Source organism: Cryobacterium melibiosiphilum, assembly GCF_003602235.1.
Classification (GTDB): Bacteria; Actinomycetota; Actinomycetes; order Actinomycetales; family Microbacteriaceae; genus Cryobacterium; species Cryobacterium melibiosiphilum.
The window spans coordinates 57445-115115 of sequence record NZ_QZVS01000094.1 but is presented as its reverse complement, the minus strand read 5'-3'; the positions used below and the strand labels follow the sequence as shown (position 1 = coordinate 115115).

The following is a 57671-nucleotide window of genomic DNA, read 5'->3' as shown; positions in this document are numbered from 1 at the left end:
TATTGTTGACGACGAACCGAACATTCGCGACCTGCTCACGACCAGCCTCCGCTTCGCCGGATTCGCTGTTCGGGCCGTGGGAAACGGTGCCGCGGCGATTTCCGCCGTGCTCGAAGAAGAACCCGACCTCATCATTCTCGACGTCATGCTGCCGGACATGAACGGGTTCGGGGTGACCAAGCGCCTGCGCTCGGCCGGTTATACCGCCCCGATCCTGTTCCTGACGGCCAAGGACGACACCGAGGACAAGATCACCGGCCTCACCGTCGGCGGTGACGACTACGTGACCAAGCCGTTCAGCCTCGACGAGATCGTCGCCCGCATCAAGGCCATCCTGCGCCGCACGATGCACGCCGACGAAGATGCCGTCATCCGCGCCGGCGAACTGACCATGGACCAGGACACCCACGAGGTGCTCGTCGGAGCCGAAGCCATCGAACTCAGCCCGACCGAGTTCAAACTGCTGCGCTACCTGATGCTGAACCCGAACCGGGTGCTCTCCAAGGCCCAGATTCTGGACCACGTCTGGGAGTACGACTTCAACGGCGACGCCGGCATCGTCGAGTCCTACATCTCGTACCTGCGTCGCAAGGTGGACGTGCACTCGACGGAACCCCTGATCCAGACCAAGCGCGGCTTCGGTTACATGCTCAAGGCGGCCAAGGCGTAGTCACAGGCTTGCCTGCTTAGACTGGAATTCTCATGCACGAGAAACTAGCCGCCAAGTGGAGCAGCATCTCTCTCCGGTCGAAAATCACCGGCGTTACGGTGCTGCTGCTCACTGTCGGTCTGCTGGTGTCGGGAATCGGCACCATGGCGATGCTCAAGCAGTATGTGATCCAGCAGGTCGACCAGAGCCTGCAGACCGAAGCACAGACCGCCCTCAACGGGTTCACGGCGAGCGCCCTCTCCAGCGGCGCGCCGAACGAGGTGTCGTCGGAGTACTTCGTCGCTCTCTATGACGCCAACGGCAACCTCGTCGAGCGCACTTGGCGCAGCCGCCCCCACGACGAGCTGCCCGTCGTCTCGATGCCGCTCGACCTGCAGGCCGTGACCCAGCAGGACGGCCGCACGCTCGAGCTCTACAACGCCTCGCACGACACGACCTTCCTGGCCGTCGCCGTTCCCTTCGTGATCAGCCCGCAGGGAACCTACGGCACCATGCTGATGGCGGTGTCACTCAAACCCACCGAGAACACGATGGCGACCTACCTGACCATCTTTCTCGGGTTCGGCGCCGGCGTCGTGCTGCTCGGCGCTCTGCTGACCCGCCTTCTCGTGACGACCACGTTCGCGCCGCTGCGGGAGACGGAGCGCACCGCGGCATCCATCGCCGACGGCGATTTCAGCCAACGGCTCGGCGGCGCCACCCCCAACACCGAGGTCGGCCGCCTCAACCGCTCGCTCAACATCATGTTGAACCGCATCGACGGCGCCTTCAAGGACCGTGCCCGCACCATCGACCAAATGCGCCGCTTCGTCGGCGACGCCAGCCACGAGCTGCGCACTCCCCTGGTCTCGGTGCGCGGCTATGCCGAGCTCTACCGCATGGGCGCCCTACAGACCCCGGAAGAAGTGGCTCAGGCCATGGAACGCATCGAAAAAGAGGCGATCCGCATGGGTGGCCTCGTCGAAGACCTGCTCGAGCTCGCCCGCCTCGATGAGACCAAGCCGCTCGCCCTGCAACCGGTTGACCTGGTGCCGCTGGCCCGTGACGCGGCACTCGACGCGATGGCGTCCTCGCCCGGCCGCGTCGTGTCGGTCATCACACCGAGCCCGGTCCTGGGCGACGACGACTCCGAGCACGACGACTCCGAGACCGGCGAGGTCATGCCGGTGGGGGCAGCCGTCGGCGCCGGCGCGTTCTCCGGCCCGTCGACGTCGTCGCCGACCGGCCCGATCTCGTTTGCCGGCGCGACGCTCGCCCGGCTGCGCACCCGCCGGCCGCGCAAAACGGATGCCACCGCGCCCGATGCGACGCCGGCCGCCGCCCCCACGCCGGTGCCGACCGCGGCCATCGTGATGGCCGAAGAGAACAAGATCCGACAGGTCATCACCAACCTGATGGGCAACGCGATGCGCTTCACCTCGCCCGACAGCCCCATCGAACTCGAAGTGACGATGGACTGCGCCGCCCAGCGCGCCTCGATCGCCGTCATCGACCACGGCGAGGGCATTCCGCCGCAGATCCGCGAGAAGATCTTCCAGCGGTTCTGGCGTGCGGACTCGTCCCGCGCCCGCGAAACCGGCGGCAGCGGCCTCGGCCTCGCCATCGTCGCCGCGATCGTCGCGAGCCACAACGGCACCGTCGATGTCGTCGACACTCCGGGCGGCGGCGCCACCTTCCGGGTGTCGCTCCCCCTCGCGGGCACCCCGCAGGCGCCGCAGCCGCTCGCGCCGGTCCCCTCGCTCTAACTCCCGGCCCTCGCTCTCGCGCCCGGCCCGACAAACCCCTAACAGCCCGGACTGCCCCGTGGGGTCTGCACAATCCTGCCGTTCGGTGAGCGGATACCGCCGCCGGCTCCTACGCTCGAGTCACCGAGCCAGACCCCCGGAGACACCGACCGAAAGGTGCACCATGACGAGCTTTCAGGTAGACAGTGACGCCGTAATGACCGCGACCAGCAGCATCCGCTCGACGATTGGGCGGCTGCAGGGTGAGGTGAGTGGGTTGATGGGGCAGCTCAGCGGCCTCGACGGCTCGTGGACCGGTCAGGCTGCCACGGCATTCCACGGCGCCGTGGCTGACTGGCGGGTCACCCAGCAACGCATCGAGGAGAGCCTCGCCGCTCTCAATCAGGCCCTCGGCATGGCGGGCCAGCAGTACGCCGAGATCGAGCAGGCCAACCTGCGGCTCTTCGCGCGCTGACCCGGCGCACCCCCCGCCGGGCACGACGTCACGGGTGGATGCGGCGGCAGACGCCGCGTCCACCCCGGAATTCCGCGGGACCGGGGCTTGCTAGGCTGGTCAGTCGTACCCCCCGCCGCCACCGCGGCCAACTCTGGACGAGACGTCACACCAAAGCACCAAGGATGAGATGACTCTTTCTCCCCCGGCCGCCGAGTCGCCCTCAGCGACTCCGCCGCCCGAAAACCCGACCACCGGGCTGCCCGAAAACCGCACCCGCGTCAACAAAACCGTGTTCACGGGCTCTGCCGCCGGCATCATCGCGATCGCCCTCTGGGCGATCCTCGCCCCCGACAACGCGAGCGCCGTCATCGGCTCCGTCGTCGGCTGGGTGTCCGTCAACCTCGGCTGGTACTACTTCCTGATCGTCACGATCGTGCTGGTCTTCGTCAGTGGCGTGGCCCTGTCCCGCGTCGGCAAGACCCGGCTCGGCCCCGACCATTCCCGGCCCCAGTTCAGCCTGTTCACCTGGACGGCGATGCTCTTCGCCGCCGGCATCGGAATCGACCTGATGTTCTTCTCGGTCTCCGAACCGGTCACCCAATACCTCGCCCCGCCCACCGGCGAGGGCGAAACCCTCGAAGCCGCCCGCCAGGCCATGGTCTGGACCCTCTTCCACTACGGCATCACCGGCTGGGCACTCTACGCCCTGATGGGCCTGGCCCTCGGCTACTTCGCCTACCGGCAGAACCTGCCGCTGAGCATCCGCTCGGCCCTGTACCCGATCTTCGGCAAGCGCATCCACGGCCCGATCGGCGACATAGTCGACATCGCCGCCGTCATGGGCACCATCTTCGGCATCGCCACGAGCCTCGGCATCGGCGTCGCCCAGCTCAACTACGGCCTCACCTTCATGTTCGGTACCCCCGAAACCCTGTTCGTGCAGTGCTCCCTCATCGCCCTCAGCGTGATCATGGCCACGATCAGCGTCGTCTCGGGCGTCGAGAAGGGCATCCGTCGCCTCTCGGAACTGAACGTGCTGCTGTCGGTGGCGCTCATGTTGTTCATCCTGATCGCCGGCAACACGAGCTTTCTGCTCGACGCCATCGTGCTCAACATCGGCGACACGTTGAGCCGTTTCCCGGCGATGACGCTCGACACCTTCGCCTACGACCGGCCCGACGAGTGGCTCAACTGGTGGACGCTGTTCTTCTGGGCCTGGTGGATCGCCTGGGCGCCGTTCGTCGGCCTGTTCCTCGCACGCATCTCCCGCGGCCGCACCATTCGCGAGTTCGTCGCCGGCACCATGATCGTTCCGTTCGCCTTCATCCTGATCTGGATCGCGGTTTTCGGCAACAGCGCTCTCGCCATCGTGATCGGTGGTGACGCCGGCTTCGGAGAGGTCGCCATGAACTCGCCGGAGCGCGCGTTCTACTCCCTGCTCGATCAATTCCCCTTTGCTCCGGTCAGCGCCGCGGTCGCCACCTTCACCGGGCTGCTGTTCTACGTCACCTCCGCCGACTCCGGCGCGCTCGTGATGGCGAACTTCACCTCGCACCTGAAGGATGCCGACTCCGACGGCCCGAAGTGGCTGCGCATCTTCTGGGCGATCACGACGGGCGTGCTGACGCTGTCGATGCTGCTCGTCGGCGGTATCCCCACACTGCAAAACGCGACCATCATCATGGGCCTGCCGTTCTCGTTCGTGTTGCTGCTCATCATGCTCGGGCTGTACAAGGCCCTGCGGGTCGAACAGTCCTTGAGCGACAGTTACCGCGCGAGTCTGCCGGGCCTGCTCGTGGGCCGCACCGGCGACCCCGCCCGCGGCCGCAACTGGCGCCAGCGCCTGCAGCGCGCCATGAGCTACCCCGGTCCACGCCAGACCGAACGCTTCGTCTCGGGCGTTGCCCTGCCGGCCCTGCAGGAAGTGCACGATGAACTCCTGACCCAGGGCGCCGAGGTGACCCTCAGCCAGGGCCTCGTCGACGGCCTGCAGATCCCACACCTCGACCTGCAGGTCTCGATGGGTGACGAGCGCGGTTTCAAGTACCAGATCTACCCCGTGCAGCTCGACATCCCGACCTACGCGGTGCGGTCGTCGTCGGCGAGCGGCAAGTATTACCGCATGGAGGTTTTCTCCCTCGAGGGCAGCCACGGCTACGACCTCATGGGCTACACCAAGGAGCAGGTCATCACCGACGTGCTCGACCACTACGAAACCCACCTCGACTTTCTTCATCTCAACCGTGAAGACCCGGGCAACACCGCCCTCGCCGACGACCAGGTGGCCAAAGACAATTGGGAAGCCGATTTTGAATCGGACGAGGCAACAAAATGACCGACACGACAACCACTCCGACCGCCCGCACCGGCGCCGTCACGGCCACCCTGTTTATTGACGGGGCCTGGGTACCGTCCGCCGACAACGCGACCCGCACCATCCGCTGCCCCGCCAACGGTGAGTTCGTGGGCAGCGTATCCGAAGCGACGACAGCGGATGCCGAAGCCGCCATCAATGCGGCCCGCGTCGCCTTCGATGGCGGGGTCTGGGCGAACACGCCCGCCCCGGCCCGCGGCGACTTCCTGCTGCGCGTGGCCGCCGAGTTGCGCGTGCGCCGCGCCCAGTTCGCCCGCGCCGAGACCCTTGACACCGGCAAGCGCCTCGTCGAAAGCGAAATCGACATGGACGACATCGCGAACTGTTTCACTTACTTCGGCAAGCTCGCCGGGCAGGACGCCGGCCGCATCGTGGACGCCGGCGACGAGAATGTCGTCAGCCGTATCGTCTACGAACCCGTCGGCGTCTGCGGGCTCATCGCGCCGTGGAACTATCCACTGCTGCAGGCGGCCTGGAAGATCGCCCCGGCCCTCGCCGCGGGCAACAGCTTCATCCTGAAGCCGAGCGAGCTCACCCCGCACACCAGCATCCTGATGATGGAACTGCTCGACGACCTCGGGTTGCCACGCGGCGTCGCGAACCTCGTGCTCGGAGCCGGAGCGGTAGCCGGCGCCCCGCTGTCCAGCCACCCCGACGTCGACCTCGTCTCGTTCACCGGGGGCCTGGAAACCGGCAAGAAGATCGCCGCCGCAGCCGCCGGTACCGTGAAAAAGGTCGCCCTCGAACTCGGCGGCAAGAACCCCAACGTGATCTTCGCCGACGCCGATTTCGACGCCGCGGTCGACAACGCCCTCAACGGCGCTTTTGTGCACTCCGGCCAGGTCTGCTCGGCCGGCGCCCGTCTGGTCATCGAGGAATCCATCGCCGAACGCTTCGTGGACGAGCTCGTGCGCCGCGCCAACCAGATCCGCCTCGGCGGTCCGTTCGACCCTGATGCGGAGACCGGACCACTGATCAGCGCCGCCCACCGCGACAAGGTCACCGCCTACGTGGAAAAGGGCCTGGCCGAAGGCGCGCGTTTGCGCTCGGGCGGCACCTGGGGTGAGGGCGACCTCGCGCAGGGCTTCTATTACACGCCCACCATCCTCGACCAGGTCACCCGCGGTATGTCCGTCGTGATCGACGAAGCCTTCGGCCCGGTCGTGACCATCGAGACCTTCACCACCGAGGACGAAGCCGTCGCGATCGCCAACGACACCGTCTACGGCCTGGCCGGAGCCGTCTGGACGGAGAACGCCGGCCGCGCCCAGCGCATCGCCAAGCGCCTGCGCCACGGCACGGTCTGGATCAACGATTTCCACCCTTACCTGCCGCAGGCGGAATGGGGCGGCTACGGACAGTCCGGCGTCGGCCGCGAGCTCGGCCCGAGCGGCCTCTCCGAGTACCAGGAGGCCAAGCATATCTACCAGAACATCAACCCGTCGGTCACCGGCTGGTTCGCGGCACGCTGACCGCACCTGCAAGCGCACCTGCAAGGAGAACGGAACCACATGAGTAACGCACAGATGACCAACACCGAGCTCAACACCACCGAATTCGACTACATCGTTGTCGGCGGCGGCTCCGCCGGAGCGGCCGTCGCGGCCCGGCTCAGCGAAGACCCCACCGTCGAGGTCGCCCTCATCGAGGCCGGCCCCGACGACCGCGGCGTCGACGCGATCCTCAAGCTCGACCGCTGGATGGAGCTGCTCGAAAGTGGCTACGACTGGGACTACCCGATCGAACCGCAGGAACACGGCAACTCCTTCATGCGCCACGCCCGCGCCAAGGTGATGGGCGGATGCTCCAGCCATAACTCCTGCATCGCCTTCTGGGCACCCGCGGAAGACATGGACGACTGGGCCGGCAAGCACGGCGCCACCGGCTGGGAGGCAGCGAATACCTTCCCGCTGTTCCAGAAGCTGGAGACCAACGAGAACCAGGCGCCCCACCACGGCCAGGACGGCCCCGTGCACCTGATGGACGTGCCCGCCAACGACCCCTGCGGCATCGCCCTGCTCGACGCCTGCGAGCAGGCCGGCATTCCCCGGACCACCTTCAACTCCGGCACCACCGTGGTCAACGGCGCCAACTTCTTCCAGATCAACCGGCAGGCCGACGGCACCCGGGCATCCTCCTCGGTGTCTTACATTCACCCGATCATGGAACGCGACAATTTCACGTTGCTCACCGACATGCGTGCCCGCAAGCTGGTCTTCGACACCGACAAGCGTTGCATCGGCGTCGACGTCGTCGACGCCAGCTTCGGCAAGACCCACCGCCTCACCGCCACCGCCGAGGTCATCCTCTCCGCCGGCGCCATCGACAGCCCCAAGCTGCTGATGCTCTCCGGCGTCGGGCCGGCCGCGCAGCTCGAGCAGTACGGCATCGAGGTACTCGTGGACTCCCCCGGTGTCGGCGAGAACCTGCAGGACCACCCCGAAGGCGTCATCCAGTGGGAAGCCAAGCAGCCGATGACCGACACCTCCACCCAGTGGTGGGAAGCCGGCATCTTCACGACCACCGAAGACGGCCTCGACCGCCCCGACCTCATGTTCCACTACGGCTCGGTGCCCTTCGACATGCACACCATGCGCCAGGGTTACCCGACCACAGAGAACGGCTTCTGCCTCACTCCGAACGTCACCCACGCCCGCTCCCGCGGCACGGTGAAGCTGCGCTCAAGCGACTACCGCGACAAGCCCATGGTCGACCCGCAGTACTTCACCGATCCGCACGACATGCGGGTGATGATCGCCGGCATCCGCAAAGCCCGCGAAATCGTGGCGCAGCCCGCGATGGCCGAGTGGGCCGGCGTTGAACTCTACCCGGGCGATGGCGTGCAGACGGATGCCGAGATCACCGACTACATCGAGAAAACCCACAACACCGTCTACCACCCCGCCGGCACCGTGCGCATGGGCGCGATCGACGACCTTGGATCGCCGCTCGACCCCGAGCTGCGTGTCAAGGGCGTCACCGGCCTCCGCGTCGCCGACGCCTCCATCATGCCCGAACTCGTCACCGTCAACCCCAACATCACCACCATGATGATCGGCGAACGCTGCGCCCAGCTCGTCAAAGCCACCCGCACCGCCGCCCTCACCACCGCATAAACCGTCCCACCCTCGCGAGAGCGGGGAAACACGGGCATCCGTTTCCGCGAGAGCGGCGGCGGATGTCCCGGCCCACAACCACGAGCGCGCCCGATACGGGCAGCCGCTACGCCGGTTACCGTAGCCGCCACCGAGACCGGGCGCGCTTACCCGCTCCCACACACACTCGCTGCCGCGAAAGCGGGTGAATCGTCGGTCTCAGCGGGGCCAACCAACGATTCGTCCGCTCTCGCGGCCGGTTGGGGTCACGGGCCGGCACGGGCACACAAAAGTGGGCGTCTCCCGAAGGAGACGCCCACTTTTTTTCGTGCGGGTACTGCTGGTATTACTGGCGGACTAGAAGTCCATGCCACCCGAGGGGTCGCCGGCCGCGACCGGGTTCTTCTCGGGCTTGTCGGCAACGACGGCCTCGGTGGTGAGGAACAGTCCGGCGATCGACGATGCGTTCAGCAGCGCGGAGCGGGTGACCTTCACCGGGTCATTGATTCCGGCGGCGATCATGTCGACGTACTCGCCGGTCGCGGCGTTGAGGCCGAATCCGACGGGCAGGTTGCGCACCTTGTCGGCGACAACGCCCGGCTCCATGCCGGCGTTGAGCGCGATCTGCTTGAGCGGAGCGTCGATGGCAACGCGCACGATGTTCGCACCTGTTGCCTCGTCGCCGACGAGGCTCAGGATGGCTTCGCTCTCGAACGCGGTCTTGCCGGCCTGAATGAGAGCGACGCCACCACCGGCGACGATGCCCTCTTCGACGGCTGCCTTCGCGTTACGAACGGCGTCCTCGATGCGGTGCTTGCGCTCCTTGAGCTCAACCTCCGTTGCGGCGCCGGCCTTGATGACAGCAACGCCGCCAGCAAGCTTGGCGAGGCGCTCCTGGAGCTTCTCGCGGTCGTAGTCGCTGTCGGTGTTCTCGATCTCGGCACGGATCTGCGACACGCGACCGGCGATGGCTTCAACGTCGCCGGCGCCTTCCACGATCGTGGTCTCGTCCTTGGTGATGACGACCTTGCGGGCGTTACCAAGAAGGTCGAGGGTGACGTTCTCGAGCTTGAGGCCGACCTCTTCCGAGATGACCTGTCCACCGGTGAGGATGGCGATGTCCTGCAGCTGCGCCTTGCGACGGTCGCCGAATCCGGGGGCCTTGACGGCGACGGACTTGAAGATGCCACGGATCTTGTTCACCACGAGCGTGGCCAGGGCCTCGCCGTCGACGTCTTCCGCGATGATGAGGAGCTGCTTGCCGGTCTGGATGACCTTGTCCACGATGGGGAGCAGGTCCTTGATGTTGGAGACCTTGGAGTTGACGATCAGGATGTAGGGGTCTTCGAAGACCGCTTCCTGACGGTCGGGGTCGGTCACGAAGTACGCGGACAGGAAGCCCTTGTCGAAGCGCATGCCCTCGGTGAGCTCGAGCTCGGTGCCGAAGGTGTTCGACTCCTCGACGGTGACAACACCCTCCTTGCCGACCTTGTCGATCGCCTCAGCGATGATGGCGCCGATCTCGGCGTCTCCGGCGGAGATGGACGCGGTGGCCGCGATCTCTTCCTTGGTTTCGATCTCCTTGGCGCTGGCGATGAGCTCGGCGATGACAGCAGCCGTGGCCTTCTCGATACCGCGCTTGAGGCTGATCGGGTCGGCGCCGGCCGCGACGTTACGCAGGCCTTCGCGAACCAGGGCCTGGGCGAGAACGGTGGCGGTGGTGGTTCCGTCGCCGGCGACGTCGTCGGTCTTCTTGGCGACCTCCTTGACGAGCTCGGCACCGATCTTCTCGTAGGGGTCGTCGAGCTCGATCTCCTTGGCGATGGACACGCCGTCGTTGGTGATCGTGGGGGCGCCCCACTTCTTCTCCAGAACGACGTTACGGCCGCGCGGGCCGAGGGTGACCTTGACCGTGTCGGCGAGGATGTTCAGGCCGCGCTCAAGCCCACGACGGGCCTCTTCATTGAATGCAATGATTTTTGCCATATGTGTAACTCGTCCCTCCCGGACGTTCCAAACGATGATGGGGTTAGCACTCAAATCATGAGAGTGCTAACTCAATTCTGGCACTCTGGTGCTGAGAGTGCAAGTGAACGGGGAGGGACTCGGGGGTGTTCAGGGAACGAGTTCGAATGAACCGCGTCCGTTCGGAACGAGCTCGATCCAGGTGTTGCCCGGGGCAAGGCGAATCGTGACCCCCTTGTCGTCGATCAGACGAACCGAGTCGGCCTGCGAGGCTTTGCTCCAGGTCGCGTGAATCGCCTTGCCCCCCGTTGAAACCGAGGCATCCCCCGACCCGACCATGGTGGTCTTGGGCACCGCACCGAAGGTGTCGTCAATGTCCACGCGCATCACCACGACGTTGGTGGAGCGCAACTGGGTGCCGTTGCTGTCGAAATCGGCCGACCCTTCCTGGGAACGGAGGTAGCTCTGGGCCTCCGCGTTCCACGCCCAGCTGGGAAAGCGCGAATTGGAGAATCTGGCGTTGATAGCGCTGATCGGCGTGCCATCGATGACGGCGGATGACGCCGCAACGGTCGGCGCGTAGGCGAACTGTTGCGCGGGCGGTGCGAGGTCGGAGTGTTCCGATATGACCCGAGCCGACTGCAGGATCACGTTGTGCGGCGCCGACCTGTCGCTACTGCGGGAGAACAGGCCGGTCGTGTCATAGTCGAAGATCACGCTGAGGAGCGGGGTGGCCTGCATCATGTCGAGGAACTGCTGCTGGCCGCCGGAATAGGCTGCGATCCCGCCGAACGGGGTCATGATGTCAGGATCCATCGGCCGGATCGACCGCACCGGACCGAGCGTGTCCGGAATGTCGGACTGCCAGACGCCGAGGTACCGGGTCAGACCACCCTCGACCAGCTCTTCAAAGACGATGTCGGCGCGCTCCAGGCCGATCTGGGGCCGCGCCGCCTCGTGGTTGTCGATCTTCGCTGACAACGCCGGATTCATGAGGCTGTCCGCCGGCACGGTCACCCCGCGCAGGGCGGACAGCTTGGTGGCTGCCGGGGCCACGTAGGTGGATTCCCAGGTCGACGAGGAACTCGTCGGCGAACCGGTCGGCACCGGATCTGCGCCGGTGCATCCGCTCAGAAGCACCGCTGGCACCACCGCGGCCACGATCCACGCCGCAGTGCGACGACGCGGGCGGGCGGGGCGGCGAGAGGTCAGGAAATTCTTCACCCCCACACCCTAACGCCGCCCGCGGGTGCGGGCGGCGTTAGTCGGGGGCGTGCCCCAAACAGCGATGCATTACCGTCAGTGCCGCATCGGTGCGTAATTCTCTACTGTCAGGCCGGACGGACCGATTCGGCCTGGGGACCCTTGGCCCCCGCGCCGACCTCGAAGACAACCTGCTGGCCTTCTTCGAGAACCTTGTATCCACTCATGTCGATGGCGGAGTAGTGAACGAAAACGTCCTGTCCTCCTCCATCAACGGTGATGAAGCCGAAACCTTTTTCAGCGTTGAACCATTTCACGGTTCCGTTCGCCATCTGATGCTCCTATTGCTAAATATCTTCGGCAACCGCCCATTGGCTGTCCCGGGCCTGCCGCAGTGACTGCGATGCTTTCGATCAGAAACGGTACCGGGCAGGTATCGCGAACGACCGAAATGTACGACCAATTCCAGATGTTAGCGAAGCTGTTGCCAAAGAAAAGGGGCTTGACACCCCCAGTTTTGTTAGCCTTGCGCCACCAGGTAGTCGTTGCCGACGACCACGGTGATTGATGCGCCGGTTTCTGCGAAATCATCGGAGAGGATGACCTCGGAGGCGGGCAGCGACGCGGCGACTCCGCGAGCCGCACCCTCGAGGGCGGCGTCGGAATAGTACACGAAGGTGCTCTCCACGCCGTCGGCGTCGGATTCCTGCGTGGAACCCACGTCCCAGCCCGCGCCAGTGAGGATCTCCGTGACGGATGCCGCTAGCTCGGTGTCCGGGGTGCCGTTCAGCACGGTCACGCTGAGCGTCGGGTCGACCGTCGGTGCCGCGGTCGGCACGGCTTCCGCGGTCGGGGTCGTCGTGGCCGCATCCGTCGGCAGCCCGGGAATGGTGAAGCTCAACCGATTCGTCAGAGTGACCAGAACGACGATTCCGATTCCAATGAGCAGCAGAGTCGTCCCGAGCGCCCACCAGAACGGAACCCATCCACGGCCCTTCTTGGCCGGGGCACGGTGTGCGCCGACCCGTTTGCCGTGGGGAAGATCGTCGAATCGGTCGTGGGGATAGGTGCGCGCCATGGTGTGTGTGGTGTGGTCCTCGGTCGGTATCGGTTCAGGAATTCGGCGGGCCAGCGAATGGCACGGTCAGGAGACGGGAAGCGAACGACGCGCCCGCGCCTCGGCGCGGACTTCGCGCATCCGCTGCAGCCGCTTCACGAGCATTGGGTCGTGCGCGAGAGCCTGCGGCGAATCCAGCAGGGCGCCGAGAACCTGGTAATAACGGGCGGCGGAGAGACCGAATTCGGCTCGGATCCCCTGCTCCTTGGCGCCGGCGTGGCGCCACCACTGCCGTTCGAAGGCGAGAATCGACACGTCGCGCTCGGAGAGTTCGGCGGACGCGCGGGCCTCGGCCCGGCCGATCGTCGCCGACGCCGTGGCGACTGGTGCCTCTCGCACGGCAGACTCGGCGGCGTGCGGTTCGCGTGCGTTCGCCACCAGAATCCCCTGTTCGCTGATCATGAATACTCAATGCTGCCCCGTCATCCTATTTGTGCCCGGCTGGATGTTCGCCCCGCCGCACCGCAGGGCCGCGACCGGGCCTCAAGAATTGCGCTCCCATTCGTGGGGTACGGAATGTACGGGAGCCCGCGCGAGTTTAGGCTGGAGAGACGATTGAACCGGCCGTTGCGCGCCGGTAACGAAGGGACCCCCATGGACTACAAGATCGAAAAATCCGACAGCGAGTGGCGCGAAGAGCTCGGCGCCGAAAAATTCGCGGTGCTCCGCAATGCCGCGACGGAACGCGCCTGGACCGGCGAGCTGCTCGATGAGAGCCGCGCCGGGGTCTACACCTGCGGCGCGTGCAACGCCGAGCTCTTCAAGAGCGGCACGAAATTCGACTCCAACTGCGGCTGGCCGAGCTTTTACGAATCGGTTCGCCCCGAAGCCGTCGAGCTGATCGAAGACCGTTCGCTCGGCACCGTGCGCACCGAGGTGCGCTGCGCCAACTGCGGCTCGCACCTCGGCCACGTCTTCGACGACGGCTTCGGCACGCCGACCGGTGACCGGTACTGCATGAACTCGATTTCGCTCAACTTCAAGCCCGTCGAGTGACGGCAACGTTCGACGCGGTGCAGGGGCGCCGGTCGCACTCCAAGGTGACGACGGATGCCCCCACCCGCGCCGAACTGATGCCGCTGGTGGGCGCCGCGGCGCGGGTCGCCGACCACGGCGCCCTGCGGCCGTGGCGCGTGATCGAGTTGCGCGGCAACACCCGGGACCTCCTGGGCGCCGCGTTCGTCGAGGCGAGTGGCCTCGGCGGGCCGGATGCCGCCAAGCTCGCGGGAAAACCTCTGCGCGCGCCCCTGCTGCTCGCGATCGTCGCACGGCGCGTGCCGAGCGACAAGGTCGAAGTCTGGGAGCAGGACGCGGCCGCAGCGGGCGTCGGCCACCTGTTGAGCCTGTTGCTCACGGATGCCGGGTGGGGCGTCATGTGGCGCACCGGCAGTCACACCCGTTCCCGGCCGGTGCGCGAGCTGCACGGCCTCAGGAACAGCGAGGAGCTGCTCGGCTGGCTCTACGTGGGTGGCATTCCCCCGGGCTGCAAGCCCGGCGTGCGGCTGCCCATCGATCCGAACGACCACCTCAGCGCACTCGACTGAATACGCGCGACTGAACACACTCAGCTGAGCACACTCAGCTGAGAACCACGGCTCCGGCAACGCGAAAACCCCCTGCATCCCGATCGGGAGTAGGGGGTTTTGGGGCCGGCCACGGGACTTGAACCCGTAACCCCCACTTTACAAGAGTGGTGCGCTACCAATTGCGCCAGGCCGGCATGAGGCGTAAGCCTCAAGCATCCATCCTAACCGGCCGGAACGGCCTCCGGGGTCGGAGTCGGCGTCGAGGTGGAGTAGCTCTCGCCGACGGCCTGCAGCACGAACGCGCTGAATTCGTTCGGGTCGTCGAGGGCTCCCACGTACTGCTTGCCGTCTACGAGCACGGTCGGCGTGCCGGTGATCTTCTCGAGTTCGGAGTTGGCGATGGGGCCTTCGAGTGCCCGCTCGGTCGCTTCCTGCACCCAGGTTTTGTACGTGGTGTCGTCGATGCAGGTGTCGATGTCGCTTACGTTGGTCGAGACACCGGATGTCGCCACGACGTCTTTCAGCTCGTCGTCGCTGCGACCGGCCGTGTTCTCTTCGGGCTGGTCGACGAACAGGGCGGTGTTGAAGGCGAAGAAGTCGTTCGGGGCGTAGTTCGCCACGCAGGCGGCAGCATTCGCTGCCCGGAGGGAATACTGGCTGCCAGCCGATTTGCTGGTCAGGATCGCGATCGGGTGAATCTCCACGGTCGCGGCGCCCGATTCGACCCAGCCCTGGATCTGCTCGCCGTTGGTGACCTCGAAGAGCCCGCAGAACGGGCAGAGATAGTCGACATAGACCCGAATATTGGCCACGGTGCCGGTGGCATCGGGTTCGGAGGCCTGAGCATCGTCCTCGGGCTGCAGCGCCGCGGTCTCCACGGCGGTCATGCCCTCACCGATCAGGATGCCGTCGCTGGCCATGTTGGCCGGTCCGGGGCCGGCGGGCCGGATGGAGCCCATGATGACGACGGCGACGATGACGACGATCGCGATGGCGACGACGCCGATGCCGCCCTGCAGCAAGACCCGGTTGCGTCGGTCCTTCTTCTTCTGGTCAATACGCAACTGCTTTGCTTTTTCACGGGCTACTTCGCGTCGCTCGTTCTTGGAAGGACGACTGTCACTGAGTCCGCCAGGTGTCATGGAATGTTCGCTCCGAAATGTCTGTCACCGCCGTGTTTATGCTGGTGCTCTCCAGATACTAGATCGACAGACTGGGAATCGGCCAAACGGAGGCTGTGACCGCCCCCTCACTGGCCCTCCGACTGGGGGCGAACATCCACGATCCCGCGTCAGGCATCCGCTGTTGTGACATAATACGAGAGGCGCGGCTGACTCTGTTAGGCGCGCACACATCCTATTCACAACGGATCGTCCGGCACGTTCCTGCCGGTGAAGGAGAAATAATCATGGCTTCAGTGACCTTTGACAAGGCATCCAGGCTCTACCCGGGTTCCACCCGTCCGGCTGTTGACCAGCTCGACCTCGAGGTCGCCGATGGCGAATTCCTCGTTCTGGTCGGCCCGTCCGGCTGCGGAAAGTCCACCTCACTGCGCATGCTCGCGGGCCTCGAAGAGGTCAACGACGGCAACATTTTCATCGGCGCACGCAACGTGACGGATGTCCCGCCGAAAGACCGCGACATCGCCATGGTCTTTCAGAACTACGCCTTGTACCCGCACATGACCGTCGCCGAGAATATGGGCTTCGCGCTCAAGATCGCCGGCATCAACAAGGACGAACGCGCCGCCCGCGTGCTTGAAGCGGCCAAGCTGCTCGACCTCGAGCCCTACCTCAGCCGCAAGCCGAAGGCGCTCTCGGGTGGCCAACGTCAGCGCGTCGCCATGGGCCGCGCCATCGTGCGCCAGCCCCAGGTGTTCCTGATGGACGAGCCGCTGTCGAACCTCGACGCCAAGCTGCGCGTGCAGACCCGCACCCAGATCGCCAGCCTGCAGCGCCGCCTCGGCGTCACGACCGTCTACGTGACCCACGACCAGACCGAAGCCCTCACCATGGGTGACCGCATCGCCGTTCTGAAGGACGGCATCCTGCAGCAGGTCGGCTCCCCCCGCGACCTGTACGCGAAGCCGCAGAACGTCTTCGTCGCCGGCTTCATCGGCAGCCCGGCCATGAACCTGTTCCTCGCGGACACCGTCGAATCCGGCATCAAGTTCGGCACCGCCACGGTTCCCGTGCAGCGCGACACCCTCGCCAGCTCCACCGGCAAGAAGGTGACCGTGGGCATCCGCCCGGAAGACATCCAGATGTCGACCACGGCCGGTGAAGGCCTGCAGATCGAGGTCGACCTCGTCGAAGAGCTCGGCGCCGACGGCTATCTCTACGGCCACTCCACGATCGAGGGCAAGCGCACCGACATCGTCGCCCGCGTCGACGGCCGCTCGCACCCGAACGCCGGGGAGACCGTGTACCTCACGGCCACGCCGAACCACCTGCACGTGTTCGACGCCGAGAGCGGCCTGCGCCTCGGCGGCGCCGTCACCGACTAGGCCCGCACACGAACGGCCGGATGAAGCAGCGCTTCATCCGGCCGTTGGTGCACCCGCCTTGGCCTCGCGCCGGCACACCCCAAGCACATTGTGGCAAGCAGTTAGGCTCTCTTCATGAGCGGTTCCCTCAGCATCACCTCAGCACTGGCCGATTCGGCCCTTCTCGACCTGCCGTGGCACCTTCCGCTGGACGCCTGGCCGAACGAGTCGATCGCGTCGCTCCCGAAGGGTATCTCCCGCCACCTCGTGCGCTTCGCGCACCTGAGCGGCCACGTCGTGGCGATCAAGGAGACCACGGCCGAGATGGCCAAGCGCGAGTACGACATGCTCCGTCGGCTGCAGAACCTCGAGATCCCCTGCGTCGAGCCGGTCGCGTTCATCACCAATCGCAGCGACGAAGACCTCGACCCGCTCAACTCGGTGCTGGTCACCCGGCACCTGAAATTCTCCCTGCCGTATCGGGCTCTCTACTCCCACACCCTGCGGCCCGACACCGCCACCCGCCTCGTGGACGCCCTCGCGGTGCTTCTTGTGCGCGTGCACATGATCGGCTTCTTCTGGGGCGACGTGTCGCTGTCGAACACACTGTTTCGCCGCGACGCGGGTGCCTTCGCGGCCTACCTCGTCGACGCCGAGACCGGCCAGCTGTATAGCGGCGGCCTCAGTAACGGCCAACGCGAGAACGACCTCGAGATCGCCCGGGTCAACATTGCCGGGGAACTGATGGACCTCGAGGCCGGCGGCCGGGTCGCAGACGAGCTGGACCCCATCCGGGTGAGCAACGGCATAGTCGCCGCCTATCGGCTGCTTTGGAAGGAGCTCACGAGTTCTGAATCGTTCGCCAGTTCCGAACGCTGGCGCATCGCGGAACGCGTGGAGCGCCTCAATCACCTGGGCTTCGACATCGAGGAGCTTTCCATCAAAACGGATGACGCCGGCACCAAGGTGCGCATCCAGCCGAAGGTCGTCGACTCCGGTCACCACCAGCGCCGTCTGCTGCGCCTCACCGGCCTCGACGCCGAGGAAAACCAGGCCCGCCGGCTGCTCAACGACCTCGACTCCTATCGGGCCGCCTACGGGGAGCCCGACAGCGATGAGGAAATGGTCGCCCATGAGTGGCTCGTGCGCGTCTTCGAACCGGTCGTGCGCGCGATCCCCGTCGACCTGCGCGGAAAGCTGGAGCGTGCCGAAGTCTTCCACCAGCTGCTCGACCACCGATGGTTCATGGCGCAGAACCAGTCGCGCGACATCCCGCTCGCCGAGGCCGTGACCTCGTACGTGCAGGACGTGTTGCGTCACCGCCGCGACGAGGCCACCGTGATCGACCCGCCAACCGGCTCCATCACCATGCCGATCAGCGTCATCGGCGGCGCGACCCCCGACGAGGACTGGAAGCTCAAGGTCTAACCGGAGCTTCTCCCTCGTCGCGGCACTCGTTTGGCCACGCGGCACTCGTTCGGGCGACCGAGCACTGTCGCGGCACTCGTTCGGGCGACCGAGCACTGTCGCGGCACTCGTTGGCTCTCGCGGCACTCGTTCCAACGAGTGCCGGCCGACACGACGAGTGCCGCGAAGCAGTGACACGCCCGACGGGCCGCATCTGGGTGGGTCAGGTCGCGGGGCGTGCGGGCTCGAGCACGTCCTCGCCGTCGGCGACCCGGCGCCGCACGAGGGCCGACTCGACGACGATCAGCACGGCGACGATCACGATGCCGATCGCGAACATGCCCACGGCGAGGCCCACATTGTCACCGGCGGGCAGCAGCGCGCCGGTTTCGCCCTGCCACGGCCACAACGACCGCAGCGAGCCGACCATCAGCCCGGTCATGATCGCCAGCGTGATGCGGTGCTTGTGCTCGAGCAGCCACTCCAGCCCCGACACGAACAGGCTGAGGCCCAGCACGGCTCCGAGCGCGAATGCGCCGATATAGGCCAGGTCACGGTCGTTGACGGCCTCGAGGGTGGGCGCGTACAGCCCGACAGTGAGCAGCAGGAACGACCCCGACACCCCCGGCAGCACGAGGGCGCAGATCGCGACCGCCGCCGCGAGAACCACGACCAGAAGGTTCGGGTCGGCGGTTGGGGCCGAGGGAATGCTCGTGAGCCCGAAGGTCAGGATGGCGGCCGCAACGGCGGCGAGCACCTCCCGAGCGGTCCAGCGCCCGCCGACCATCCGAATCGGCACGATCAGCGACACGACGATGAGCCCGGCGAACAGCGCCCGGGTCTCTTCGGGATGCGCGTCGATCAGCGGCGCGAGCAGTCGCGCCGCGACGAGAACGGCCACGACCATGCCGACGGCGACGGGGACCAGCACGCGCAGTTGCACCTGCGCACAGTGCTGCTTCGCGGCGGCGAAACCTCGACCCCGGACGCCGTCGGTGACCCCGCGCACGACGCCCCGCACGAGGTGCCCGGCCGAGCCGATGAGCGTGCCGTAGACGCCGACGATGAGCGCGATCGTGCCGCCGCTCACCCCCGGGATGATCTCGGCGACGCCGATGAGGGCCCCCCGAATGACATCGATGAACAGTCGAAGGGCTCTCACGGGGTGGATCCTGACGTCGGTACACGGATGCGTCCCCTCGCAGGACACAGGCTTGATCGGCTCACGGTCGGCCGGGGAGAAACCCCGACCGACCGGGTAGTGCGGGTGGTGCGGGTGGTGCTGGTGCTGGTGCTGGTGCTATTTGGCGAGCTTGGCGGCATCCTTCGCGGCCTTGATCTGCGCGCGCAGACGGGACACCTCGTAGAGCGTGACGCCCACGGCGATTCCGGCGTTCAGCGACTCGGTCGAGGCGTTGATCGGAATCGAGACGATCGCGTCGCAGGTCTCGGTGACGAGGCGGGACAGGCCCTTGCCCTCGCTGCCGACGACGATCACGATCGGGCGTTCCGCGAAGCCCTGGCCGAGCTCGGGCAACTGCACGTCGCCACCGCCGTCGAGGCCGAGCACGAACACGCCCTGCTCCTTGAGCGACTTGAGCGTCTGGGTGAGGTTGCTGGCCATGGCGACGGGGGTGCGGGCCGCGGCGCCGGCCGAGGTCTTCCAGGCTGAGGCGGTCACGCCGACGGAACGGCGCTGCGGCACGATGATGCCGTGGCCACCGAAGGCGGCGGTCGAGCGGATGATCGCGCCCAGGTTGCGCGGGTCGGTGATGCCGTCGAGGGCCACGAACAGCGGCTTGTGGCCGCGGCTGATGGTCAGTTCGAGCAGTTCCATCGGGTGGGCGTACTCGTAGGCCGGAACCTTGAGCGCGAGCCCCTGGTGCACGGCGTCGCGGCCGGCGAGACGGTCGAGCTCGGGGCGCATGACCTCGAGGATCGGGATGTTGCGGCTGGTCGCCATGAGCAACACCTCTTTGACGCGCTCGTCCACCTCGATGCGCGCCGCGATGTACAGGGCGTTTGCGGGGATCTTGGCGCGCAGCGCCTCGACGACCGAGTTGCGGCCGGTGACGATCTCATGCTCGTCGATCTGCTTGGCGCGACGCGTGGAGGTGCCGCCGCCACCGGTGTTGCCGGTGCCGCGCTGGGCGCCCTGGCTGGCACCACGGGTGCCGCCCTTGTTCACGCCTTTGTATCCCCTGGACAGAGCAGCTCCCCTGGAGGGAGCAGCGCCGCGCGACGGAGCGCCGCCGCGGCCACCGTCACGGGAGGCACCGTCGCCGGAACCCTCGGAGTTGCCGTAGGAGCCGCCGGAGCCGCCGCCCGAGCGGGTGCCGCCGGCCGCGGTGAAGCGCTCGGCCGCGGCCTTGCGCTTGCCGGCGGGGTGGTACGGGCGGTCTTCCGCCTTCGGGGTGGGCTTGTGGCCCTCGAGTGCCTGGCGTCCCTGGCCGCCGGAGCCGACCTGGCCGCCGCGGCTTCCCTTGCGCACGGACCCGGTGCGTGCCTTGCGGTCTGTGTTCTTCATTAGTCAAAACTCCAATGCGCACCCGAGGGGGTGTCTTCGATAGTAATTCCGGCGGCGACGAGTTCGTCCCGGATTCGGTCTGCTGCCTGAAAATTGCGCCCCTGTCGGGCGGTGTCGCGGTCGAGGAGCAGTCGCTCCACGAGCGCGGTGAGGGCCACCATGGCGGGCTGGTCGGTCGAGACCGCCCAGCCCGGCGCGAGCGGGTTGATGCCGAGCACTTCGCTCATCGCGAGCACGGCTCCGCGAGCGGATGCCGCCTCCCGCCAGTCCTCGGCGTCGAGCGCGGCGTTGCCGGCGCGCACGGTGTCGTGCAGCACCCCGAGGGCCTGCGGCACGGCGAGGTCGTCGTCCATCGCCTCGGCGAAGTCGTCGGGCACGCGTTCCACTCCTGACCCGGCGAACCGGGTGTCGGCGAGGCGCCGGTCGGCGCGGTCGAGAAAGCTCTCGATGCGCTCGAGCGCGGCTTCGGCTTCGATGAGCGAGCCGTCGTGGTAATCGATGGTCGAGCGGTAGTGGGCGGCGCCGAGGTAATAGCGCACGACGATGGCACGGGCCTTCTCGAGCAGTTCAGCCGCGAAGACCGAGTTGCCGAGGGACTTGCTCATCTTCTGGCCGTTGACATTGACGAGGCCATTGTGAACCCAGTATCGGGCGAAGCCGTCGCCGGCCGCCGTGGACTGGGCCAGCTCGTTCTCGTGGTGCGGAAAGCGCAGGTCCAGGCCGCCGCCGTGGATGTCGAACTCGGCGCCCAGGTACCGTGCCGACATGGCGGAGCACTCGATGTGCCAGCCGGGGCGCCCGGCACCCCACGGGGATTCCCAGGCGGCCGACAACGGCTCACTCGGTTTGTGCCCCTTCCAGAGGGCGAAGTCGTGGGGGTCGCGTTTGCCGCGCGGGTCGGCATCCGTCGCCTGTTCCATGTTGTCCAGGCCCTGCCGGGTCAGCTCGCCGTAGGCGGGCCAGCTGCGGGTGTCGAAATAGACGTCGCTCGACCCGTCGCCGGCCGGGTAGGCGTGGCCGCGATCGATGAGTCGGGCGATGATGTCCTGCATCTGCTGCACGCTCGCGGTGGCGCGCGGCTCGTAGGTGGGCGGCAGGATGCCGAGGCGGTCGTAGCCCGCCGTGAACTCGAGCTCAAACCGGTAGGCGAGGGCCCACCACTCTTCGGTCGACCCCGAGGCCGCCGCGCCGCCGGCCGCGTTGGCGAGGATCTTGTCGTCGATGTCGGTGACGTTGCGCACGAAGGTGACGTCGTTGCCGCGGTAGTTCAGCCAGCGCCGCAGCTGGTCGTAGACCAGGGCGCTGCGCAGATGGCCGATGTGCGGGCTCGACTGCACGGTGGGACCGCAGACGTAGATACCGACCTTGCCCGGGATGAGGGGGGTGAAGTCGCGAAGCGCCTGGGCCTTCGAATCGTAGAGTCGCATAGTCACAGGCCCAAGTTTAGGTCGTTGGCCCGGCCCGGCCCTGAGCCTGCGGGGAGCGCGACATCTCGCGGCACGAGAACTGCGCTCGCGAGGGCCGCCACGCCCTCGCCGCGGCCGGTGAACCCGAGCGCATCCGTCGTCGTCGCCGACACGTTCACCGGGGCGTCGAGGATGCCGCTGAGCAGGCTTTGCGCTTCGGCACGGCGCGGGCTGAGCTTGGGCCGGTTGCCGATGATCTGCACCGAGACGTTGCCCACCCGAAAACCGGCCGCGTGCACGAGGGCGAGGGTCTCGCGCAGGAAGACGTCGCCGTGCGCGTCGACGAGGCGCGGGTCGTCGGTGCCGAAGATGGTGCCGATGTCGCCGAGGCCGGCCGCCGACAGCAGGGCGTCGCAGATCGCGTGCACGGCCGCGTCGCCGTCGCTGTGGCCGGAGAGGCCCTGCTCCCCCGGCCAGTGCAGGCCGGCCAGCCAGAGCGGGGAGGCGTCGTCGAAGGCGTGCACGTCGAGGCCGGTGCCGATGCGCGGGGTGGCGTCGAACACCGGGCTGGATCGCGGGGTGCGCGCGGCGGCCAGCAGGTGCTCGGCCCGGTCGAGGTCGGCGCGGGTCGTGATTTTGAAGGCGAGCGGATGCCCCGCGATCACGCGTACCGGATGGCCGGCGGCGGCGACGATGGCCGCGTCGTCGGTCATCTCGGGCGACGCCGCGGCAACGGCGGCGATGAGTACGTGGCGGGGAAATCCCTGTGGGGTCTGCACGGCGGCCAGCTCGGAGCGGTCGACGGTGCCGAGCACGGTGCCCAACTGTGACGCGTCGGCGGCGGTTTCGGCGACACGCTTGATCGTGTCGCTCACGGCCAGGCCCGGGATCACTCCGTGGCCGGTGGCGCGCACGGCGTCGACGACGGCGTCGGCCAGTGCCGAGGGCGTGAGCGCCCGGGCGGCGTCGTGCACGAGCACGATTTCGACGCTCGGGTGAAGCCGGGCCAGGCCCCGCTGCACGGATTCCTGGCGGCTGCTGCCCCCCACGACGACCTCGAGGTCCAATGCGGAGACCGGCGCGGAGACGGAGGGATCCGCTTCTGCGCGGATGTTCACTCCGGCGGCGATCTGTCGCGCTTCCACCACGCGGTCGGCGGGCACGACGAGGATGATCTGCGCGGGTTCCCGCATGCCGGTGACCCCTCGAAGCGCATGCGCGAGCATGGGCTGGCCCTGCAGCGGCACGAACGCCTTCGGCTGGCCTGCGGCGAGCCGGGTTCCGCTGCCGGCGGCGACCACGATGACCGCGACGAGCGGGGCGGGGGAATCAGTCATGGCGGGGCGCTATCTGGTCGGGGTGGCGGGGCAGTTGTCGAGCTGAGGGGCAGGCATGCAAAAGGCGGCACCTTCCGGCGCCGCCTTCAGCGAAAACGGGAACGGTCAGGACGCGAGAACCTCGTCGAGAACGGTGGAGGCCTTGTCTTCATCGGTCTTTTCGGCGAGGGCCAGCTCACTGATCAGAATCTGGCGGGCCTTGGCCAACATTCGCTTCTCACCGGCGGACAGCCCGCGGTCCTGATCGCGGCGCCACAGGTCGCGCACGACCTCGGACACCTTGATCACATCGCCGGAGGCAAGCTTCTCGAGGTTCGCCTTGTACCGGCGGGACCAGTTCGTGGGCTCTTCGGTGAACGGGGCCCGCAGCACTTCGAAGACCTTGTCGAGGCCCTCCTGACCGATGACGTCACGCACTCCGACGAGGTCGACGTTTTCGGCCGGCACTTCAATGGTGAGGTCGCCCTGAGTGACGTTGAGCTTCAGGTACAACTTTTCTTCACCCTTGATGATGCGGGTTTTCACCTCGGTGATGGTCGCAGCTCCGTGATGGGGATATACGACAGTTTCGCCAACCTCAAACAGCATGTATGGATATCCCTTCAGCGACGTCTATGATACCACATCCAGAGGTGGTAAGGTGCGGCCTTCACCCTGCGCCGCCACCAGCTGCGTTTTCGGGCGCGGCGTTGGCCGCAGCGGATGCAGATGGTTGTCTCCGGGTCGCCACGCGCCGCTAGGCTACAGTTAAATCAAATTTCTGTCGCGCCCTCGCCACCCCGGTCGAACGCCGCACGGTTGTGGAGGTCTCTCTGTGTTGACGCGAACTGTGAAGACGCGAACGCGAATCGCGGCATCCGTCGTGCTGATGGCGGGCGTTGCCCTCGGCACCGCCGGGTGCGGCTTCACCGCCACCCAGGCCACCTCGATCGCCTATGACGCGAGCGACGGAGTCAGCGGCACGGTCGGCGAGCTCGAGTTCCGCAACGCGATCCTGCTCTCCGACGACGGCGACACCGCCAACCTGCTGCTCTCGGTGGTCAACCTGAGCGACAAGGCCGTGCAGCTCAACGTGCAGTACGAAGCGGATGGCGAGAAGGTCACCGCCCGCGAGACCATCGCCGCACTGACCACCGTGACGCTCGGATCGACCGACGAGCCGGAGATCGTGCTCGAGAACATCGATTCCCAGCCCGGTGCGCTCTTCCCCGTATTCTTGCAGTACGGCAACGAGACCGGCGTTGAGCTGCTGATGCCGATCCTTGACGGGTCGATGGATGTCTACTCCTCGCTGGTGCCGGTCGAGCCGACCCCGACAGCAACCCCGACCGCCGCCGCGACGCCCTCGGCCACGCCGACGCCGACCGCGACCACCGCGCCCTAACCCGCGCCGCGCATCCGTCTACCTCACGCGAGTGAGCAAAAAATGCACTTCCCGGGCCCGGGAAGTGCATTTTTTGCTCACTCGCGGAACTGCTCACTCGCGGAACAGGGAGGGCGCGCAGGGTGAGGTCAGGCCTCGAAGCGGTAGCCGAGCCCGCGCACGGTGACGAGCATCGTGGGGTTCGACGGCGTGGCCTCGATGCGTGAGCGGATGCGTTTGATGTGCACGTCGAGGGTCTTGGTGTCACCGAAGTAGTCCGTGCCCCAGACCCGGTCGATGAGCTGGCCACGCGTCAGCACCCGGCCGGCATTCCGCAGCAGGAACTCGAGCAGTTCGAATTCCTTCAACGGCATATTCACCAGTTCGCCGGACACCGCGACAGTGTGCCGTTCGATGTCCATGCGCACGGTGCCGGCGCTCAGCACGTTCTCGTCGTCGCTGCCGGCGTCCAGGCGACGTCGCAGCACCGCACGGATGCGCGCGAGCAGCTCGCGCGTGGAGTACGGCTTGGTCACGTAGTCGTCGGCGCCGAGCTCGAGGCCCACGACGATGTCGACCTCGGAGTCCTTGGCCGTGAGCATGATGATCGGCACCGTCGACCGGCCGCGAATCTCCCGGCAGACCTCGGTGCCCGGGATGCCGGGGAGCATCAGGTCGAGCAGGATCAGGTCGCTTCCGGCCCGGTCGAACTCTGCGATCGCGCTCGGGCCGTCTTCGGCCACGGTGATCTCGTACCCTTCACGTTCGAGCAGAAAGCTCAGCGGTTCACTGAGCGCGCTCTCGTCTTCGACCAAAAGGATGCGGGTCACGGGGTATCTCCTGTCGCCGCCGAGGCGGGTGGGGTGGCCTCAGGGAGGCGGATGGTGAAGGTGGAGCCGCTGCCAGACTGCGACCAGACCCGGATGTCGCCGCCGTGGTTCTGCACGACGTGCTTGACGATGGACAGGCCGAGGCCGGTGCCGCCGGTGTGCCGCGACCGGGAGGAGTCCACCCGGAAGAAACGCTCGAACACCCGGTCGAGGTCGGCTTCGGGGATGCCGACGCCCTGGTCGGTCACGGTGATCTCGACGATGCCCTGGTTACGGCGCACGCCGACGCCGACGCGGGATCCCTCACCGGAGTAGTGCACGGCGTTGGCCACGAGGTTGTGAATCGCCACGATCAGCAGCTGCTCGTCGCCGTAGACCCGCGCCTTCGACTTCTTGCCGATCACGATCGTGATCTGTTCCATCTCGGCGACGACCCGGTTCTGGTCGACGGCGGCCGCCACGATGTCGTCGATGGACAGGTACTCCGGTTCGGCGAGCACGTCCTGCGCCTGCAACCGGGACAGTTCGATGATCTCCTGGGTCAACCGTCCGAGCCGGGCCGACTCCGTCGTCAACCGGGTGGCGAAACGGCGAACCTGCACCGGTTCATCCGCGGCATGGCTGAGCGCCTCGGCGAGCAGGCCGACGGCCGCGATCGGAGTTTTGAGTTCGTGGCTGATGTTGGCGACGAAGTCCCGGCGCACCTCGTCGAGGCGGAACGATTCGGTGCGGTCTTCGGCCAGGAGGAGTACAAAACGGGTGCCCAGGCGAGCCACCCGCACGCGGAAGCGCATGCTCCCGTCGCCGAACGGCCCGCGGGAGAGCACGATGTCCTCCGAGAGGGTCTCCCCGGTACGGCGAACCCGGCCGACGAGTTCGGTGAGCTGCGGGTGCACCAGCTGCTGCTTGACCACGAGCCCCATCGTGAGGGCACCCGGCGAAGTCTTGATCACGTTATTCGAGGGGTCGAGCACGATGCCGGCGCTTTCGAGCGCATCAAGCACCTGGTCGATGCCGTCGGGCACCTCGGGGCGCACGACGTTGACCGCCCGACGTCCCTGCCGCTCGGCCATGTGCAACAGCGTGACGAACCCGGCGCCGACGAGCAGTCCGAGTGCCAATAAGAGCAGCACCAGCCACGTCGATTCCATTAGTCCAGATTACTGATCTTTCAGTCGGACTTACTGCCGCACCCGCTGCCTAGGCACAGTACGGTTAACACTGTTCAGATTCCCGGCACCAACTGTTAACGTTCAGTCGACAGAATTGGCCGGTAAGAAGCTTTAGTCGGCACGATCTGATCTCGCCGACTCGTTCGGGCCCGCGGGTCTCACAGGCTCGCACATGTGCGCGCACAGGAAGGATTACACCCATGCGTGAAGTATTTCAACAGGAGCTCGCGGAGGTGCAGCGCCGGCTCGCCGAGATCGCCGGTCTGGTCACGGTCTCTATCGAACGCGCAACCCGCGCGTTCAACGAGTCCGATGTCGCCCTCGCCGAAGAGGCGATCAGCGCCGACGAGCAGATCGACAAGCTCTCGATCGAACTCGACGAACTCGCCATCACCATCCTCGCCCGCCAGCAGCCGGTCGCCCGCGACCTGCGCATCGTCGTCAGCGCGCTGCGCATCAGCGCCTCGCTCGAAAGGATGGGCGACCTCTCCACGCACATCGCCCAGCTCGCCCGCTACCGTTTTCCCGACAAGGTGATCCCGAAGAACCTCCGCGGCACCTTCGCCGAGATGGGCGCGCTCGACGTCGTCATTGCGACGATGCTCACCGAGATGCTCACCACGCAGGACGTGAAACTCGCCGACATCATCCGCAACGAGGACGACAAGGTGGATGCCCTGCACCTCAGCGTGTTCGACGCGGTCCTCGGCGCGGCCTGGCAGGGCGAGGCGAGCGACACCGTCGACGCCACCCTCGCCAGCCGTTACCACGAGCGTTTCGCAGACCACGCCGTCTCCATCGCGAAAAAGGTGCAGTACCTCTACACCGGCGACTGGAAGCCGGAAGAGATCGAAGCGCACACCCGCTAACCGGCACACCGGCACAGAAAAACCCCCCGTTCTCGTCGAGAACGGGGGGGTTTTGCGTGGAGCCCGGTGCTACTTGCTGGCGCCCTGGGCGGCGACGGCGGCGGCTCCGGCGGCAGCGGCTTCGGGGTCGAGGTACTCCCCCGGGCCGAGCGGCATGAAATCCTCGCCGAGCTTGTAGACCAGCGGGATGCCGGTGGGGATGTTGAGGCCCGCGATGGCGTCGTCGGAGATGCCGTCGAGGTGCTTGACGAGCGCGCGCAGCGAGTTGCCGTGGGCGGTCACGAGCACGGTCTTGCCGGCGCGCAGGTCGTCGGTGATGTCTGCGTGCCAGTAGGGCAGCATCCGCTCGACGACGTCTTTGAGGCATTCGGTGCGGGGCAGGTCGGCGCCGAGGCCGGCGTAGCGGGCGTCGTCCACCTGCGAGAACTCGGAGTCGTCGGCGAGCACGGGCGGCGGGGTGTCATAGGAACGACGCCAGAGCATGAACTGCTCCTGGCCGAACTTGGCCTGGGTGGCCGCCTTGTCGAGCCCCTGCAGGCCGCCGTAGTGGCGCTCGTTGAGACGCCAGGAGCGCTTCACGTCGATCCACATGCGGTCGGCGGATTCGAGGGCGAGGTTCGCGGTCTGGATCGCGCGGCTCAGCACGCTGGTGTGCAGGACGTCGGGCAGCAGGCCCGCGTCTTTCAGCAAGACACCGGCGCGCGTGGCCTCGGTGACGCCCTGTTCGCTCAGGCGAACGTCGACCCAGCCGGTGAACAGGTTCTCCTGATTCCACGTGCTTTGTCCGTGCCGAAGAAGGATGAGTGTGTAGGGAGCAGCCATGCTCCCCACTCTAGCGGCGCACCCTCTCAGCGCGCTCTATCGACGAACACCGAGGCGGGGCAGGCGCGGGATGTCGGCGACGCTGCCCGCGGACTGCGGCACGATGACCTCCTGGCTGGCCGAGATCGACACGGTCTGCGTCACGTTCTGCGAATCGGCATACTGCGACTCGACGTACAGCGTGCTCGTGGCCGGAACCGTGCGCTTGATCACGGCGAGGGCGATCGGGCCGAGTTCGTAGTGGATCGCGCTCGAGGTGATCTGGCCCACAACCACCCGTTCAGCCTCGCCCTCAGGCCGCAGCTTGTCGGCCTGCACGGGGTCGCCGTGCACGGGCAGCACGCCCTCGGAGCCGTCGAGGTGCAGCATGACCAGGCGGCGCGGCGGGTGGCCGAGGTTGTGCACCTTGGCGACGGTCTCCTGCCCGCGGTAGCAGCCCTTGCTCAGGTGCACCGCGGTGCGCAGCCAGTCGAGCTCGTGAGGGAGGGTCTTGTCGTCGACCTCCATCGCCCGGCGGGGACGCCACGCGGCGATACGCAGGGCTTCCAGGGCCAGCAGGCCGGCGGGAACGACCGGGGCTTCGTGCGTGAGCGTGCCGGCGGCGATGCTGTCGCGCAGGGCGGCGAGCGAGTCGCGCGGCACGAGCACCTCGGTGTAGTGCCAGCTCGTGCCGGGGTGCGTGGCCGCTTCGGCGTACTGGTAACCGCCCGCGGTGACGCCGGTCCACGGGTCGAGCCAGGCGAGCGGCACGCCGTTCGGCGCGGCCGGCTCGAGGCCCACGGCCAGCGGCGCGCTGGCCATGGTGCCGATCGTGGCGTAGGCGAGCGTGTGGTCGACGATCTGCACCCGCAGCATGAACTTCATGCGATCGAGCCAGGCCTGCAGGCCGGGCAGTTCGGCCGCCTCAACCAGCAGCCAGGTTTCGACGCCGTCGTCGAGCACCCGCATGGCGTATTCGAGGTGCCCCGACGGGTCGAGCAGCAGCATCTCGGTGGCGACCCCGGGCGCAAGGCTGCGTACCTCCTGGCTCGCGATGGAGTTCAGCCAGGTCAGGCGATCGGGGCCGGACACACTCAGCACGCCGCGCTGCGACAGGTCGACGATGGCGGTGCCGGCCAGCAGCGAACGCTGCTCGATCATGGGGTTGCCGTAGTGCGCGGCGACGCCGGCGTCGGCGCCCTGCGCCTGCACGGCGCCCGGCAGCTCGAGCAGCGGCGACACGGCGCCCGAAACGGTCGGAGTGACGATGGGGGTGACGGATGCCTCGGTCATGACGCTCGCTTTCGCCCGGTGGTCGAGACCCGGGCACCCCTCCATTGTGCCCCGCTCAACTGACAGCCGAGTGGCGGGAGCTCCCGCGTTACTCGCGAGTGAGCAGTTTCTGCACTTCCCGAGCTCGGGAAGTGCAGAAAATGCTCACTCGTGAACGGGTACGAGCTACTCGACGCGGGCGAGGCGCCCGGAGGCGTGGGTGCGCAGGTCCTGGCCGAGGGCCGCGATGTCCCAGGCCCAGAGCAGGTGGTTGTCGACGAGCCCGTAGAGGCGGGTGGCAGCCACGTAGGGTTTGGCACCGGCGGTGCGCAGCACGGCATCCGTCGCCAGGTCGATGCGGGGGCCCTTGACCTGGCCGAGGTAGAGCTCGACGACGCCGCCGGGGTGCACGAGCGAGACCTCGATGTCGAAGCCGCCGTCACGGTTGCGCAGGGTTTCGACCGCGGCCGCCGAGGTGAAGGGGCGATCGCCCTGGGGCGGCAGCATGCCGGGCCCGGGGTCGCCGTCGCCCTGCGTGCGGCTGAGGCGCCAGTAACCGGTCTCGGTGACGAGCGGCGTCTTGCCGTCGCTGTCGACCTCGGTGCCGAAGTCGGGGGCGGCGTCCGATGAGGAGGCCGGGCGGGCGTCGGGGGATGCGGCATCCGTCGCTTCTGAGCCGGTCGACTCGGTGTCGGCGGGTTCCTCGGGCTCAAGCCAGGTGTAAGAGCTGTAGTTCAGGTGCGGCAGGCCGTCGTGGCTGAAACTCAGGCGGTGGCCGAAGGTGCGGCTGACCGACTCGTCGCCGATCTTGTACTCGAGCACACCGGAACCCTCCCAGACTCCGATCAGCCAGGACAGCGGAACCAGTTCGCTCGGCAGGCCGACAGGCAGTTCACGCACGGCAATACTCACGCATGGGGATTACCGCTGCCCCCGGAACAGCTTGACCACGACGAGGCCGGAAACCCAGGCGATCGACAGGCTGGCTAGTGCGAGGAGACCCAGGAAGAAGAGTTCAATTGCGAGCAGCGACATGTTTGGAGTCTAGTGGTGCGCGGGCAGCGAGCGCAGCGACCGAGTGGCTTACGAGCCGAGGCCCAGCAGCGCGAAGATTCCGGTGGCGACGGCGAGCACGACGACCGCCCCGGTGATGCTCGAGGTGACCCGGCTGACGTAGCCGACCTTTTCGCCGGCGGCGATCTGCAGGCTGAGGGTGGCCAGGGTGCATCCGGCCAGGGTCAGCCCGATCCAGGTCAGGCGCTCGGCGGGATCGGACAGCACGGCCGTCAGCACCGCGCCGACGACGGCCAGCAGCCAGACGGCGACGATCGATCGCTGCTGGCTCCGGCGCGAACCGGCGGGCTGCCGGTGTGCGGAGGAATCGCCCGGTTCATTGCCCTGCTGGTTGCTCTGCTGCACGTTCACCCTTCTATTGTGCCTGCCGGGGGGTGATTTTTCGGCACGCTAGGATGACGTCAAGACGTTTGGAGGCCCCGTGGCGCAGCTTTTGATCCTTACCTCGGCGGTCCACAGTGACGTACTCCCCGCCCTTGCCCTGCTGTCGCACAGCACGCGCTACATTCCGGCACAGGCGGATCAGCTCATCGCCGCGCCCGAATCGGACCTCATTCTGGTTGACGCCCGAGTGAGTCTCGCCGCCGCGAAATCGCTGTGCCAGATTCTGCGCACGACCGGCATTTCGGTGCCGCTCCTGCTCGTGATCACCGAGGGCGGCCTCGCCGCCGTGTCCCCGGACTGGGGCGTCGACGACGTCGTGCTCGACACCGCCGGGCCCGCCGAAGTGGATGCCCGCATCCGCCTCGCCGCGGGACGTGCGGCCCGCACCGAAACCAGCAACACGATTCGGGCTGCCGGCGTCGTCATCGACGAGGCCAGCTATTCGGCGAAGGTGCACGGCAAACCGCTCGACCTCACCTATAAGGAGTTCGAGCTGCTGCGCTTTCTGGCCGCGCATCCCAGTCGCGTGTTCACCCGCGAGCAGCTGCTGAGCGAGGTGTGGGGCTACGACTACTTCGGGGGCACCCGCACCGTCGACGTGCACGTGCGGCGGCTGCGCGCCAAGCTCGGTGACCAGGAATCTTTGATCGGCACCGTGCGCAACGTGGGCTACCGCTTCAACCTGCACGAAGAAAACGACGAACGGGTCCCCAACTCCGTTGCCTAGCTTCAGCCCCCAGCCCCGCCTCAACGCCATCAGTTATGCGGATGCCGCCTCCGCGGCCCGCGTGCAGCAGCTCGCCACCGCGGCGGAACACGTCGACGGTTATGCCCCACTCAACGAGCAGGCGCTGTTCGACCTCGCGGCCGGAACCCGCCGGGCGTGGATCGCGACGGCCGACATTGATTCCGTCGCCCTGGACACCGCGCTCGTGGTGCTCGGCAGCGGCGAGCTCGATCTGGTCGTGCACCCCGATCACCGCCGCCAGGGCGTCGCGACGGCCCTGCTGAACGTGGTGCTCGACGACGCGAATGGCGGCGGCCTGAACGCCGTGAGCACCGCCTGGGCCCACGGTGACCACCCCGGCGCGCGGGCGCTGGCAGATCGTTACCAATTCGACGCCGCACGAACCCTGCTGCAGCTGCGCCTCGGGCTCGGCGACGCGCCCGAGGCGCCCCCGAGCGAGGTTGGGCCGACGGAGGCCCCCGGCCCCGCGATCGAGGCCTTCCGCCCGGGCCGTGATGACGCCGATTGGGTGGAGCTGAACGCCCTCGTGTTCGCCGACCACCCGGAGCAGGGCAGCATGACCCTCTCCGACCTCGCGGACCGGCAGCACGAACCGTGGTTTGAGGCCGGCGATTTTCTGGTCGTGCGCGATGCCTTGGGACGCCTGGTCGGTTACAACTGGCTCAAGGTCGAGGCTGACCTCGGTGAGATCTACGTCATCGGCGTGCATCCGGATGCTGCCGGACAGGGTCTCGGGCGCACGCTGATGCAGGCCGGACTCGCCCGGTTGCGGGAACGTGGCTGCCGCACCGCGGCGCTTTACGTGGAGGCGGACAGCCTCGGCCCGGTGCACCTGTATCGCTCGCTCGGATTCACCGACTTCACGATCGACGTGCAGTACCGCCGCAGGGGCGAGCACAGCACGGGTTAGCGGAATGTTCACCCAGATCGGCTAATGAGCGCGGCGCACGGTGTAAGGATGGTCAGATGGACGGCGATACAACCCAGGCAGACTCCGGTCTCGGCACAGACTTTGATGACGATTTCGACCCGATCATCGGAAAGTTGGACCCGGCGCTGCCCAGCGATCGGTACCTTGATCGGGAGTTGAGCTGGCTCGCGTTCAACCAGCGGGTGCTCGAATTGGCCGAAGACCCGACACTGCCGGTGCTCGAGCGGGCGAATTTTCTCGCCATTTTCGCGAGCAACCTCGACGAGTTCTTCATGGTGCGCGTCGCCGGCCTGAAGCGCCGCATCCTCACCGGGCTCGCCGTGCCCACCAACGTGGGACGCGCCCCACAGGACGTGCTGACCGACATCGCCGCCCACGCCCACGCGCTGCAGGCCCGCCACGCGCTCGCGTTCCACGACCTCGTGCGCCCGGCGATGGCCGAGGCCGGCATCGACGTCGTCGACTGGCAGAGCCTGAACGACGCCGACCGCCGCTCGCTGCGCACGTATTTCTCCAACCAGATTTTTCCGGTGCTGATGCCGCTCGCGGTCGACCCGGCGCATCCGTTTCCCTATATCTCGGGGCTCTCTCTCAACCTCGCCGTACGGGTGCGCAACTCGAAGACCGGCAAGCAAGAGTTCGCGCGCCTCAAGGTGCCGCCCATGCTGCCGCGTTTCGTGCGGGTGGACCGCACCGAGTCGCCCGACAGCATCCGCTACATCGCGCTCGAAGACCTCATTGCCAACCAGCTTGGCGACCTGTTTCCGGGCATGGAAATTCTCGAACACCACGTTTTTCGCGTCACCCGCAACGAAGACGTCGAAATCGACGAGGACGAGACCGAGAACCTGATCAAGGCCCTCGAGAAGGAGCTGCTGCGCCGCCGGTTCGGCCCGCCGATTCGCCTCGAGGTCACCGAGGACATGGACGAGGTCACCCTCGACCTGCTCGTGCGCGAGCTCGACGTCACCGAGCAGGAGGTCTACCACCTGCCCGCGCCGCTCGACCTCGGCGGCCTGTTCTCGCTGCGCATCGACCGCCCCGAGCTGCACTACGCCAAGCACGTTCCCACCACGAGCGTGCAGCTGCTGCCGGGCGAACCGAACGCCGAACCGGACATTTTCAGCTCGATCGCGCAGCGCGACATTCTGCTGCACCACCCCTACGAATCGTTCGCGACGAGCGTGCAGGCCTTTCTCGAGCAGGCCGCGGCCGACCCGAACGTGCTCGCCATCAAGCAGACGCTCTACCGCACGAGCGGTGACAGCCCCATCGTCGACGCGCTGATCGCGGCCGCCGACGCCGGCAAGCAGGTGCTCGCCCTGGTCGAGATCAAGGCCCGCTTCGACGAGCAGGCCAACATCACCTGGGCGCGCAAGCTCGAAAAAGCCGGCGTGCACGTCGTCTACGGACTCGTGGGCCTCAAGACCCATTGCAAGCTCGCCCTCGTGGTGCGCTACGAGAAGGGGGTGCTGCGTCACTACAGCCACGTCGGCACCGGAAACTACAACCCGAAAACCAGCCGCATCTACGAAGACCTCGGCCTGCTGACCGCGGATGCTCAGGTGGGCAAAGACCTCACCCGCCTGTTCAACGAACTCTCCGGGTATGCCATCGAGAAGAAGTTCAAGCGCCTGCTCGTCGCGCCGCTGCACCTGCGCAAGGCGCTGCTGAAGAACATCGCCACCGAGATGGACTTTGCCCTGCAGGGCAAGCCGTCGGGCATCCGCATCAAGGTCAACTCCATGGTCGATGAGGACATCATCGATGCCCTGTACCGGGCGAGCCAGGCCGGCGTGCCGATCGACATTTGGGTGCGCGGCATCTGCAGCCTGAAGCCCGGCGTGGTGGGCATGAGTGAGAGCATCCGTGTTCGTTCGATCCTCGGCCGGTACCTCGAGCACTCCCGGGTGTTCTCGTTCCACAACCTCGGCGACACCCAGCTCTTCATCGGCAGCGCCGACATGATGCACCGCAACCTCGACCGTCGTGTCGAGGCCCTGATTCGCCTGGTCGACCCGGCGCACCTGAGCGAGGTCGACAACCTGTTCGACCGCGCGATGGACGAGCGCACATCGTCGTGGTGGCTGGACGGCAACACCGGCGAATGGACCCGGCACGATAAGGACGACAAGGGCGGCCAGCTCGACGACATCCAGAATCGCCTGATGCAGCAGATCTCCCGCCGCAAGCGTCCCTCGGCCCGCCGATGAGTGAACCGGCAGTCTTCGCCGCTGGCGCCGTGTGCTGGCGCCTGGTCGAAGGACGCATCCTGATCCTGCTGATCCACCGCACCGTACACGGCGATGTCACCATTCCCAAGGGCAAGGTCGACCCGGGCGAATCCCTGCCGCGTACCGCCGTGCGCGAGGTGCAGGAGGAGACCGGTCTCGACCTCGCCCTCGGAGTGCCGCTCGGCATCAGCACCTACCCGCTCAGCGACGGCCGCGACAAGATCGTGCACTACTGGGCGGCGGAGGTCAGCCCGGAAGCGATCCAGCGCTCGACCTTCGTGCCCAACGGCGAGGTGGCCGCCATCGAGTGGGTGACCATCAAGAAGGCGCGTACCTATCTCAGCTACAAGCCCGACGTGGAGATTCTCGAGTCCTTCGAACGCCTCGTCGACGCCGGCGTGACGCGCACCTTCGCGCTCATCGCGCTGCGGCACGGCAAGGCCGTTCCGCGCAGCTGGGACGGCCCGGACAGTAGCCGCCCGCTGACCCATCGCGGCGTGAAGCAGGCGGCGAGCGTCGTCGAGACGATCACCGCCTGGCGCCCCCAGCGCATCATCTCGAGCACCGCGACGCGCTGCGTCACGACCGTGGCACCGCTCGCCGCGGCCACCGGCATCGAGATCAAGCGCACCGAGCTGATCAGCCAGGACGCCCTCGAAGACGGCACCGCCGACGTGCGAACCGTGATCGGCAAGCGCATCCGCTCACGCAAGACCGCCGTGCTCTGCAGCCACGGACCGGTGCTGCCCGAGATCATGCGGGAGATCGCCCTGGCCACCGGGTCGACGCACGGTGCCTACCTGACGGATGCCGCGAGCCTGGAAACCGGCGGATTCAGCGTCGTGCACCTCTCGGCCGAGAACCCGAGTGCGGGCATCGTCGCGATCGAGACGCACGACCCCCGACTTTAAGCTCTGGGGTAGAACAAGTGTTGCCGCGGCGCCAGCCGTTATACGCCGTTCATCTCCCGTTCACCTTCAGGCTGCTCTTTGGTTAATCCCGGCGCATAGTTTTTATTTCGGGTCGGCACCGGCCTGCATTCCCCGTTTCGATGCGTCCTGCATTCGACACAACCCCTGAAAGGGATCCTCTTGAACTTCAAGCGTTTTGGCCGCCCCGCTGCCATTGCTTTCGTCGCCGTCATCGCCCTGTCCTCCTGCGCAGCAAACGAGGGTGACACCGCGTCCACCGGAGATGGCGCCGAGAGCACCCTCACCGGAACACTCAACGCCGGCGGCGCATCGTCGCAGGGCGCCGCTCAGGAAGCCTGGGCTGCTGCGTTCCAGATTGCCAACCCCGACGTGACGATCAACTACGACCCGAGCGGTTCGGGCGCCGGTCGCGAGGCCTTCATCGCCGGCGGCTCCGGCTTCGCCGGCTCCGACTCCTACCTCAGCGAAGAAGAGCTCGCCGGCGAGTTCGGCGCTTGCGCTCCCGACACCCTCGCTGTCGACCTGCCGGTCTACATCTCCCCCATCGCCGTGATCTTCAACGTCGAGGGCGTTGACGAACTCAACCTCGACGCTGACACCCTCGCGAGCATCTTCAACGGCACCATCACCAACTGGAACGACGCCGCGATTGTCGCGCTGAACCCCGACGCGACCCTGCCGGACCTGGCCATCGCCGCCGTACACCGCTCGGACGACTCGGGAACCACCGAGAACTTCACCGACTACCTCGCTCAGGCCTCCACGACCTGGGGCGAAGAAGCCAGCGACACCTTCCCGTTCGGTGGCGAAGGCGCCCAGGGCACCTCCGGAGTCGTCTCCGCCGTCACCAACGGCGTGGGCACCATCGGCTACGCCGACGCTTCGCAGGTCAACGACCTCTCCACCGTCGCGCTCAAGGTCGGCGACGAGTTCGTCGCATACACCCCTGAGGCCGCGGCCGAGGTTGTGGCCGGCTCGCCCCTCGTTGAGGGTCGCGCAGCGGATGACCTCGCACTCGACCTCAACCGCCAGACCACCAACCCGGAAGAGTACCCCCTCGTTCTGGTGAGCTATGCCATCGTCTGCAACGAGTACGCCGACGCTGAGCAGGGCGAACTGGTCAACGCGTACGTCACCTACATGGCCAGCGAAGCTGGCCAGGCCGTCGCCGAAGAGTCCGCCGGCATCGCGCCGCTGTCCGCCGAGCTTTCCGAGAACGTTGCCTCCATTCTCGCGACCGTCAAGTAGTCATACTTAAGTAGCTCGACCGCGCCACCGCACAACACCACAGCACAGTCGCCCGGACCGGGATCGCAGGGATTGCGATCCCGGCTCGGGCACACTGGGGTCTGGAACCTCAGAGCCCAGTCTGAAGATCACCAGCACGACATACGCATATCAAGGAGACGCCCGGCATGACGACCACAGTTGCCGCCACCACCATAAAGGCCAGGCAACGCCCGGGCGACCGAGTGTTCTCGACCGCCACCGTCGTGTCTGGCAGCCTGATCCTCGCCGTGCTCGCGGCCGTGGCGCTGTTCCTGCTCGTGGAAAGCCTGCCGGCCTTCGTGGCCGAAGCCGACGCTTTTTCGGGCGAAACCAATAACTTCATGGAGTACGTCGGGCCCCTCGTCTTCGGCACGGTCTGGGCTGCCATTCTGGCCCTGCTGATGGCAGTGCCCGTCGCGATCGGTATCGCCCTCTTCATCTCGCACTTCGCGCCGCGCAAGCTCGCGCAGGGCCTGGGCTACCTCATCGACCTGCTGGCCGCCGTGCCGTCGGTCGTCTTCGGCCTCTGGGGCATCACCGTACTGGCGCCGCTCGTGCGCCCCTTCTACGTGACGCTGACCGAGTGGTTCGGCTGGTTCCCGCTCTTCGAGGGCCCGGTGTCCGGCACCGGCCGAACGATCCTGACCGTCGCGGTTGTTCTCGCCGTCATGATTCTGCCGATCATCACCGCCATCTGCCGCGAAATCTTTCTGCAGACGCCGCTGCTCCACGAAGAGGCCGCCCTCGCACTCGGTGCCACCCGCTGGGAGATGATCTCCATGGCCGTGCTGCCCTTCGGTCGCCCCGGCATCATCAGCGCGTCGATGCTCGGCCTCGGCCGCGCGCTTGGCGAGACCATGGCCGTCGCCATGGTGCTCTCGCCCAGCGCCGAGGTCATCTTCCAGCTCCTCACGGCGGAGAACCCGACCACGATCGCCGCCAACATCGCGCTCAACTTCCCCGAAGCGCACGGCGTCGGAGTCAACATTCTGCTCGCCACGGGCCTGATCCTGTTCCTGGTCACCCTCGTCGTGAACATGATCGCCCGCGTCATCATCAACAGCCGCAAGGCTTTTTCTGGAGCCAACTGATGAGCACCGACACGATCATTCGCCCGATCACCAACTCGCTCACCGCGGGCAAGCTGCCCAAACGGTCGCCGCTCTGGATTCTGCTGGCCAGCTGGGTTGTTGCCGGTGCCGTTTTCCTGGTTTTGCAGGTCACCGAGGTCGCCGACGGCTTCAACGTGATCGGCACGATCGTCTTCGGCACCGTGATCTACCTGATTGCCATCTACCTGCTGTCCCGCATGGTGGAAGGCGCACGCCAGGCCAAGGACCGCCTGATGACCGCGCTCGTCGCGTCCGCGTTCATCATTTCGCTCGTTCCGCTCGGCTCGATCATCATCACCACGGTCACGAATGGCCTGCCGGCCTTCCTCACTCCGTCGTTCTTCAACTCGTCGATGCGTAACGTGGTCGGCGAGGGCGGCGGCGTTCTGCACGCCATCACCGGAACCCTGCTGGTGACCGGCATGGCCACCCTGATATCGGTGCCGATCGGGCTGCTCAGCGCGATCTACCTGACGGAATACGGCACCGGCCGCCTCGCCCGGGCCATCACGTTCTTCGTCGACGTGATGACCGGTATCCCCTCGATCGTCGCCGGACTGTTCGCCTTCGCCCTCTTCGCGCTTTTGTTCAACGACCCGGGCATCCGCTTCGGATTCGGCGGCTCGATCGCGCTGGCCGTGCTGATGATCCCGGTCGTCGTGCGCTCGAGCGAAGAGATGCTCAAGCTCGTGCCGAACGAACTGCGCGAAGCCGCCTACGCGCTCGGAGTGCCGAAATGGCTGACCATCATGAAGGTCGTGCTGCCGACATCCGTCGCCGGCATCGTCACCGGCGTGATGCTGTCGATTGCCCGCGTGATCGGTGAGACCGCCCCGCTGCTGATCATCGCCGGTTTCACCGCGAGCATGAACTACGACCTCTTCAGTGAGCGGATGATGACCCTGCCGGTCTTCGTCTACAACCAGTACGTGAGCCAGGGTGTTGACTCGCAGGCCTACGTCGACCGCGCCTGGGCCGGCGCGCTCACGCTGATCCTCATCGTGATGGTGCTCAACCTCGCCGCCCGCCTGATCGCCCGCATCTTCTCTCCCAAGTTTGGCCGCTAAGTCCTCTCTGTTTCCTGCTTTTAGAATCAACTCGAAAGGGACTTAATGTCCAAGCGCATCGAAGTCAACGACCTCAACGTGTACTACACCAACTTTCTCGCCGTCGAAGGGGTCTCCCTCGTCATCGAACCCCGCACGGTGACGGCCTTCATCGGCCCGAGTGGCTGTGGCAAGTCCACCTTCATCCGCACGCTCAACCGCATGCACGAGGTCATCCCCGGCGCCCGCGTCGAGGGTGAAGTGCTCATCGACGGCAACAACCTCTACGGCCCGGGCGTCGACCCGGTGCTCGTGCGCCGCCAGGTGGGGATGGTGTTCCAGCGCCCGAACCCGTTTCCGACCATGTCTATCCAGGAGAACGTGCTCGCCGGCGTGCGCCTGAACAACCGCCGCATGTCCAAGAGCGACGCGGATGCGTTGACCGAGAAGGCGCTGCAGGGCGCCAACCTCTGGAACGAGGTCAAGGACCGCCTCGACCGGCCCGGATCGGGGCTGTCGGGCGGACAGCAGCAGCGCCTCTGCATCGCCCGTGCGATCGCGGTCGAGCCCGACGTGATTCTGATGGACGAGCCCTGCTCGGCCCTCGACCCGATCTCCACCCTCGCGATCGAGGACCTCATCGAAGAGATGAAGCAGGAGTTCACGATCGTGATCGTGACGCACAACATGCAGCAGGCCTCGCGCGTGAGCGACCGCACCGCGTTCTTCAACATCGCGGGCACCGGCAAGCCGGGCAAGCTCATCGAGTACGACGACACCACCACGATGTTCTCGAACCCCAAGGTGCAGGCCACCGAGGACTACGTGTCGGGTCGATTCGGCTAAAGATTCACTGCACGTTTGACGCCCCGGAACCGTTTGGTTTCGGGGCGTTTTTGTGTGTCGCGGGCGTGCCCGGGCGCATAACTCCTGCAAGTCACGCCAACTCCAGGAGAGAGCCGAGCAAAACACTGGGCTCTGAGCTACGTGGGCACCGCGCAGCAGGAGTTATGCCGCAGTCCGCCGGGAGGCGGAGGCGGTGAGGCAAAGACGCGACATCGCCGCCGACTGTGCGCCCGTGAAAGCAGGACGATGCACCCGCAGTGTGAACGTCGGCTCGCCAGGTTTCGACCGCTCCTTCGTCGCGGCTCAACCAGCGGGACCCCAGCGAGCGGATGCAACGGGCCGGGGCCCCGCGCGGCCGTCGGCTGCTACTCGGTGCGGGCGAGCAGGTACTCGTTGAAGGCGCGCGTGCGGGCGAGGTCGACGGGCATCGCGGCATTGTCGAGGGCTGTGACGGGAACGGCCAGGCGCACGCTCGAGACGAGCCAGGCGGCATCCGCTCGCTGCAGCTCGGAGAGAGGCACATCGCGGTAGACAACTCGCTCGCCCTCGGCTTCGAGGTGCTCGAAGAGGGCCTGCTGGGTGGTGCCGTGCAGGATGGCGCCGCTCGGGGCCGGCGTGACGAACCGGCCGCCGGTGAGCACGATGACGTTGCTGGTGGGGCCTTCCATGACGAAGCCGTCGGTGGTGGTGAAGATGGTGTCGTCGGCGCCGCGGCGGTGCGCCTCGCGCAGGGCGGCCATGTTGATGGCGTAGCTGAGGGTCTTGGCGCCCATCAGCAGCCAGGGCGCGCGTTCGGCGACTCCGCGCGGGTAGCCGCGGTCGAGGGTGACGACCTTCACGCCGGCCTCGCGCACGGCCGCGAAGTCGGGGGCGACGGTCGCGTGCAGCCAGGCGGTGGGGGCGGGGCCGTGCTCGACTCCGCGGCTGAGCACGAACTTGAGGGCGACCTGCCCGGTGTGGGGCACCCGGGAGACGGCGTAGTGGATCGCTGAGCGCCACTGCGCGGCGTTCGGCACCGGGAGGTCGCAGATCGCGGCGGAGTTGGCGAGGCGGCTGATGTGGGCCTCCACCTCCTGCGGGTGGCCGTTCACCATGCTCAGGGTTTCGAAGACGCCGTCTCCGCGCTGGGTGCTGAGCTCGCCCACGCGCAGGGCGGGAGCGGCGGAGTCCATCTCGTGGAAGGTGTTGTGAAAGTCCGTGCGGGCGTCGTCGGCGGAAACGGGATCGATCAGCAGGGTGAAGGGGAGCCTCATGACCCCGAGCCTACGGGGTCACGGTCATTCGCCGCTCGCGGGGTGGTGTGGTGCTGAGGTGCGGAAAAAGCACCCTTATTTCGCCCACGAAGGTGCTTTCTCCGCAACTCAGCGGATGCCCTCGGCTGGCGCGCCCGGACCGCCCGGAGCCCGGGGCTCAGGTGCGGAAAAAGCACCCTCGTTCCTGCAACGAGGGTGCTTTGTCCGAAACTCGACCGGGCCGTGGGCCTTAGCTCTGGAAGGCCACGATCGGGTCGGTGGTGGGGGCATCCGAGCCGCCGTTGGGCTCCACGGTCACGCCGACCGCGTCGCCGGCGTGCATGGTGCCGTCGAGCACCCGCCAGACGGTTCCTTCGCCGGTGGAGTCGAAGGTTCCGGCCGAGAGCGGGCCGTCGCCGTTGATGTACCACAGCTGGTAGTCCTGGTCGCTCGGCAGCGCCGGCAGTTCATCGACGAGCACGGCGGAGATTCCGAGCGTGTTCGACCAGACCAGGGTGGCTTCCTGGCCGTCGCCGGTCGTCGTCGACGCCCGCTGCGAGTCGGGCGCGGCGTTGATCTGGGCGAGGCTCGCGGCCTGCTGCTCGACGAACTGGTTGTCGTTCAGGGCGCCGCCGATCACGGTGCCGCCGACGAACAGGGCGACCGCGGCGGATGCAGCCACCAGCAGCCGGGCGGGCCGCTGGAACCAGCGTGCCTGGGCGCGGGCTTCGGCGCCGGAGCGCAGCGGGGCCGCCTGAGCGCCGGTGCCTGTGGATGCCGGACGACGTTCTGCGAGCAAGCCGGCGTCGGGTTCGCCGGCGCTCGCCTCGATCGGGCCCGGTGTCGCAGGCTCGGTCGGAGTCGCGGTGGTGCTGGATTCGGTGCGGGCCTCGCGCCGAGAGCGCGGGGCATCCGGGGTGGCGGGGTTCGCGGGGACCAGGGTCAGCGGGGTGACGGGGGCCGGGGCATCCGTCGGCTGCGGCGCCTGGTGAGCGGCCTGGGCCGGCCCGCCCAGCGGCGCGAGCTGGGGGGTGGTCTTGATCAGGTCCATGAGGCTGGCCTTGAGAGCGGCGCTCGGCTGCACAGGAATCGTGGCGAGGCCGAGGGCCACTGCGGTGTCGCTCAATTCCTCTGCCTCAATTCTCGCTTGCTCAGACTGGTCAAGGTACTGCTCGTAGAGCGCGATGTCATCCTGCGACAGGGCGTTCAGGGCATAGGCGCCGCCGAGTTCTTCGGGGTGCCCGGTGGAAGTGTCTTTGTTCATGAGGTGACGCCCAGTTCGTCGCGCAGGCGGATCAGACCGTCACGCAGTCGGGTTTTCACGGTGCCGAGCGGAATGTGGAGCATGTCGGCAACCTCGCTGTGACTGTAGCCGCCGTAATACGCGAGGCTGACGGCCTGGCGTTGCAGCTGAGTCAATCGGGACATTGCCTTCTCCACCCTTTCGTGTTCGATCCGTACTTCTACGGTTTCTGCTACGTGATCGTAAGCAACCGCGAGGTCGCGGATGCCAATTTTGGTGTCGCGGTCACGCCCGGCCTGTGAAGACCGGATGCGGTCCACCGCTCGCCGGTGTGCCATGGTCATGATCCAAGTGGATGCTCCGCCACGCCCGGCCTCATAGCGCGTCGCCGTCTGCCAGATCTCCAGGAAAATCTCTTGGGTCACTTCTTCGGACTGCGCGTGGTCAACGAGTAACCGTTTGACCAGGCCAAGAACTCGCGGAGCAACCTGGTCATACAGATCTCCGAAAGCAGCCTGGTCGCCCTGCGCCACACGGCCCAGCAGCTCTTCCTTGGTGGGAGGAGCCGTCGACTCTACGTCGAAGTTGGATTCAGCTGTCATGAGTTCAAGCATGTCAGGTCTTGCACCGTTCCATGCATAGGGTTCGGTACCGAGTGCAGAACGGTTTGGTTCTGTCGCAGGTTTTGTCTCACCACCCCGGATTCATCACGGGGAGCGCAGAGTAAAGGCCGAGCCGCAGAACGCCTCTCGGCGTGAGGCCGTTCGAAACGGCGAATATTGGAGCCCGGGGTTACTGCGGCCCGACCAGTCACCAGTGTATTCGAGGTTTGGGGCAGACGACGGATGTTCGCCCTCGGCGCAGTCGTGCAGCATCCGTGTGTCGCGGTGCGCGCGGTGCAGGGGGTGGAGCTACTCCAGGGAGTCGCTGCGCCAGAGGCGGGCGCAGGCGGTGAACTCCTGCGCGGTCGTGGAGAAGCGCAGCGCGCGGGTGGTCAGTTCAGACGAACGCGTGGGTTCGGTGAGGTCGAGATCATCGGCGACGCTCGTGCATCCGCTCGCCGTGACCCGGCAGTACGCGGCGGCACGGTCGAGGGCGACGGCGAAGTCGCCGGTGAAAACGCCGCGCAGAATCTCGTCGGCGAGGGCGATGATCTCGGCGGGGCCGGTGGGGACCGCGGCGCCGGCGACGAGCGGATCGATGGTGATCGCGACATCCGTGCCGCGTTGATACATGTACGAGGTGGTCTCGGGGTCCTGGCGGATCAGCAGCCTGATCAGGTAAATGCGCCAGAGGGCGCCCGGCAGGCTGCGGGGGGTGGCGCGGCTCCAGAGTTCGGCGACGGCGTCGATGCCGTTTTCGTCGGTATAGGCGACGAGTCGTTCGACGGTCTCGGGATTGGGGTCGCTGCGCACGCGGGCAAGCAGGGCCTGGGCGGTCTCGTGGGCGATGCGGCTGATGTGCGCCGGGTCTTCGCCGCCCTTGAACGCCTCGAACCGGCCGCTGGAGAACTGGGTGGGCTTGTGAAAGTTGTCGGCCATGGCGTTCTCCTGTTCGGGTCGGGCGTTTCGGGGTCTGCGACCGAGAATACCGCGTGTTTTTGGGAGGCCACCCCTGCCCTCTGGAAAGAAGAGGAGTGAATGCAAGGTAAGTTGGTAGACGCGGGCCTCTAGCTCAGTTGGTAGAGCAAAGGACTTTTAATCCTTGGGTCGTCGGTTCGAGCCCGACGGGGCCCACCTTAACCGCGCTTTGCGCGCGGCGGGTAGCGCACCGGATGACGTTCTCCGGTGCGCATCCGTTGTTAAACGGCCCGCTGGTTGAGCCTGCGCGCGAAGCGCGCTGGTCGAAACCACGCAAGCCGACCCTCAGACTGTAGATCGGCTCACGATGGTTTCGACACGGGCGCGCCAAGGGCGCGCGCGCCCTGCTCAACCAGCGAGAGGGGGAAATCCCGCTGGTTGAGCCTGCGCGCGGAGCGCGCTGGTCGAAACCCAGCGAGCCAACCCTCAAACCGCGGGAGGATCGGCTCACGGGGTCTCGACACGCGGGCGAAGAGCGTGCCCGCTGCTCGACCAGCGAAATAGCTACAGGGCGTAGCGGTGCCGAATGTGATGGCGGTCGGCGCTCGCCTGCCAGAACTCGACCTCGGTCGGGTGCAGGGCGTAGAGCTGCCAGGCCGGGTTGTCCGAACCGTCTGCTCCGGGGCGGTCGTCCCAGTCGGCGGCGGACTCCTCGGCCGACTCCAGCGTCACCGTTCCGACGACGCGGATCTGCCGACCCACGGCCGGCCAGTAGAAGTTCATCGCGGCCTGCGGGTTGGCGGCGAGTTCGCCCCCCTTGCGGGAACTGCGGGTCGACGCGAAGTAGAACGCGTCGACCCCGACGTCTTTGAGGATCAGCATGCGCGAGCTGACCGCGCCCTCGGCCGTCGCGGTAGCGAGGCTGAACGCGTGCGCCGCGGGCAGGTCTGCGGCGAGCGCCTCACCGAGCCAGGCACGAAACAGGCTGATCGGGTCGGCGGGGGCCGTGGCCGGGTCGAAGACCGGCAGGTTGTCGGGAAAATCGGGCAGGGCGCGCAGCTGGCGGCGAAGGGAGTCGGTCACGCCGCGAGCCTAGCCCGCCCGGCTGCGGCGGGACCTGACGACGCTGCCCGCATCGGGATTTGCCGCCGCTGGGGCCGGCGGCACGGCGATGTCGGCGGCATAACTCCTGCACTTTTGCCCGTGGCTCGACCGACTGCCGCGTAATGACGGGCAAGTTTGTGCCCGAGCAGAAAATCAGCAGGAGTTGTGCCGCGGGGACGTCGACGACGAGCGCCTGCAAGCTCACTGAGAAACCCACGGGGGGTATTCACGCGCGGAATGGAAACCACTACCCTCGCGTTTAAGACGTAGAGCCGCACAATTTGCGGCAGAGAGAGGTCGCAGTGCGACGCAAGAGCGAAGAGGTTGAGCGCGAAGCAGGAGTTGTGGACAAGTACCGCAGCCACGCGAACGGAAACGGGTGGGTGTCGGCGAAGGCCACGGTGCATCCGTCGGCGTTCGTGTCGGAGAACACCTACGTTGAGGCCGGGGCCGAGATCGGCGCGGAGACCTGGATCGGGGCCGGCAGCTGGATCGATCAGGGCGTCATCGTGGGCGAGCGGGTCTTTGTGGGGCAAAACGTGCACGTGGGGCCCGACTCCCGGCTCGGCTCGAGCGCCTGGATCGGCAGCAACGCGCGCATCGGCGCCGAGGTGCGCATCTCCGGCGGGGTTCGGCTCGAGCGTGACGCAGTGGTGGCCGACACGACAATCATCGGCCCACCTCCGGCAGCCCGCCTGAACGCCGTGGCGCACCGGGTTCCGCCGCACCTGATGCCGAGCTCCGGCACGACGGATGCCGCCCCCGTCAAGCGGGCTCGCAGCCGGTACACCCGCGCCGCGTAACCACAGGTCGCGCATATTAGCACCCGAGCGGGGTCGACATCGTCGGCCCCGCTTTCGCATGCCCGCCGACGATGAGATTCAGGGGAGTTTCCTCTCCTCTCCCCCGCACTGGGGCCATCCGCGAACGCACGCATTCCGGCACCCTGGGTCGGTAATTAGTGCCCTAAGCAGTGCCGGGAGTAGGCGCCGGCCATTTCATGCCGTAGACCGTACGGTAGACCCGTCGCGCCGCGCCCATTAGGGCCGAAAGTCCCGCGTCTTTTCACGGATCACCCCCGTTCAGCCGACATGGGGACAGACAGGCTGAATACGCGGGATAGACACCCAGTTGTGGGGCTATAACGGGCTCAGGGCGCTCACTAACGTGTTGCATATCGGGCTACCGGTGGTCATGGGGTACGCATTCTGCAAACGACCACAGGTTTTTAGCCAATACAAGCCAGGAGTTTTGCCATGCGCAAGAAAATGTCCAAAAAGGCGATTGCGATCGCCCTCGTCACAACCGTCGTGCTCGGTGGAGCCGGCGCCGCGTTCGCCTACTGGACCTCGACGGGCACCGGGCAGAGCACGGCAACGATGGGGACGACAACGACCGTCACGGTCGTGCAGGATGCCACCGTTGCTGCGGCAGCTATCGCTGAACTTTATCCGAGCGACACGGTCACGATCCCGCTCACGGGTAAATTCGTCAACACGAACGATGGCCCCGTCAACATCTACAGCGTGACGGCCAAAGTAGACTCGGTCTCCCCCAGCACCTGCGGCGTCGAGAACTTCGAGATCAAGGGAAGCCCGATGATTCGCGCTATCGCAGACCAGCCCGTTCCGGTGTCGACTGAGGCGACTCCCGGCGGAAGTTGGAGCGGTGCCACTCTTGGACTCCTTGAAACTGACTTGAACCAGGATCTCTGCAAAAATGCTGTCGCCACAATCAAATACACTGCCGAAGCGACAGAGACAGTTCCTGCTGGCTAGCTCTTAGCCCGCATCACAAACGCGGATGGGGCCAGGCCGGTCGGCCTTGCCCTATCCGCACCCGGCGTTAAGGCGGGAGCACGCTGGGAAGCGTGGCGGGGCATCCGCTGACTGAAAACAACTCACACCGAAGTAACACGCAGCACACACACTTTTCCCGATAGCTGAACGGGCCAGATGATTATCGCGGCGCAGTCCTCGCATGTTGCGACCTACGGCGCCCTCGCGCTGCTGGCCGTGAGCACGGTGCTGCTGCTGTCGGCCGATATGCCGCTCTATGCCGGGGATCCGCTGCACGGCCGGCCCGCCGATGAGGTGCTGCTCGGCATCGCCGGCACCACGAGCGAGCCGCTCTTTCCCGGTGACGTGCAGGCGCTGAACCTCGAGCTGAGCAATCCGCACGACTTTGCCGTCGACGTGGACTCCCTCGCGGTCACCCTGATCGAGGTCGACGCGCCCCGGGCGACCGCGCAGCTCGGCTGCAGCCTCGCCGATTTCGCCGCCGTGCAGGTGCGGCAAAGCCTCGCGCTGACCGTTCCGCCGGCGACGACCGCGACGCTCACGGCGCTCGGGGTTCCGCGGGCGTTTCTGCCGCAGCTCGCGATGCTCAACCCCAACCTCAACCAGGACGGCTGCAAGGGCGCGACGATCACTCTGCGGTATGAAGCGACGGGGGGCCAGCCGTGATGGCGCGGCACGGTTCAGGTTCTGGGCAGCGGATGCTGCGGGCCCGGTTCGCGCGCACGCTCGCGACCCTGGGCATCCTCGTCGTGTCGCTGATTGCGGGGCCGGTGGCGTACGGGTATTGGACCGGGGCTGGCGTGGGCGCGGGGAGTGCGGGGTCGGGGACGACTGTTCCCCTGGAGCTCAGCGCCGGGGCCGTGTCGGCGGGGCTGTACCCGGGCGGCAGCGCGAATGTCACGCTGACGGTCAAGAATTCCAACGCGGGGCCCGTGCGCATCAACAGGTTTTCGTTGAACACGGCGCTGGGTACGTCCGGGTTCACCGTCGAGAGTGGGTTGACGACCTGCGCGCTGAGTTTCACGGCCGATTCTACCGGGTGGGATATTGTCGCGCGGGAATCGTCGACTGTGGCGAGCACGACGTCCATCACGCTGGGCGGGGCGATCTTGATGGGGACCGGGGCCACAAGTGATTGCCAGGGCAAGTCGATCACCGTGTATCTGGGGGCGGACTCATGACCCGCGCCGGGGGAACGCGGCGAAGGTGGTCGTTGCTGAAGCGGCTCATCGCGATTCCGCTGGCGTTCGTGCTGGCCAGCGGTGCGGCCTGGGGATACTGGACGGCCGGGTCGCTCTCGGGCGGTAACGGACTGTCGTCGATCGCGAGCATCGACGCTCCCGGCACCCCGAGAACCTTGGTCTCCGGCCATGCGGTGACGGTGAGCTGGGATGGCGTGAAGTTGAACAACGGGACTGCGGTCACGGGTTACGACGTGATGCGTTATTCAGGGTCGACGAAGCAGACCATGACCACGGCCTGTAACGTCACCGTAACCGCCACGAGCTGCATCGAAAAATATGTGCCCGTCGGAACATGGACTTACACGATTCAACCGGTGTATTGGCTCTGGAAAGGTGCAGAGAGTTCGGCGAGCACGAGCTTTACGATCGTGAATTCCGCGCCGGTGGCGACTGCGGACTCCTACAGCACGAACGAGGACACGGCGCTCACAGTAGCGGCGCCCGGAGTGTTGTCGAATGACACCGACGCGGAAAGCGGCACGCTCATGGCTGAACTGGTCACCGGAGTTGCCAGCGGCACCTTGAGCTTTGCCACGAACGGGAGCTTCACCTACACGCCGCAAGGAAATTTCAGCGGTACGGACTCGTTTACGTATCGAACGAGCGACGGCTCCCTTGTATCAGAGAGCGTCAAGGTCACCCTGAGTGTGGCTGCCGTCAATGACGCGCCCGTCAACCGGATGCCGGGTACTCAGGAGACGCCGCAGAACACCAGCAAGACGTTCAGCACCACGAACAAGAACCTCGTTTCCATAAGCGATATCGACTCGACAAGTGCCAAAGTCACACTCACCGCGACCAACGGCACCATCACGCTTTCGGGGACCAGTGGGCTCACTGGCAGCACCACGAGTGGCTCCACCACGATGACGTTCACAGGAACAATCGTCAACATCAATCTGGCTCTCGCCGGCATGAGCGTGGCGGTCGGAAGTGCGTCGACCGCCGCTACCGCGACACTGAAGATGGTCACGAGTGATCTGACCAGCAGTGGCGTGGTGATGGACACCGACACGGATACCGTGACCATCAACGTGAACGCATACGGCGTCTTTACGAATAAAGCCACGATCGGTGCGGCAGTTGCTGGGTCCAGCAGTAACTCGTCGACGTCGGACTACACCGTTACCGGCTCGGGAAGTGACATCTGGGGTACCAGCGACCAGTTCTACTTTTTGTATCGCGCGCTCAGCACGGATGGTCGCCTCACAGCGAGAGTCGTCTCGCAGTCAGAGGGCTCCGATGCAGGCGCGAAGGCCGGCGTCATGGTCAGACAAACAACGGCTGCAAACAGCGCTCATGCTTCGATGAAGATAGAAAAAACTCTGGGTTCCGAATTCACCTACCGGCAACAGGCAGGTGACAACACCGGCTACACCGCCGCCAATTCCAACTACCTCGCTCCCTACTATGTTCGAATAACCCGGCAAGGCACCACCATGACGGGCGAAAGGTCGTACACCGGCGTAGCGGGCACATGGGTTGTCGAGGGTTCGGCCGTCATTGCTGCTTCCAACTTGATCGGGCTTGCCGTCACATCACGCAATACCAGCACGTCAAGCACAGCAGTGTTTTCAAACGTGCTGCTGCAGACTCCGCCTACGACCAAGGAAGACGCGTACTCGCAAAACGAAGACACCACACTGACGGTCAGCACCAGCAACGGAGTACTTGCCAACGACAGAGACAGTGAGGGAAACGCACTGACAGCCACGCTCGTGACTGCGCCGACCGCCGCCAATTTCGCCCTCAGCTCTGACGGTTCTTTCACCTTCACGCCCGTCGCCAATGACAGCGGCGCGCGAACTTTCACGTACACCGCAACGAACGGTGCCTTCACGTCGGCGGCAACGACCGTAACCCTCAATATTCGCCCCGCCAACGAAGCGCCAAGTTTCACGAAGGGTGGCGACCAGAGCGTGCTTCCCAGCTCAGGCGCGAAGTCCATTTCGGGATGGGCAACCAACGTTACTGCCGGTTCCGCCGAAACCCAGGGCATGAACTTCACGACGACGAGCACGAATTCAAGCCTATTTAGCGTGCAGCCGGTGGTCAGTCCGACCGGAACCCTCACTTACACACCCTCCGGCACCTCCGGGTCGTCCACGGTGACCGTAAACCTCGTCGATAATGGCGGCACCGCGAACGGTGGCGTCGCCACCAGCTCCCAAACCTTCACCATCACCGTCGCGGCCGACGCTTCCGGGCCGACCGGCGGTTCAGTCACGGCGGCCCGAACCGGGACCAGCTCGGCGTACTCACCCGCGGCCGTTAGTCTCACCCTAACGAAGGGGACGGATACGCCCAGTGGCGTGGCGGCATCCGGTGCGAAGCTGCTGCGTGCGTTCGGGACACTGACGTCGACGAACGGAACAACAGCAGACGGGGTCTGCAGCGCCCTGGGCAACTACACGCAACTGGGCAGCGACGACCCAGCCGCGAGCTACACGGATACGATCACCACCGCCACTGGCTCAGGCTGTTACAGCTACCAGTACGTCGTGCAGGACACAGTGGGGAATGCGTCGACCAACACGATCGCACTACCCGTCAAGGTGGACCTGAGCGCGCCATCCGCTCCGACGCGCCTGGCCTACTCGGGGCTCACGAACGCGTATTCCAACGCGACCGGCGTCGTCTACTACAACCCCACCCTGGGTGGGAGTTTCACCACGGTGGCAAGCGGCGCTACCGATGCCCAGTCCGGAATCGCCGGCTACAACTATCCGGCGCTCGGGGGTTCATTCGGTTCGAGCACGAGTGGAACCTACGCGTGGCCGTCGTCTTCGTCGACGACGGGCCCCGGTGCCAAGACTGTGACGGCGAAGAACAACGCGTTTGCGGCGTCGGCATCCGGACTCTCATTCACTGCCACGCCGGATTCCACGGCACCAACAGCAGCGCCCACCATGTACACATCGCCCGCCGGATCATCGTCGACGACGTCAATCTCGGTGTATTTTGCTTCGGGAAGCGACGACGGCTCGGGAATAAAGAGCAGACAGTTGAAGCGCGCCACAGCTCCTCAGACGAACGGAGCTTGTGGGACGTACGGCGATTACACCACGATCACTGCGACGACCTCGCCTTACACCGACGCGTCTGTGACCCTGGGAAGCTGTTACAGGTACCAGTACGTGGTGACCGACAATGTGGGGAACGTGCGGACTACGTTGGCGACGACCTCTGACGTGCGGTTGCATGCCACCTACGCCAGCACCATTCAGAACTCGAACTCGTGGGACTATTTCAAGTTGAGTGAAGCGTCCGGGCCAAACATGGTCAACAACGGACGAGGATCGACCGGCGTGTATGTCGGCACTCCCACTTTTGGAGTCAGCGGGCCGGTGAACCCGGAAGACGGCGCGAGAGCCGTGACGTTCAGTGGAGACGATTACGCGACCATCTCGTACGGTTACGCGGGGAACTACGGTTTGGCGAATTTCTCTCTCGAGTTCTGGTTCAAATCCACTGACGCGTCGGCAGCGTCATGCCCGACTACTTCTCCCTATTGGTGGCAGGGTAAAGGTCTTGTGGACGCTGAAATCAGCGGTTCTGGTGAGGACTTTGGAGTCTCCTTCTGTCACGGCAACGTGCTGGCCGGCACCGGAGCGTCTGGAGGATACCCCGACACCACGATAAAGTCGTCCTCAACATACACGGATGACAAATGGCACCAAGTTGCGTTCACGCGAGCTTCTACGGGGTACTACATCCTGTATGTCGACGGCGCACCTGTCTCAGGTCAACAAGGCGGGACTGCCAACCTCAACGTGCCGCAGATCACCGTCGGAAAAATCAACAATGCAGGCGGCTATTTCGTTGGAAGCATGGATGAACTCTCGTCCTACGACGTCGTTCTCACGCCGAGCCAGGTCCAGACGCATTACAACTACGGGCGCGTAGACCCCTAGTTTTGCCCCGCAGGCTCACGCAGCTCGCGCTGCACCAGCAGGGCCAGCTCGCGCAGCAGGGCGCGGTCGACGTCGGTCGCGGCGCGCGGCTCGGGGTCGAACACGCAGAGAGCCCCGATGCGCTCGCCCGACGGGGATTCGATGGGGAAGCCGGCGTAGAACCTGATGCGCGGGTCGCCGAGTACGAGCGGATTCTCGCGGAATCGCTCGTCGTCGAGGGCGTCGGCGACGATCATCGGCCCGCGGCCCTCGATCGTGACCGCGCAGAACGACGCGCTGCGCGGCACCTCATCTGGTTCGAGGCTGACCCGGGCCTTGTGCCACTGGCGATCGTGGTCGATCACGGTGATCGCGGCCGAGTGGGTGTGGAACATCCGCTGCGCCAATTCGACGAGGCGATCGAAGCGCGGTTCTGCGACGGTGTCGAGAATTCCGAGCCCGTCGACCGCACGCTGCCGGGCGGCTTCCGCGGCGATGGCGTCGCTCTGGGCCAGGGCGACGGATGCCGCGGCCGCGTCGCTGATGGCGACCCGCCCTGCATCCAGGGCCGGCGCGAGGTGGTCGGCGATCGGAACGGCCCAGTCGCGGTAGTCCTCCAGGGTGCGGTGGCGATCGATCGAGACCGAGGCCGCGGGGGCGAAGGGCAGAAACCGGGTGCGCGGAATGGTGGCGCAGGTGTCGGCGCTGAGCTGGTTCAGGTGCGCGGCATGGCGATCGGCGACGCCGCCGAGCATCGTGTCGAGGGTGTCGATGCCGCGGATCGAGTGGATGCCGAGCACGAAGACGGTCGTGCTCTGCGAGGTGACCTGCTCGAGGTGCTCGAGGAGGGAGCGCAGCTGGGAAGTCCAGACCCGGCCGGAGGTGAGCGCGAGGGCGTCGTTAATGCCGAGCGTGACCACGACCGCATCAAAACGGGAGAGCCTGCGGCACCGCACGGCCACGAGGGCGTCGGCGGCGGACATCCGCTCGCTGGCGAGTACGTCGACGTCGACCCCGCGGCCGGTGCGAGCGGTGAGGTTGCGGGCGAGCGTGCCCGCCAGGCCGAGGTCGTGGCTGGTCACACCCCAGCCGAGCGCCGGTCCGCAGCCGAGCAGCAGGATGCGGTCACTGTCGATGCCGGCGGAGTGCACCTGCGGCGCGTCGAAGGGGCGTGGGACGGAGCGAAAGTTGCGCTCGACGACCACGGAATAGACGTGCATCACCGGGACCAGCATCAGGCGGATGATTTCGTGCATGGTGTTGCCTCTTGACCGGGGCCTCGGTGCTGACCCCAGTCTTCAGTTTCACCCCTCTTCGGGGGATGCGGTAGCTCTGGTCCGGATTCGGTGCGGATTCGAGGAAATCGTTGGTTGAGCCGCGACGAAGGAGTGGTCGAAACCAGGCGGGACGGACCTCAGACCGTAGGGTGGGCCGGTCAGAGCAGGGCGGCGACGAAGTGCGCGACGGTGAAGATGGTGAGGCCGGCGAGGGCGCCCACGACGGTGCCGTTGATGCGGATGAACTGCAGGTCGCGACCGACCTGAAGCTCGATCTTGGCGGCGGTTTCGGCGGCATCCCAGCGTTCGACGGTCTCGGTGATGACGCCGGCGATCTCGTGCCGGTAGGTCTGCACGAGGTGGCTGGCGGAGTCCGCAAGCCAGCGGTCGACGCGGGCGCCGAGCACCGGATCGGTCGCCAGGCGGCCGCCGATATCCACGATGGTGGAGCGGATGCCCGCCCGCAGCGGGCTCTGCGGGTCGGCGAGGGCCTCACCCAGGGACGCTTTCACCGACTCCCAGGTCTCCCCCGCGAACTCCCGCAGCCGGGCACTGTCGAGCAGCTCGGTCTTGAGATTCTCGACCCGGTCGATCATGGCCTGCTCGTGCTGCAGGTCGTGCATCAGCTCCTGCAGGTAGCGATCGATCGCTTCCCGCACCGGATGCTGCGGCTCGGCCCGCGCGCTCGCCACGAATCCCAGCACCTCGCGGTAGGCCTTGTCATCGACGAGCTTGTCGACGAATCCCGGCATCCAGCTCGGCAGCCGCCGGGACACGGCCCGGCCGAAGGCCTCGGGGTGTTCGCGGAGCCAGCCGTCAGCCTTGTCGAGCAGCAGGTCGACCGCCGCGTGCTGCTGGCCGGAATCGACGAGCCGCTCACCAACCCGGCCGAGGCTCGGACCCCACTCCGGCTTGACGAGGTGTTCGCGGGCGAGAGATTCGATCAGGCCCTGGATGTTCTCATCACCCAGCAGCGACAGCACACCCTGGCCGGCGACGGCGAGCTCATCGCTGAGGCGTTCCGCGTTGCTCGGGGTTTCGAGCCAGGCGCCGAGTCGCCTCGAGATGCCGATGCTTTCGAGCTTGCCGCGCACGACCGATTCGCTCAAGAAATTGGTCTCGACGAACTCGCCGAGGCTCGCGCCGATCTCATTTTTGCGGCTCGCGATGATGTTGGTGTGCGGGATGCGCAGGCCCAGCGGGTAGCGAAACAGGGCGGTGACGGCGAACCAGTCGGCGATAGCGCCGACCATGCCGCCCTCGGCCGCGGCGCGCACGTATTGCAGCCACGGGTATTGCTCCTGCAGGGCGAAGGAGACGATGAAGATGAGCGCCATCAGCACGAGAAGGGCTAGCGCGAGCCGCTTCATGCCGGTGAGGGCCGTGCGGCGGGCGGCGTCCCCGGGGGTGAGCGGGGACGCGGTAGCCGGCGTCACGGGTTCGGGTCGCTGCTCGATCGGGGCGGCCTGTTCGGGCGTCGCGGGGGCCGCATGCCGGGGTGAAGTCGCGCCCGTGGGGCGGGAGGAGGGCGGGCCCGGAGCGTCGGAGGTGAGCACGGGCACGAGTTTAGCCTGACCCGGCGAGCGGGGCCGGGGCATCCGCTGCCGGGGTCGCGGCGGGTCTCGCAGCCAGCAGTCGGGTCAGGCGGTGAAGCCCGCGGGGCGGATGCCCCAGCGCACGGTCCAGGACTCGCCCGGCTTCAGCCAGCGCACGCCCGCGCCGGAGTTGAAGGCGTCGGCGGGGGCGGTCATCGGCTCGATCGCCACGGCCTGGCCGCGAATCGGGTCGACGCCGGGCGTGGAGTGCACCGGGAAGATGCGCGGCGTGTAGACCTGAACGAAGCGCATGTGCTCGTCGCCCCACAGGGTCACGCTGCGGCCGTCGGGCGCGGTAAGCGAATGTTCGCCGCGGAGGCCCTCGGGAGCATCCGTCACGTCGACGTCGGCGAATCCGTCGTCCAGATTCAGGGTGTCGACCTTGACCCCGGCGCGCAGGTCGTCACTGGTGCCCTCGACCGGGGTCTGCCCGGTCGGGTTCAGGCGGTCATCGACGTCGATGTGGGTCGCGGCGGCGACCCGCAGCACGAGGTCTCCGGTGGGCACGTCACCGATCTTCAGGTAGGGGTGGGCGCCGACGGCGACCGGCGCATCCGTCTCGCCGGCATTGCGCAGAATGTGGGTGACGGTCAGGCCCGTCGCGCCGAGCGCGTAGGTGACGGCGGTTTCGAGGTGGAAGGGGTAGCCCGACTGCGGAAAGACCGTCGCCCCGAGGGTGACGGAACTGCCGGTGAAGTCGAGCTCGTGGTAGGGCGTGAAGCGCAGCAGGCCGTGGATCGCATTGTGCCGGGCCGGTTCGGTGAGCGCGAGCTGGCGGGGCGTGCCATGGTCATTCCACAGGCCGTCGCGAATGCGGTTCGGCCACGGCACGAGCACGATTCCGGCCGCCATCGGGGGTTGTTCGCTGACCGGGAAGGTTTCGACCAGGTCTATGCCGCCGACGGAATATGCCCGCAGGCCGGCGGCGACTTCGGTGATGGTGGCGCGCGCAGCCCCGGCGGGGGTCGTCGCGGTGAGTTCATACTGCATTCCGGTGGCTGCTGGCATGGGATCAGCCTAGTGTCGCGTGCATTAGTGGGCATGCTGCGGTGGTGCCCGTGCTCACAGGCAGGCGAGTGCGTTGGAATCGTGCACAGACTGCGCAGTCAGGTGAACCGCGGAATTATCCCCAGGTTCGACTCTGAGAAATTTTCCACAGGAACCCCCGATCATGGGGCTTTTGTCGGAGACGCTGTCGGAGGGATTGTCGGTGGTGGGTGAGAAAATTTCACTATGACAACCTCCACTGACGCCCTGCAGAACAGCACCGCGCTCGTCGCCGCTGCTGTCGCCGCGGCGGTCGGCGGGCGGTTCAGTTGCGACGAGGAGGGCCCGAGCGCTGCCCGCGATCTGCAGGCCATGAGCGATGCCGAGCTGCTCACAGTGACGGACGCGATCTTCGCCGCGAAGCGGCAGGTGGAGGCCCTCGCGGCCCGGGCGGCCGGTGAGCTGGCCGACCGCTTCACACGCGACTCGGGCGCGCACGGTATCGCGGCGAAAACCGGGTGCCGTAACGCGCGTGTGTTGCTGACCGACGTCGGACAGATCTCGATGGGCGAAGCCAGCCGCCTCTGCAGGGTCGGGTCGGCGACGCGGCCGCGGGTGAGCCTGCTCGGGGAGCGGATGCCGCCCGAATATCCACAGGTCGCCGCGGCCCTCGATGCCGGAGCGGTGACCGTGGATTCGGCCGGTTGCATCACCCAGAACCTGGCCCAGGCCGCTCCGCGGGCCACCGGTGACGACCTGGCTATGGCCGAGCAGGCCCTGGTCGACTTCGCGACGGATAATCCGGTGGATTCGGTGCGCAAGTTGAGCATCCGCTACCGCGATGCTCTCGACGTGGACGGGATCGAGCCCCGCGAAGAAGTGCTCGTCGGCCGCCGTTCATTGGTGCGCACGGTGCTGCCCAACGGCATGAAACGGTACGTGCTCGAGGCCGACCCGGTCTCGGCGGCGTTCTTCGACACCGCGATCGATGCCCTCGTCGGCGCCGAACTGCGAAAGCCCCGGTTCGAACCGACCGAGACCGCACCGTCCGCCGATGAGGATGAATGCGGCGAACCACATCTGCAGCTGGCCGAGACGCGCACGATCCAGCAGATGTGCTTCGACGCGTTCGTCGAGATCGTGCGGCACGGCCTCAGCTGCACCCAAGGCCCCGGGCCGTTGAACCACACCACCGTCATCGTGCGGATGACCCTCCACTCCCTGCTCGACGGCCTGGGGGAGGCCCAACTCGACGGCATCGAACAGCCCATCAGCGCCGGAACCGCCCGCCGCATGGCCGCCGACGCCCACATCATCCCGATGGTCCTCGGCGGCGACAGCGAAGTGCTCGACTTCGGCGTCGGCCGACGGCTGTTCAGCCGCGCGCAGAAACTCGCCCGGGCCGAACGCGACGGCGGCTGCGCCACCCCCGGCTGCAACCGACCACCCAGCGACACCCAGGCCCACCATATTTTGTGGTGGAAGCCCACGGCGGACCCACCGACCTCACAAACGGGGTCCTGCAGTGCGGACCCTGCCACCACCGCATTCACGAGGAGGGCTGGGACGTCGTGGTGAAGAAGAACGTCGTCTACTTCATC

Annotated in this window: 51 protein-coding genes and 2 tRNA genes (1 of these 53 running past the window's edge); 27 read left to right on the top strand and 26 right to left on the bottom strand. The window is 66.6% G+C overall.

Annotation, left to right across the window (positions count from 1 at the left end):
- The 6 genes from D6T64_RS18090 to D6T64_RS18065 all read left to right on the top strand — a co-directional run.
- A protein-coding gene (locus tag D6T64_RS18090; RefSeq protein WP_119976077.1) for a response regulator transcription factor crosses the window boundary here: on the top strand, nt 1-670 show its 3' portion. Its footprint begins 23 nt before the window's first position; 670 of the gene's 693 nt are visible here — the last part of the coding sequence; its start codon lies beyond the left edge, outside the window; the stop codon is at nt 668-670.
- 32 nt (nt 671-702) lie between these two features.
- Nucleotides 703-2415: a sensor histidine kinase gene (locus D6T64_RS18085; RefSeq protein ID WP_119976076.1), complete on the top strand. Its 1713-nt coding sequence runs from the start codon at nt 703-705 to the stop codon at nt 2413-2415.
- 163 nt (nt 2416-2578) lie between these two features.
- The gene (locus tag D6T64_RS18080) at nt 2579-2869 is read left to right on the top strand and encodes a WXG100 family type VII secretion target (protein ID WP_119976075.1); all 291 of its coding nucleotides are present in this window, start codon (nt 2579-2581) and stop codon (nt 2867-2869) included.
- A gap of 169 nt (nt 2870-3038) precedes the next feature.
- Nucleotides 3039-5186: a choline BCCT transporter BetT gene (betT, locus tag D6T64_RS18075; RefSeq protein WP_119976074.1), complete on the top strand. Its 2148-nt coding sequence runs from the start codon at nt 3039-3041 to the stop codon at nt 5184-5186.
- Nucleotides 5183-6697: an aldehyde dehydrogenase family protein gene (locus D6T64_RS18070; protein ID WP_119976073.1), complete on the top strand. Its 1515-nt coding sequence runs from the start codon at nt 5183-5185 to the stop codon at nt 6695-6697. The genes betT and D6T64_RS18070 overlap by 4 nt, the downstream gene beginning before the upstream one ends.
- A gap of 39 nt (nt 6698-6736) precedes the next feature.
- Entirely contained in the window at nt 6737-8341 is a 1605-nt protein-coding gene (locus D6T64_RS18065; RefSeq protein ID WP_233551373.1) for a GMC family oxidoreductase, read from the top strand.
- A 336-nt stretch (nt 8342-8677) separates the two neighbouring features.
- On the opposite strand, the gene groL is transcribed toward D6T64_RS18065, so the two are convergent.
- The 5 genes from groL to D6T64_RS18040 all read right to left on the bottom strand — a co-directional run bounded on the left by groL (nt 8678) and on the right by D6T64_RS18040 (nt 13007).
- Complete coding sequence (gene groL / locus D6T64_RS18060) at nt 8678-10306, bottom strand: chaperonin GroEL (protein WP_119976071.1); 1629 nt, start codon at nt 10304-10306, stop codon at nt 8678-8680.
- Nucleotides 10307-10435: 129 nt separating this feature from the next.
- Nucleotides 10436-11509: a DUF3048 domain-containing protein gene (locus D6T64_RS18055; protein ID WP_147364610.1), complete on the bottom strand. Its 1074-nt coding sequence runs from the start codon at nt 11507-11509 to the stop codon at nt 10436-10438.
- 107 nt (nt 11510-11616) lie between these two features.
- Nucleotides 11617-11820, bottom strand: a complete 204-nt coding sequence (locus D6T64_RS18050) for a cold-shock protein (protein WP_035834941.1) — start codon at nt 11818-11820, stop codon at nt 11617-11619.
- Between the two features lie 188 nt (nt 11821-12008).
- Complete coding sequence (locus tag D6T64_RS18045) at nt 12009-12566, bottom strand: LytR C-terminal domain-containing protein (protein WP_119976069.1); 558 nt, start codon at nt 12564-12566, stop codon at nt 12009-12011.
- Nucleotides 12567-12632: 66 nt separating this feature from the next.
- Entirely contained in the window at nt 12633-13007 is a 375-nt protein-coding gene (locus D6T64_RS18040; RefSeq protein ID WP_119976068.1) for a DUF3263 domain-containing protein, read from the bottom strand.
- A 192-nt stretch (nt 13008-13199) separates the two neighbouring features.
- Here D6T64_RS18040 and msrB point away from each other — a divergent pair, with 192 nt between their 5' ends.
- Nucleotides 13200-13601, top strand: coding sequence for a peptide-methionine (R)-S-oxide reductase MsrB (msrB, locus tag D6T64_RS18035; protein ID WP_119976067.1), 402 nt, complete (start codon nt 13200-13202; stop codon nt 13599-13601).
- Complete coding sequence (locus tag D6T64_RS18030) at nt 13598-14149, top strand: nitroreductase family protein (RefSeq protein WP_233551371.1); 552 nt, start codon at nt 13598-13600, stop codon at nt 14147-14149. The genes msrB and D6T64_RS18030 overlap by 4 nt, the downstream gene beginning before the upstream one ends.
- 100 nt (nt 14150-14249) lie before the next feature.
- On the opposite strand, the gene D6T64_RS18025 is transcribed toward D6T64_RS18030, so the two are convergent.
- Nucleotides 14250-14325: transfer RNA gene (locus D6T64_RS18025), tRNA-Thr, on the bottom strand.
- 27 nt (nt 14326-14352) lie between these two features.
- The gene (locus D6T64_RS18020) at nt 14353-15195 is read right to left on the bottom strand and encodes a DsbA family protein (RefSeq protein ID WP_233551369.1); all 843 of its coding nucleotides are present in this window, start codon (nt 15193-15195) and stop codon (nt 14353-14355) included.
- Between the two features lie 344 nt (nt 15196-15539).
- Between D6T64_RS18020 and D6T64_RS18015 the strand changes: the two genes are divergently transcribed.
- Nucleotides 15540-16637, top strand: a complete 1098-nt coding sequence (locus D6T64_RS18015) for an ABC transporter ATP-binding protein (protein WP_119976065.1) — start codon at nt 15540-15542, stop codon at nt 16635-16637.
- Between the two features lie 114 nt (nt 16638-16751).
- The gene (locus tag D6T64_RS18010; RefSeq protein ID WP_119976064.1) at nt 16752-18044 is read left to right on the top strand and encodes a DUF4032 domain-containing protein; all 1293 of its coding nucleotides are present in this window, start codon (nt 16752-16754) and stop codon (nt 18042-18044) included.
- A gap of 202 nt (nt 18045-18246) precedes the next feature.
- Here the strand turns inward: D6T64_RS18010 and D6T64_RS18005 are convergent, their stop codons facing one another.
- The 5 genes from D6T64_RS18005 to D6T64_RS17985 form a co-directional block, all read right to left on the bottom strand.
- Nucleotides 18247-19185 (bottom strand): DUF368 domain-containing protein, encoded by a 939-nt coding sequence (locus D6T64_RS18005; protein WP_119976063.1) that lies wholly within the window; start codon nt 19183-19185, stop codon nt 18247-18249.
- A 138-nt stretch (nt 19186-19323) separates the two neighbouring features.
- Entirely contained in the window at nt 19324-20550 is a 1227-nt protein-coding gene (gene rlmB / locus D6T64_RS18000; protein ID WP_119976062.1) for a 23S rRNA (guanosine(2251)-2'-O)-methyltransferase RlmB, read from the bottom strand.
- Nucleotides 20550-21983 (bottom strand): cysteine--tRNA ligase, encoded by a 1434-nt coding sequence (gene cysS / locus D6T64_RS17995; RefSeq protein ID WP_119976061.1) that lies wholly within the window; start codon nt 21981-21983, stop codon nt 20550-20552. Before cysS ends, rlmB begins: the two co-directional genes overlap by 1 nt.
- Nucleotides 21980-23293, bottom strand: a complete 1314-nt coding sequence (gene ispD / locus D6T64_RS17990; protein ID WP_119976060.1) for a 2-C-methyl-D-erythritol 4-phosphate cytidylyltransferase — start codon at nt 23291-23293, stop codon at nt 21980-21982. The genes cysS and ispD overlap by 4 nt, the downstream gene beginning before the upstream one ends.
- A 105-nt stretch (nt 23294-23398) precedes the next feature.
- Nucleotides 23399-23881 carry a CarD family transcriptional regulator gene (locus D6T64_RS17985; RefSeq protein WP_119976059.1) on the bottom strand — a complete coding sequence of 161 codons (483 nt, stop codon included), beginning with the start codon at nt 23879-23881 and terminating at the stop codon, nt 23399-23401.
- Between the two features lie 241 nt (nt 23882-24122).
- Here D6T64_RS17985 and D6T64_RS17980 point away from each other — a divergent pair, with 241 nt between their 5' ends.
- Entirely contained in the window at nt 24123-24677 is a 555-nt protein-coding gene (locus D6T64_RS17980) for a hypothetical protein (protein WP_119976058.1), read from the top strand.
- Nucleotides 24678-24805: 128 nt separating this feature from the next.
- Here the strand turns inward: D6T64_RS17980 and D6T64_RS17970 are convergent, their stop codons facing one another.
- Complete coding sequence (locus D6T64_RS17970; RefSeq protein WP_119976056.1) at nt 24806-25486, bottom strand: response regulator transcription factor; 681 nt, start codon at nt 25484-25486, stop codon at nt 24806-24808.
- A complete protein-coding gene (locus tag D6T64_RS17965; protein ID WP_119976055.1) occupies nt 25483-26637 on the bottom strand; it encodes a sensor histidine kinase in 1155 nt (384 codons plus the stop codon). Before D6T64_RS17965 ends, D6T64_RS17970 begins: the two co-directional genes overlap by 4 nt.
- Nucleotides 26638-26858: 221 nt before the next feature.
- On the opposite strand from D6T64_RS17965, the gene phoU reads away from it, so the two are divergent.
- Nucleotides 26859-27527, top strand: coding sequence for a phosphate signaling complex protein PhoU (gene phoU, locus D6T64_RS17960; RefSeq protein ID WP_119976054.1), 669 nt, complete (start codon nt 26859-26861; stop codon nt 27525-27527).
- Between the two features lie 69 nt (nt 27528-27596).
- Here the strand turns inward: phoU and D6T64_RS17955 are convergent, their stop codons facing one another.
- From D6T64_RS17955 to D6T64_RS17940, 4 genes are all read right to left on the bottom strand, one after another.
- Nucleotides 27597-28349 carry a phosphoglyceromutase gene (locus tag D6T64_RS17955; RefSeq protein WP_119976053.1) on the bottom strand — a complete coding sequence of 251 codons (753 nt, stop codon included), beginning with the start codon at nt 28347-28349 and terminating at the stop codon, nt 27597-27599.
- A 36-nt stretch (nt 28350-28385) separates the two neighbouring features.
- Nucleotides 28386-29621: a CAF17-like 4Fe-4S cluster assembly/insertion protein YgfZ gene (ygfZ, locus tag D6T64_RS17950; RefSeq protein WP_119976052.1), complete on the bottom strand. Its 1236-nt coding sequence runs from the start codon at nt 29619-29621 to the stop codon at nt 28386-28388.
- 165 nt (nt 29622-29786) lie between these two features.
- Nucleotides 29787-30500, bottom strand: a complete 714-nt coding sequence (locus D6T64_RS17945; protein WP_119976051.1) for a nitrobindin family protein — start codon at nt 30498-30500, stop codon at nt 29787-29789.
- Between the two features lie 183 nt (nt 30501-30683).
- A complete protein-coding gene (locus tag D6T64_RS17940) occupies nt 30684-31025 on the bottom strand; it encodes a hypothetical protein (protein ID WP_119976050.1) in 342 nt (113 codons plus the stop codon).
- Between the two features lie 70 nt (nt 31026-31095).
- Between D6T64_RS17940 and D6T64_RS17935 the strand changes: the two genes are divergently transcribed.
- The 8 genes from D6T64_RS17935 (at nt 31096) to pstB (ending at nt 40176) form a co-directional block, all read left to right on the top strand.
- Nucleotides 31096-31785: a response regulator transcription factor gene (locus tag D6T64_RS17935; protein ID WP_119976049.1), complete on the top strand. Its 690-nt coding sequence runs from the start codon at nt 31096-31098 to the stop codon at nt 31783-31785.
- Nucleotides 31778-32716 carry a mycothiol synthase gene (mshD, locus tag D6T64_RS17930; protein WP_119976048.1) on the top strand — a complete coding sequence of 313 codons (939 nt, stop codon included), beginning with the start codon at nt 31778-31780 and terminating at the stop codon, nt 32714-32716. The genes D6T64_RS17935 and mshD overlap by 8 nt, the downstream gene beginning before the upstream one ends.
- Nucleotides 32717-32772: 56 nt before the next feature.
- Nucleotides 32773-34950: an RNA degradosome polyphosphate kinase gene (locus D6T64_RS17925; protein ID WP_119976047.1), complete on the top strand. Its 2178-nt coding sequence runs from the start codon at nt 32773-32775 to the stop codon at nt 34948-34950.
- Entirely contained in the window at nt 34947-35882 is a 936-nt protein-coding gene (locus D6T64_RS17920; RefSeq protein WP_119976046.1) for an NUDIX hydrolase, read from the top strand. Before D6T64_RS17925 ends, D6T64_RS17920 begins: the two co-directional genes overlap by 4 nt.
- A 180-nt stretch (nt 35883-36062) precedes the next feature.
- Nucleotides 36063-37151, top strand: coding sequence for a phosphate ABC transporter substrate-binding protein PstS (pstS, locus tag D6T64_RS17915; RefSeq protein ID WP_119976045.1), 1089 nt, complete (start codon nt 36063-36065; stop codon nt 37149-37151).
- A 167-nt stretch (nt 37152-37318) separates the two neighbouring features.
- Nucleotides 37319-38263, top strand: a complete 945-nt coding sequence (gene pstC / locus D6T64_RS17910) for a phosphate ABC transporter permease subunit PstC (protein WP_119976044.1) — start codon at nt 37319-37321, stop codon at nt 38261-38263.
- On the top strand, nt 38263-39351 hold the full coding sequence (gene pstA, locus D6T64_RS17905) for a phosphate ABC transporter permease PstA (protein ID WP_119976043.1): 1089 nt from the start codon (nt 38263-38265) through the stop codon (nt 39349-39351). The genes pstC and pstA overlap by 1 nt, the downstream gene beginning before the upstream one ends.
- 45 nt (nt 39352-39396) lie before the next feature.
- Nucleotides 39397-40176, top strand: coding sequence for a phosphate ABC transporter ATP-binding protein PstB (pstB, locus tag D6T64_RS17900; protein WP_119976042.1), 780 nt, complete (start codon nt 39397-39399; stop codon nt 40174-40176).
- Between the two features lie 365 nt (nt 40177-40541).
- On the opposite strand, the gene D6T64_RS17895 is transcribed toward pstB, so the two are convergent.
- The 4 genes from D6T64_RS17895 to D6T64_RS17880 all read right to left on the bottom strand — a co-directional run bounded on the left by D6T64_RS17895 (nt 40542) and on the right by D6T64_RS17880 (nt 44192).
- Nucleotides 40542-41429 carry an aminodeoxychorismate lyase gene (locus D6T64_RS17895; RefSeq protein WP_119976041.1) on the bottom strand — a complete coding sequence of 296 codons (888 nt, stop codon included), beginning with the start codon at nt 41427-41429 and terminating at the stop codon, nt 40542-40544.
- Nucleotides 41430-41658: 229 nt separating this feature from the next.
- Nucleotides 41659-42672: an anti-sigma factor gene (locus D6T64_RS17890; protein ID WP_119976040.1), complete on the bottom strand. Its 1014-nt coding sequence runs from the start codon at nt 42670-42672 to the stop codon at nt 41659-41661.
- Nucleotides 42669-43265 carry a sigma-70 family RNA polymerase sigma factor gene (locus tag D6T64_RS17885; RefSeq protein WP_199719215.1) on the bottom strand — a complete coding sequence of 199 codons (597 nt, stop codon included), beginning with the start codon at nt 43263-43265 and terminating at the stop codon, nt 42669-42671. Before D6T64_RS17885 ends, D6T64_RS17890 begins: the two co-directional genes overlap by 4 nt.
- Before the next feature lie 297 nt (nt 43266-43562).
- On the bottom strand, nt 43563-44192 hold the full coding sequence (locus tag D6T64_RS17880; RefSeq protein WP_119976039.1) for a DNA-directed RNA polymerase subunit beta: 630 nt from the start codon (nt 44190-44192) through the stop codon (nt 43563-43565).
- Nucleotides 44193-44314: 122 nt separating this feature from the next.
- Here D6T64_RS17880 and D6T64_RS17875 point away from each other — a divergent pair.
- Nucleotides 44315-44387 (top strand) — tRNA-Lys (locus D6T64_RS17875).
- A gap of 348 nt (nt 44388-44735) precedes the next feature.
- On the opposite strand, the gene D6T64_RS17870 is transcribed toward D6T64_RS17875, so the two are convergent.
- Entirely contained in the window at nt 44736-45254 is a 519-nt protein-coding gene (locus D6T64_RS17870; protein WP_119976038.1) for a pyridoxine/pyridoxamine 5'-phosphate oxidase, read from the bottom strand.
- Nucleotides 45255-45577: 323 nt separating this feature from the next.
- On the opposite strand from D6T64_RS17870, the gene D6T64_RS17865 reads away from it, so the two are divergent.
- The 5 genes from D6T64_RS17865 (at nt 45578) to D6T64_RS17845 (ending at nt 52232) form a co-directional block, all read left to right on the top strand.
- A complete protein-coding gene (locus D6T64_RS17865) occupies nt 45578-46078 on the top strand; it encodes a DapH/DapD/GlmU-related protein (protein WP_158594914.1) in 501 nt (166 codons plus the stop codon).
- Between the two features lie 453 nt (nt 46079-46531).
- Complete coding sequence (locus D6T64_RS17860) at nt 46532-47053, top strand: hypothetical protein (protein WP_119976036.1); 522 nt, start codon at nt 46532-46534, stop codon at nt 47051-47053.
- A 177-nt stretch (nt 47054-47230) separates the two neighbouring features.
- Entirely contained in the window at nt 47231-47740 is a 510-nt protein-coding gene (locus D6T64_RS17855) for a hypothetical protein (RefSeq protein ID WP_119976035.1), read from the top strand.
- Complete coding sequence (locus tag D6T64_RS17850; protein ID WP_147364609.1) at nt 47737-48255, top strand: hypothetical protein; 519 nt, start codon at nt 47737-47739, stop codon at nt 48253-48255. Before D6T64_RS17855 ends, D6T64_RS17850 begins: the two co-directional genes overlap by 4 nt.
- A gap of 32 nt (nt 48256-48287) precedes the next feature.
- Nucleotides 48288-52232 carry a tandem-95 repeat protein gene (locus D6T64_RS17845; RefSeq protein WP_158594913.1) on the top strand — a complete coding sequence of 1315 codons (3945 nt, stop codon included), beginning with the start codon at nt 48288-48290 and terminating at the stop codon, nt 52230-52232.
- On the opposite strand, the gene D6T64_RS17840 is transcribed toward D6T64_RS17845, so the two are convergent.
- The 3 genes from D6T64_RS17840 to D6T64_RS17830 all read right to left on the bottom strand — a co-directional run bounded on the left by D6T64_RS17840 (nt 52229) and on the right by D6T64_RS17830 (nt 56091).
- On the bottom strand, nt 52229-53467 hold the full coding sequence (locus D6T64_RS17840) for a GAF domain-containing protein (RefSeq protein WP_119976032.1): 1239 nt from the start codon (nt 53465-53467) through the stop codon (nt 52229-52231). The two genes, D6T64_RS17845 and D6T64_RS17840, sit on opposite strands and share 4 nt — an antisense overlap.
- Nucleotides 53468-53646: 179 nt before the next feature.
- Entirely contained in the window at nt 53647-55044 is a 1398-nt protein-coding gene (locus D6T64_RS17835; RefSeq protein ID WP_233551367.1) for a DUF445 domain-containing protein, read from the bottom strand.
- Nucleotides 55045-55128: 84 nt separating this feature from the next.
- Nucleotides 55129-56091 carry an aldose 1-epimerase family protein gene (locus tag D6T64_RS17830; protein WP_119976030.1) on the bottom strand — a complete coding sequence of 321 codons (963 nt, stop codon included), beginning with the start codon at nt 56089-56091 and terminating at the stop codon, nt 55129-55131.
- A gap of 225 nt (nt 56092-56316) precedes the next feature.
- On the opposite strand from D6T64_RS17830, the gene D6T64_RS17825 reads away from it, so the two are divergent.
- Nucleotides 56317-57648 carry a DUF222 domain-containing protein gene (locus D6T64_RS17825; RefSeq protein WP_119976029.1) on the top strand — a complete coding sequence of 444 codons (1332 nt, stop codon included), beginning with the start codon at nt 56317-56319 and terminating at the stop codon, nt 57646-57648.
- Nucleotides 57649-57671 lie beyond the last annotated feature (23 nt).

Coding starts and splice junctions, on each gene's coding strand:
- D6T64_RS18080 (WP_119976075.1), top strand. CDS start 2,579: ATGACGAGCTTTCAGGTAGACAGTGACGCCGTAATGACCGCGACCAGC.
- pstA (WP_119976043.1), top strand. CDS start 38,263: ATGAGCACCGACACGATCATTCGCCCGATCACCAACTCGCTCACCGCG.
- D6T64_RS17855 (WP_119976035.1), top strand. CDS start 47,231: ATGATTATCGCGGCGCAGTCCTCGCATGTTGCGACCTACGGCGCCCTC.
- D6T64_RS18085 (WP_119976076.1), top strand. CDS start 703: ATGCACGAGAAACTAGCCGCCAAGTGGAGCAGCATCTCTCTCCGGTCG.
- D6T64_RS18050 (WP_035834941.1), bottom strand. CDS start 11,820: ATGGCGAACGGAACCGTGAAATGGTTCAACGCTGAAAAAGGTTTCGGC.
- msrB (WP_119976067.1), top strand. CDS start 13,200: ATGGACTACAAGATCGAAAAATCCGACAGCGAGTGGCGCGAAGAGCTC.
- D6T64_RS18065 (WP_233551373.1), top strand. CDS start 6,737: ATGAGTAACGCACAGATGACCAACACCGAGCTCAACACCACCGAATTC.
- pstC (WP_119976044.1), top strand. CDS start 37,319: ATGACGACCACAGTTGCCGCCACCACCATAAAGGCCAGGCAACGCCCG.
- D6T64_RS17920 (WP_119976046.1), top strand. CDS start 34,947: ATGAGTGAACCGGCAGTCTTCGCCGCTGGCGCCGTGTGCTGGCGCCTG.
- rlmB (WP_119976062.1), bottom strand. CDS start 20,550: ATGAAGAACACAGACCGCAAGGCACGCACCGGGTCCGTGCGCAAGGGA.
- D6T64_RS17825 (WP_119976029.1), top strand. CDS start 56,317: ATGACAACCTCCACTGACGCCCTGCAGAACAGCACCGCGCTCGTCGCC.
- D6T64_RS17925 (WP_119976047.1), top strand. CDS start 32,773: ATGGACGGCGATACAACCCAGGCAGACTCCGGTCTCGGCACAGACTTT.
- D6T64_RS17830 (WP_119976030.1), bottom strand. CDS start 56,091: ATGCCAGCAGCCACCGGAATGCAGTATGAACTCACCGCGACGACCCCC.
- ygfZ (WP_119976052.1), bottom strand. CDS start 29,621: ATGACCGAGGCATCCGTCACCCCCATCGTCACTCCGACCGTTTCGGGC.
- D6T64_RS17860 (WP_119976036.1), top strand. CDS start 46,532: ATGCGCAAGAAAATGTCCAAAAAGGCGATTGCGATCGCCCTCGTCACA.
- betT (WP_119976074.1), top strand. CDS start 3,039: ATGACTCTTTCTCCCCCGGCCGCCGAGTCGCCCTCAGCGACTCCGCCG.
- D6T64_RS17985 (WP_119976059.1), bottom strand. CDS start 23,881: ATGCTGTTTGAGGTTGGCGAAACTGTCGTATATCCCCATCACGGAGCT.
- D6T64_RS17885 (WP_199719215.1), bottom strand. CDS start 43,265: ATGCTTGAACTCATGACAGCTGAATCCAACTTCGACGTAGAGTCGACG.
- D6T64_RS18015 (WP_119976065.1), top strand. CDS start 15,540: ATGGCTTCAGTGACCTTTGACAAGGCATCCAGGCTCTACCCGGGTTCC.
- D6T64_RS17880 (WP_119976039.1), bottom strand. CDS start 44,192: ATGGCCGACAACTTTCACAAGCCCACCCAGTTCTCCAGCGGCCGGTTC.
- D6T64_RS17955 (WP_119976053.1), bottom strand. CDS start 28,349: ATGGCTGCTCCCTACACACTCATCCTTCTTCGGCACGGACAAAGCACG.
- phoU (WP_119976054.1), top strand. CDS start 26,859: ATGCGTGAAGTATTTCAACAGGAGCTCGCGGAGGTGCAGCGCCGGCTC.
- ispD (WP_119976060.1), bottom strand. CDS start 23,293: ATGACTGATTCCCCCGCCCCGCTCGTCGCGGTCATCGTGGTCGCCGCC.
- groL (WP_119976071.1), bottom strand. CDS start 10,306: ATGGCAAAAATCATTGCATTCAATGAAGAGGCCCGTCGTGGGCTTGAG.
- pstB (WP_119976042.1), top strand. CDS start 39,397: ATGTCCAAGCGCATCGAAGTCAACGACCTCAACGTGTACTACACCAAC.
- D6T64_RS17890 (WP_119976040.1), bottom strand. CDS start 42,672: ATGAACAAAGACACTTCCACCGGGCACCCCGAAGAACTCGGCGGCGCC.
- D6T64_RS17895 (WP_119976041.1), bottom strand. CDS start 41,429: ATGAGGCTCCCCTTCACCCTGCTGATCGATCCCGTTTCCGCCGACGAC.
- D6T64_RS17840 (WP_119976032.1), bottom strand. CDS start 53,467: ATGCACGAAATCATCCGCCTGATGCTGGTCCCGGTGATGCACGTCTAT.
- D6T64_RS18045 (WP_119976069.1), bottom strand. CDS start 12,566: ATGGCGCGCACCTATCCCCACGACCGATTCGACGATCTTCCCCACGGC.
- D6T64_RS17965 (WP_119976055.1), bottom strand. CDS start 26,637: ATGGAATCGACGTGGCTGGTGCTGCTCTTATTGGCACTCGGACTGCTC.
- D6T64_RS18040 (WP_119976068.1), bottom strand. CDS start 13,007: ATGATCAGCGAACAGGGGATTCTGGTGGCGAACGCACGCGAACCGCAC.
- D6T64_RS18070 (WP_119976073.1), top strand. CDS start 5,183: ATGACCGACACGACAACCACTCCGACCGCCCGCACCGGCGCCGTCACG.
- D6T64_RS18010 (WP_119976064.1), top strand. CDS start 16,752: ATGAGCGGTTCCCTCAGCATCACCTCAGCACTGGCCGATTCGGCCCTT.